General features: G+C 51.6%; 45 protein-coding genes. 14 read left to right on the top strand and 31 right to left on the bottom strand.

The features are described from left to right. The first annotated feature begins 207 nt into the window (after positions 1-207). The 4 genes from DUE52_RS27565 to DUE52_RS27580 all read left to right on the top strand — a co-directional run bounded on the left by DUE52_RS27565 (position 208) and on the right by DUE52_RS27580 (position 6,065). Positions 208-2,085 (top strand): glycoside hydrolase family 13 protein, encoded by a 1,878-nt coding sequence (locus DUE52_RS27565; protein ID WP_114409316.1) that lies wholly within the window; start codon positions 208-210, stop codon positions 2,083-2,085. A gap of 90 nt (positions 2,086-2,175) precedes the next feature. Then, entirely contained in the window at positions 2,176-2,841 is a 666-nt protein-coding gene (pgmB, locus tag DUE52_RS27570; RefSeq protein ID WP_114409317.1) for a beta-phosphoglucomutase, read from the top strand. 192 nt (positions 2,842-3,033) lie between these two features. After that, positions 3,034-3,606, top strand: a complete 573-nt coding sequence (locus DUE52_RS27575; protein ID WP_114409318.1) for a DinB family protein — start codon at positions 3,034-3,036, stop codon at positions 3,604-3,606. Between the two features lie 116 nt (positions 3,607-3,722). Beyond that, positions 3,723-6,065: a glycoside hydrolase family 65 protein gene (locus DUE52_RS27580; protein WP_114409319.1), complete on the top strand. Its 2,343-nt coding sequence runs from the start codon at positions 3,723-3,725 to the stop codon at positions 6,063-6,065. 58 nt (positions 6,066-6,123) lie between these two features. On the opposite strand, the gene DUE52_RS27585 is transcribed toward DUE52_RS27580, so the two are convergent. The 8 genes from DUE52_RS27585 to DUE52_RS27620 all read right to left on the bottom strand — a co-directional run bounded on the left by DUE52_RS27585 (position 6,124) and on the right by DUE52_RS27620 (position 16,714). Next, the gene (locus DUE52_RS27585) at positions 6,124-7,485 is read right to left on the bottom strand and encodes a hypothetical protein (protein ID WP_133299961.1); all 1,362 of its coding nucleotides are present in this window, start codon (positions 7,483-7,485) and stop codon (positions 6,124-6,126) included. A gap of 10 nt (positions 7,486-7,495) precedes the next feature. Further along, complete coding sequence (locus tag DUE52_RS27590) at positions 7,496-9,901, bottom strand: caspase family protein (protein WP_114409321.1); 2,406 nt, start codon at positions 9,899-9,901, stop codon at positions 7,496-7,498. 2 nt (positions 9,902-9,903) lie between these two features. Beyond that, positions 9,904-11,091: a hypothetical protein gene (locus DUE52_RS27595; protein ID WP_114409322.1), complete on the bottom strand. Its 1,188-nt coding sequence runs from the start codon at positions 11,089-11,091 to the stop codon at positions 9,904-9,906. A 13-nt stretch (positions 11,092-11,104) separates the two neighbouring features. Continuing rightward, the gene (locus tag DUE52_RS27600) at positions 11,105-11,371 is read right to left on the bottom strand and encodes a hypothetical protein (protein WP_133299962.1); all 267 of its coding nucleotides are present in this window, start codon (positions 11,369-11,371) and stop codon (positions 11,105-11,107) included. A 35-nt stretch (positions 11,372-11,406) separates the two neighbouring features. Beyond that, entirely contained in the window at positions 11,407-14,388 is a 2,982-nt protein-coding gene (locus DUE52_RS27605) for a membrane dipeptidase (protein ID WP_133299963.1), read from the bottom strand. 33 nt (positions 14,389-14,421) lie between these two features. Beyond that, positions 14,422-15,267 (bottom strand): DUF4476 domain-containing protein, encoded by an 846-nt coding sequence (locus DUE52_RS27610; protein WP_114409325.1) that lies wholly within the window; start codon positions 15,265-15,267, stop codon positions 14,422-14,424. A gap of 8 nt (positions 15,268-15,275) precedes the next feature. Beyond that, on the bottom strand, positions 15,276-15,836 hold the full coding sequence (locus DUE52_RS32985; RefSeq protein WP_114409326.1) for a collagen-like triple helix repeat-containing protein: 561 nt from the start codon (positions 15,834-15,836) through the stop codon (positions 15,276-15,278). 254 nt (positions 15,837-16,090) lie between these two features. Further along, positions 16,091-16,714, bottom strand: a complete 624-nt coding sequence (locus DUE52_RS27620; protein WP_114409327.1) for a response regulator — start codon at positions 16,712-16,714, stop codon at positions 16,091-16,093. A gap of 158 nt (positions 16,715-16,872) precedes the next feature. Between DUE52_RS27620 and DUE52_RS27625 the strand changes: the two genes are divergently transcribed. Both DUE52_RS27625 and DUE52_RS27630 read left to right on the top strand, forming a co-directional pair. Continuing rightward, positions 16,873-17,925 (top strand): hypothetical protein, encoded by a 1,053-nt coding sequence (locus tag DUE52_RS27625; protein ID WP_114409328.1) that lies wholly within the window; start codon positions 16,873-16,875, stop codon positions 17,923-17,925. After that, positions 17,888-20,341, top strand: a complete 2,454-nt coding sequence (locus DUE52_RS27630) for a hypothetical protein (RefSeq protein ID WP_133299964.1) — start codon at positions 17,888-17,890, stop codon at positions 20,339-20,341. Before DUE52_RS27625 ends, DUE52_RS27630 begins: the two co-directional genes overlap by 38 nt. 1 nt (position 20,342) lies before the next feature. Here the strand turns inward: DUE52_RS27630 and DUE52_RS27635 are convergent, their stop codons facing one another. After that, the gene (locus tag DUE52_RS27635) at positions 20,343-21,122 is read right to left on the bottom strand and encodes a hypothetical protein (RefSeq protein ID WP_114409330.1); all 780 of its coding nucleotides are present in this window, start codon (positions 21,120-21,122) and stop codon (positions 20,343-20,345) included. 85 nt (positions 21,123-21,207) lie between these two features. Between DUE52_RS27635 and DUE52_RS27640 the strand changes: the two genes are divergently transcribed. Next, on the top strand, positions 21,208-21,870 hold the full coding sequence (locus DUE52_RS27640) for a class I SAM-dependent methyltransferase (RefSeq protein ID WP_165841049.1): 663 nt from the start codon (positions 21,208-21,210) through the stop codon (positions 21,868-21,870). Between the two features lie 27 nt (positions 21,871-21,897). Here the strand turns inward: DUE52_RS27640 and ppsA are convergent, their stop codons facing one another. From ppsA to DUE52_RS27660, 4 genes are all read right to left on the bottom strand, one after another. Further along, the gene (ppsA, locus tag DUE52_RS27645; RefSeq protein WP_114409332.1) at positions 21,898-24,531 is read right to left on the bottom strand and encodes a phosphoenolpyruvate synthase; all 2,634 of its coding nucleotides are present in this window, start codon (positions 24,529-24,531) and stop codon (positions 21,898-21,900) included. A 19-nt stretch (positions 24,532-24,550) separates the two neighbouring features. Next, on the bottom strand, positions 24,551-25,009 hold the full coding sequence (locus DUE52_RS27650; RefSeq protein WP_114409333.1) for a MarR family winged helix-turn-helix transcriptional regulator: 459 nt from the start codon (positions 25,007-25,009) through the stop codon (positions 24,551-24,553). A gap of 145 nt (positions 25,010-25,154) precedes the next feature. After that, the gene (gene dnaK / locus DUE52_RS27655) at positions 25,155-27,086 is read right to left on the bottom strand and encodes a molecular chaperone DnaK (protein ID WP_114409334.1); all 1,932 of its coding nucleotides are present in this window, start codon (positions 27,084-27,086) and stop codon (positions 25,155-25,157) included. A 288-nt stretch (positions 27,087-27,374) separates the two neighbouring features. Beyond that, positions 27,375-27,953, bottom strand: coding sequence for a hypothetical protein (locus DUE52_RS27660; protein WP_114409335.1), 579 nt, complete (start codon positions 27,951-27,953; stop codon positions 27,375-27,377). Positions 27,954-28,084: 131 nt separating this feature from the next. On the opposite strand from DUE52_RS27660, the gene DUE52_RS27665 reads away from it, so the two are divergent. Then, positions 28,085-28,501: a nuclease A inhibitor family protein gene (locus DUE52_RS27665; RefSeq protein ID WP_114409336.1), complete on the top strand. Its 417-nt coding sequence runs from the start codon at positions 28,085-28,087 to the stop codon at positions 28,499-28,501. A gap of 38 nt (positions 28,502-28,539) precedes the next feature. Here the strand turns inward: DUE52_RS27665 and rplT are convergent, their stop codons facing one another. From rplT to DUE52_RS27705, 8 genes are all read right to left on the bottom strand, one after another. Further along, the gene (rplT, locus tag DUE52_RS27670) at positions 28,540-28,884 is read right to left on the bottom strand and encodes a 50S ribosomal protein L20 (RefSeq protein WP_114409337.1); all 345 of its coding nucleotides are present in this window, start codon (positions 28,882-28,884) and stop codon (positions 28,540-28,542) included. A gap of 206 nt (positions 28,885-29,090) precedes the next feature. Beyond that, positions 29,091-29,288, bottom strand: coding sequence for a 50S ribosomal protein L35 (gene rpmI / locus DUE52_RS27675; protein WP_114409338.1), 198 nt, complete (start codon positions 29,286-29,288; stop codon positions 29,091-29,093). 158 nt (positions 29,289-29,446) lie between these two features. Continuing rightward, positions 29,447-30,007 carry a translation initiation factor IF-3 gene (infC, locus tag DUE52_RS27680; protein WP_114409339.1) on the bottom strand — a complete coding sequence of 187 codons (561 nt, stop codon included), beginning with the start codon at positions 30,005-30,007 and terminating at the stop codon, positions 29,447-29,449. A 208-nt stretch (positions 30,008-30,215) separates the two neighbouring features. Further along, positions 30,216-32,165 (bottom strand): threonine--tRNA ligase, encoded by a 1,950-nt coding sequence (gene thrS / locus DUE52_RS27685; RefSeq protein ID WP_114409340.1) that lies wholly within the window; start codon positions 32,163-32,165, stop codon positions 30,216-30,218. A 265-nt stretch (positions 32,166-32,430) separates the two neighbouring features. After that, positions 32,431-33,603, bottom strand: a complete 1,173-nt coding sequence (locus DUE52_RS27690; protein WP_114409341.1) for a tetratricopeptide repeat protein — start codon at positions 33,601-33,603, stop codon at positions 32,431-32,433. Positions 33,604-33,690: 87 nt separating this feature from the next. Next, on the bottom strand, positions 33,691-34,590 hold the full coding sequence (locus DUE52_RS27695; RefSeq protein WP_114409342.1) for a class I SAM-dependent methyltransferase: 900 nt from the start codon (positions 34,588-34,590) through the stop codon (positions 33,691-33,693). Next, positions 34,587-34,994, bottom strand: a complete 408-nt coding sequence (locus DUE52_RS27700; protein WP_114409343.1) for an EVE domain-containing protein — start codon at positions 34,992-34,994, stop codon at positions 34,587-34,589. The genes DUE52_RS27695 and DUE52_RS27700 overlap by 4 nt, the downstream gene beginning before the upstream one ends. Before the next feature lie 58 nt (positions 34,995-35,052). Further along, entirely contained in the window at positions 35,053-35,607 is a 555-nt protein-coding gene (locus tag DUE52_RS27705) for a DinB family protein (protein WP_114409361.1), read from the bottom strand. A gap of 409 nt (positions 35,608-36,016) precedes the next feature. Between DUE52_RS27705 and DUE52_RS27710 the strand changes: the two genes are divergently transcribed. Next, complete coding sequence (locus DUE52_RS27710) at positions 36,017-36,574, top strand: RNA polymerase sigma factor (protein WP_114409344.1); 558 nt, start codon at positions 36,017-36,019, stop codon at positions 36,572-36,574. Between the two features lie 58 nt (positions 36,575-36,632). On the opposite strand, the gene DUE52_RS27715 is transcribed toward DUE52_RS27710, so the two are convergent. Then, the gene (locus DUE52_RS27715) at positions 36,633-37,127 is read right to left on the bottom strand and encodes a DUF421 domain-containing protein (protein ID WP_114409345.1); all 495 of its coding nucleotides are present in this window, start codon (positions 37,125-37,127) and stop codon (positions 36,633-36,635) included. A gap of 134 nt (positions 37,128-37,261) precedes the next feature. On the opposite strand from DUE52_RS27715, the gene DUE52_RS27720 reads away from it, so the two are divergent. The 3 genes from DUE52_RS27720 (at position 37,262) to DUE52_RS27730 (ending at position 39,972) form a co-directional block, all read left to right on the top strand. Further along, positions 37,262-37,801, top strand: coding sequence for a DUF6580 family putative transport protein (locus tag DUE52_RS27720; protein WP_114409346.1), 540 nt, complete (start codon positions 37,262-37,264; stop codon positions 37,799-37,801). A gap of 102 nt (positions 37,802-37,903) precedes the next feature. Next, positions 37,904-38,917 (top strand): bestrophin family protein, encoded by a 1,014-nt coding sequence (locus DUE52_RS27725; RefSeq protein WP_114409347.1) that lies wholly within the window; start codon positions 37,904-37,906, stop codon positions 38,915-38,917. Positions 38,918-38,997: 80 nt separating this feature from the next. Beyond that, complete coding sequence (locus DUE52_RS27730; RefSeq protein WP_114409348.1) at positions 38,998-39,972, top strand: transglutaminase domain-containing protein; 975 nt, start codon at positions 38,998-39,000, stop codon at positions 39,970-39,972. A 93-nt stretch (positions 39,973-40,065) separates the two neighbouring features. Here the strand turns inward: DUE52_RS27730 and DUE52_RS27735 are convergent, their stop codons facing one another. The 3 genes from DUE52_RS27735 to DUE52_RS27745 are packed head-to-tail and all read right to left on the bottom strand — an operon-like array spanning position 40,066 to position 42,828. Continuing rightward, entirely contained in the window at positions 40,066-41,370 is a 1,305-nt protein-coding gene (locus tag DUE52_RS27735; protein ID WP_114409349.1) for a hydantoinase/oxoprolinase family protein, read from the bottom strand. 29 nt (positions 41,371-41,399) lie between these two features. Next, a complete protein-coding gene (locus DUE52_RS27740) occupies positions 41,400-41,906 on the bottom strand; it encodes a hypothetical protein (protein WP_114409350.1) in 507 nt (168 codons plus the stop codon). 19 nt (positions 41,907-41,925) lie between these two features. Beyond that, positions 41,926-42,828 carry a histone deacetylase family protein gene (locus DUE52_RS27745; RefSeq protein WP_114409351.1) on the bottom strand — a complete coding sequence of 301 codons (903 nt, stop codon included), beginning with the start codon at positions 42,826-42,828 and terminating at the stop codon, positions 41,926-41,928. A 43-nt stretch (positions 42,829-42,871) separates the two neighbouring features. Here DUE52_RS27745 and DUE52_RS27750 point away from each other — a divergent pair, with 43 nt between their 5' ends. Together DUE52_RS27750 and DUE52_RS27755 are read left to right on the top strand one after the other, a co-directional pair. Continuing rightward, a complete protein-coding gene (locus tag DUE52_RS27750) occupies positions 42,872-43,621 on the top strand; it encodes an SDR family oxidoreductase (RefSeq protein ID WP_114409352.1) in 750 nt (249 codons plus the stop codon). A gap of 183 nt (positions 43,622-43,804) precedes the next feature. Next, a complete protein-coding gene (locus DUE52_RS27755; protein ID WP_133299965.1) occupies positions 43,805-44,107 on the top strand; it encodes a hypothetical protein in 303 nt (100 codons plus the stop codon). A gap of 130 nt (positions 44,108-44,237) precedes the next feature. Here the strand turns inward: DUE52_RS27755 and DUE52_RS27760 are convergent, their stop codons facing one another. From DUE52_RS27760 to DUE52_RS27785, 6 genes are all read right to left on the bottom strand, one after another. Then, on the bottom strand, positions 44,238-44,438 hold the full coding sequence (locus tag DUE52_RS27760; protein WP_114409354.1) for a hypothetical protein: 201 nt from the start codon (positions 44,436-44,438) through the stop codon (positions 44,238-44,240). Between the two features lie 525 nt (positions 44,439-44,963). Further along, positions 44,964-45,233 carry a hypothetical protein gene (locus DUE52_RS27765; protein WP_114409355.1) on the bottom strand — a complete coding sequence of 90 codons (270 nt, stop codon included), beginning with the start codon at positions 45,231-45,233 and terminating at the stop codon, positions 44,964-44,966. Positions 45,234-45,306: 73 nt separating this feature from the next. Next, positions 45,307-45,486, bottom strand: coding sequence for a hypothetical protein (locus DUE52_RS27770; RefSeq protein WP_114409356.1), 180 nt, complete (start codon positions 45,484-45,486; stop codon positions 45,307-45,309). Between the two features lie 407 nt (positions 45,487-45,893). Further along, the gene (locus tag DUE52_RS27775; RefSeq protein ID WP_114409357.1) at positions 45,894-48,287 is read right to left on the bottom strand and encodes an outer membrane beta-barrel family protein; all 2,394 of its coding nucleotides are present in this window, start codon (positions 48,285-48,287) and stop codon (positions 45,894-45,896) included. A 100-nt stretch (positions 48,288-48,387) separates the two neighbouring features. After that, entirely contained in the window at positions 48,388-49,389 is a 1,002-nt protein-coding gene (locus tag DUE52_RS27780) for a helix-turn-helix domain-containing protein (protein WP_222930335.1), read from the bottom strand. Between the two features lie 87 nt (positions 49,390-49,476). Next, positions 49,477-49,669: transposase (locus DUE52_RS27785; RefSeq protein WP_165841050.1), on the bottom strand; the 193-nt coding region annotated here is incomplete at its 5' end.

The raw sequence follows: 49,669 nt of genomic DNA on the forward strand, positions 1-49,669 counted from the left end.
CAACCCACCGGCAAAAGTTCGGCGGTTTATTTTGAAAGAATCTGGAGTGGATGAATTCGTCTTCATGTCCAAGATACAAATTTACCAATGTCTGCCTGACGAGACGGACTGGTTTCGACGTCAAATTTCAAATTTACTGGCAATATGAAAACAAATCCTTTATTTTACCATATTTAAGATTGTGTTCCAATCTCTCCGCTAACCGTTATGAACCGTTCGATTACCCTCTTGCTTCTGGTCATCCAGCTTGTCTTGTGCCGGGCCCTGGCGCAGTCCGCGGCCATCCAGCGCATCGACCCAACCAACTGGTGGGTCGGCCTGAAAAACCCCAACCTCCAGCTTCTCGTCTACGGCCCCAAAGCCGGATCGATGACCTACACGATCAACTACCCCGGCGTCAAACTGGTGAAAACACAGAAGGCCGAAAACCCCGATTTTATTTTTCTGGATCTGCTTATTTCCGCAACTGCCAAACCGGGCACTTTTCGAATTGTGGGAAAAAGCGGCTCCGAAACCGTCAGTCGAGCCTACGAGTTAAAGCCTCGGACAACCGGGCCGAAAGGGCAGGGCGTTTCGGCGGCCGACTTTATTTACCTGATCATGCCCGACCGCTTTGCCAACGGCGACCCGGCCAACGATGCTTTTCCTGACCTGCTCGACACCAAAGCCGATCGGTCGGTTCCGCATTTACGGCACGGCGGGGACTTGCAGGGCATCACCAACCACCTGGATTATTTGCAGGAACTGGGCGTCACAGCCCTCTGGATGACGCCGGTTCTGGCCAACGATGAAACCTTGAAACAGGAAGCTCCCGACCGGATGCAGGCGGGGTACCACGGCTATCATTTTACGGACCATTACCAGATCGACAAGCGGTTTGGCGGCACGGAGGGCTACCGAAAATTGGGTCAGGCGCTCCACCAGCGCGGCATGAAACTGGTGCAGGATGCGGTGTATAACCACGTGAGCGACGACCACTGGCTTTATAAAAATCAACCGTTCAAAGACTGGTTCAACCAATGGCCGACCTACACCGGCAGTTCGCACAAAGAGCAGGCTTTGTATGATCCCTATTCTTCGGCTTCGGACCGAAAAGTACTGCTGGACGGCTGGTTCACGCCTTTTCTGCCCGATCTGAACCTGCGAAATTCGTTTTTGTCCACGTATCTGATTCAGCATGCGATCTGGTGTACGGAGCTTTTTGCGCTGGATGCGTGGCGCGTCGACACCTATAAATACAACGATTTGAACTTCCTGAACCGCTGTAATCAGGCCCTTTTGACGGAGTATCCCAAACTCCATATTTTCGGGGAAGCCTGGGTTGGCAACCCCGTGGCGCAGGCGTTTTTTGTCAAAAACCGGATCGAGCAGCCGTTCAAATCCAATCAGCCGGGCGGTCTGGATTTTGTCTTGTATGATGCTTTTAATGCGGCTTTGAAAGAGAATTTTGGCTGGGATTCGGGCGTCAACCGGGTTTATCAGGCGTTGGCGACAGATGCGGTTTATGCCGATCCGCAAAAGCTGGTTACGTTTCTGGACAACCACGATACCGACCGCTACCTGTCGGTGATTGGCGACGATTACGCGAAATACAAAATGGGCGTCACCTGGCTTCTGACAACGCGCGGCATCCCTTCATGGTATTACGGAACGGAAGTGCTGATGAAGAACACCAAAAACCCGTCGGATGCGGAAGTGCGCCGGGATTTTCCGGGCGGTTTTCCCGGTGATCCGGCGAATAAATTTACCGATGCCGGGCGAAACGAAAAGGAAAAAGACGCCTTCAATTTTGTAAAAAAACTGGCTAATTACCGGAAAAACACGCCGACTTTGCACGCGGGGAAATTGATGCAGTTTATTCCCCAAAACGGCACCTACGTCTATTTTCGCTATGATGCGTCCAAAACCGTGATGATAGCGACCAATTCGACTGAGCAGGAAATCAATCTGGAAACCGGCCGGTTTGCCGAACGCATGGCAGGTTTTACAAAGGCTCGAAACGTGCTGACCGACGAGGTAATCAACAGCTTGACTACCCTCAAATTACCGGCCAAAACTGCGGTGGTGCTGGAACTGGCTCGCTAAACGGGCCTGGATGAAAACGGGGGAACGCTAACGCATAAGTCCTTTTTTATCGCTTTATTGCAGTACACAACCTGCATAATCAATCAGCCAATGCCCATAAAAGCCTTACTTTTTGACCTGGATGGCGTTATTGTTGACACCGCGATTTATCATTATCAAGCCTGGCGACGGATGGCCAACACGCTGGGATTCGATATTACGGAAGAATTTAATGAGCAATTGAAGGGCATCAGCCGCACCGAATCCCTGGAAATTATTCTGGCCCACGGCGGGCTGACGATTTCGGAGGATCATAAGCTGGCACTGGCTACGCAGAAAAACGAGTGGTATCTGGAACTGATTTCACAGATGACCCCTGCGGCTATCTTGCCCGGCGTAACGGATTTTTTCGTGGCCGTAAAAGCCGCTCACCTCAAAACTGCCCTCGGATCGGTCAGTAAAAATGCCCGCCTGATTCTGGAACGCATTGGGATGATCGACGATTTCGATTCGATTATCGACGGCACCAAAATCAGCCGGGGCAAGCCCGATCCGGAGGTTTTTTTGAAAGGTGCCGCCGAACTTCACGTCCGGCCCGACGAATGTGTGGTTTTTGAAGATGCCGTTGCGGGTGTCGAAGCCGCCAAACGGGGTGGCATGCTGGCGGTTGGCATTGGTTTGCCGTCGGTTCTGACCCAGGCCGACCTGGTGGTGCCGTCGCTGGCGCAATTGACGATGGAGGAGGTCTTCACCCTGTCAGCGGTCGATAGACCCTGACAGCGGTGAAGACTTTTTCCAAGGCCGTCGCATGATCGATCGACAGATCCTAACAGCGGTTGAAACCCAATCAGCGGTCGAACTCTGGCTCAACCGATCATGTCATCAGCGGTTATCTTTTTTATTAAATAAAAACCGCTGTCAGGGTCTGTCGATCATGCAATGACCCGGCGCTGACAGGGTTTGAAAAATATGCAAAAAATAGAAACCGCCCACCAACTCCAGCAGCGGATCAAAACGGTTCTGGAAACCGTTGAGCGGGAATTTCGTCCGCTGTCCGACGAGCAACTGAACTGGAAACCCGACACCAAACGCTGGAGCATCACGCAGTGTTTGCAACACCTCAACCTGGCCGAACGGTTTTACATTCGAAACCTGCAGAAAAAAGTCGATGACCTGGGATTCATTCAGACTAACCCGACCGATCAACCGCTGAAAAGCACGCTGGTCGGTCGGATGCTGCGCAAAGCCGTCGACCCAAACAGCAGCCTGAAACTGCCGACGGTTTCGTTCATGACGCCCCGCAACGATCTGGACGCCCGCGATGTGATGAAGCAGTTTGTTGAATTACAGCAGCTTTTGCACGAATTGCTCGACAAGGCACCGTACATCGACTGGAACGAGGAAAAAGTGATGACCCTCTTTGGCAACTGGCTTAAAATCAACGTCGGCGATGCGTTTCAGATGCTGGTGGCCCACACCGAGCGTCACCTCAACCAGGCCCTGCGGGTGAAGCAGGAAGCCGCTGGTTTTCTGGCGAAATAATTATATTTACGCCCAGCCCTTGATCAAAAAACCATAAGTATTTACCAATCAATTTATTAACAGCGCACCCTATCACATAGTGTTTTCCATCTCGCTAAAAATAACCTTAACCCGGAATGAAACAGTACTTAAAGCACGACCCCTGGCTGATTGTTGAAGAGGATTTCCACCGTTCCTACAATGAAATTACGGAGAGTGTCATGAGCCTCGGTAACGGGCGCATGGGACAGCGGGGAAATTTTGAAGAAAATTTTTCGGGCAAAACCTTGCAGGGCAACTACGTTGCCGGGGTTTATTATCCTGACAAAACCCGGGTTGGCTGGTGGAAGAACGGGTATCCCGAATACTTCGCCAAAGTGTTGAACGCGGCCAACTGGATCGGCATTTCCATCAACATCGAATACGAAACACTCGACCTGAACACCTGCGAAGTCCGCGATTTCCGGCGCGTGCTGAACATGCAGGAAGGGTATCTGGAACGGTCGTTTGTGGCTTTGCTGAAAAGCGGAAAAGAGTTACAGGTCCATTCGAAGCGGTTTTGCTCCATCGTCGACGACGAAGCCGGGGTGATCCGCTACAGCCTGACGCCCCTGAATTTCGATGCTAAAATCACCATTGAACCCTTCATCGACGGCAACATCCGCAACCGTGACTCCAACTACGACGAAACGTTTTGGGATGAAGTACGGAAAGAAACCGGCTACGGGGAAGCCTACATTGAGCTACGGACCCGAAAAACCGGCTTTCACGTTTGCACCGGTATGGCCATCGAAATTGAGCAGGACAACGCCCGGATCGATTTTCAATCCCAGCCCATCCGGCAGGAAAAATACGTCGCCAACCGCATCACGCTCGAATGTCGCCAGGGCCAGGAAACGGCGATTTACAAATACGCCGTCAACCTGTCGTCCCTGAATTATGACAGTGACTCGGTGGTTGCGGAAACCCGGAAATACCTGCAGCGGATTACCGGAAAAGGGTTCGACCGGATGCTGATCGAACAGCAGCAGGCCTGGGCCGACAAGTGGAAAATGAACGACATTACCATCGAAGGCGATGTTGCGGCCCAGCAGGGCATCCGGTTTTCGATTTTCCAACTGAACCAGACCTATACCGGCGAAGATGAACGGCTGAACATTGGCCCGAAAGGATTTACCGGTGAGAAATACGGCGGCTCGACCTATTGGGACACCGAAGCCTACTGTTTGCCTTTTTACCTCGCCACCGCCGACCAGAAAGTGAGCCGAAACCTGCTGCTTTATCGGTATAAGCACCTCGAAAAAGCCATCGAGAATGCCCGGAAACTGGGTTTCAAAGCCGGGGCGGCCCTCTATCCAATGGTGACGATGAACGGCGAGGAATGTCATAATGAGTGGGAAATCACGTTTGAGGAAATCCACCGCAACGGCGCCATCGCCTACGCCATTTACGATTACGTGCGGTATACGGGCGACGAGGACTATTTGACAGACTACGGTCTGGAAGTGCTGATTGCCATCAGCCGGTTCTGGAGCCAGCGCGTCAACTGGTCGGAGGCCAAACAGCAGTATGTCATGCTGGGGGTCACCGGGCCGAACGAGTACGAAAACAATGTCAACAACAACTGGTACACAAGTTACCTGGCCGCCTGGACGTTGCGCTATACCACCGAAGTGGTTGGCCGGGTAAAACAGCTTAATCCGGAGAAATTCATGGCGCTGTGTGACCGGATTCATTTCCGGGAAGAAAAGGAAGTGGCCACTGCTCTGCACATCGCAGAGAACATTCACCTCCCCTACGACGAAAACCGGCAGGTTTTTCTGCAACAGGAATCGTTTCTGGACAAAGAACTGATGCCGGTGAGCGAGATTCCGAAAGGACAGCGGCCGTTGAACCAGCACTGGTCGTGGGACCGGATTCTGCGCTCGTGTTTTATCAAACAGGCCGACGTGTTGCAGGGCATGTATTTTTTTGAAGACGACTTCGACCGGGAGACGTTGCGCCGGAATTTCGATTTCTACGAGCCGATGACCGTTCACGAATCGTCGCTCTCACCCTGCGTCCACTCGGTGCTGGCGTCGCAACTGGGGATGAAGGAGAAGGCGTATGAAATGTACCTGCGCACCGCCCGGCTGGACCTCGACGACTACAACAACGACACCGAAGACGGCTGTCACATCACCTCGATGGCCGGCACCTGGCTGGCGGTGGTGAAGGGATTCGGCGGTTTCCGGATCAAGGATGAGCAGGTGGTTTTAGAACCCAATTGCCCCGACAACTGGGCGTCGCTGGCGTTCAAGGTGCGGTTTCGCGGAGCCTTGCTGGAAATCAAAGTGACGCAAACCGATGTAAGTGTGCAGAACTTTTCGGACAAAGCCGCCGAGATCGTTCTCTTTGGCAGTTTGCTGGTTCTGGAGGGCAAAAGCCAGAAAACGGTGCAGCGACCGGCCAATGTGGAGATTGAGCCGGATGCGGTTTAACAAAAGGCCTGGTTCCCAAACCCGAAAATTCATTTCTCCGGTTTGGGAACCAGGACACTTACATTTTGCGGATTTTGAAAACGAGCGGTAATACGTGCTGAGTTGCTCCTCCGGCATTGAAGGTGAGTTGATTGCCCATTGACTGAACACCCGCCTGACTTAACGAAACTCGCTCACCACCAAATATCTGCGTGATACGCTCAGCCAGATTTCCCGGTATGGCGTTGAGTTTTTCAATGATTTCCTCCACCGACAGTTCTGATTTGGAAAGTAGCAACGCAAAATCCTCGGACTCCGTCTGCACACCGGTTTTCGAAGGCGTAATGGCAAACGAACCTGTTGAGGGAATCTGCAAATCGCCGGTGGCAGGCGTTACGTCTCCCACCACGTCAATGTCTTTCCCGCCATTGCCGCTGTTTATCTGAACGCGCGGATGCAACAGTTTAACCCCATCGGAATTCAGAACCAGCACGTAGGTAAAAGCCGAATTAGTGACTTTGATTTTAAACCGGGTTCCCAGTGGGTAGGCTTCCGATGTGGTAAAATACAGATCCGGAACCGTCGAGTGATCATTGGGAACATCCGTCACCACATCAATGTCTTTGCCCGTCCGTAGCTCGAAATTCATTGGAAGCTCTGTTGAATTGGTGGTTTGCACGAACATCAACGTTCCCGACAACTGGCTGACGGTCGGGGCCGGAATCACAACGGCTTCGGATTGGGGCTGAACAAGGGTTCCACTGCCTGCGGCCAGCGCAGGATTCCCGGTGGTTGTCGGACCACTCAACGCCGGGTTGCCGATGGACGTCGCCGGCGCGGGAATGTCCAGTTCCGACCAGAGTTTCAGGCGCAACGGGTTGTAAAACTGTTCGTTCACAACGGGCAGCACGGCATTGAGCGTCAGTTTCTGCTGAATGCGGGTGGTTACGTTGGTCAACACCTGACTGACAACGGTTGAAAACGTGGCTTTGGCCATTGCCTTCAAATCATCCAGAATGGCTTTTCCACTACCCGGAATCGATTGGAGCACCGGTACGAGCCGGTTATCGTACTCCGTTTTTACGGCGGCATAGAGGGTTGCATACTGTGCGGCTTCGGCAGCCGGGTTGGCGGCCACGGCCTGCATCCGCTGGGTGTTGACCAGATCCTGCTTAACGGTTTTCAGGAAGGCATCGTGCTTTTCGTACACCCCCGTGTAGGCCAGCCGGAGCTGCTCGCGCTGTTCGGCAGTGAGGTTGGGCGACTGGGCCGCATTTCGGGTATCCCGTTCAACACTGGATTTGAATTCCGCACACTCCCGGAATACGTCGGTCTGGCGGAGTTGAGCCAGAATAGTGCCATAGTCACTGGTGGACGTTTGGGCAACAGAACCGGCCCTCCAACCCGACAAGAGCACAACTAAAATTAGCAACTTTTTCATTATCAACTCATTAAGGACGTGGCACATAAAATTGAAGGAGCTTACTGGAATAGCCAAACCGGATCAGATCAGCATCGGCATATTCGGTTTCAGCAACCGTTAATGTAAAGTCACGGCAGGCATCTCCCTGTGGCTTTGCGTTGATCCAGCGGTAAACCGCCACATACGGTAGCCCGTCGCTGGGCGGCCGACGATAGGCATAAAACTGAAATTCCTTATCTTTATAGCCCCATTGTCGCAGTTGGGCATCTGAAATTTCATGCTCGCCAAACATCATTGAGGTCGCGCAGTTGGGACTGGTCCATCGGTAGACGGCAATGGCATCAGGATGATTAGGCCGGGTTTTATAAGCGGAATACTGATAAGTCTTCAACGTGTATCCCCAGCTCTGAAGTTGGGCATCTGTGTGTCGTCCTTCGGGCATCGACTCAAAATCGCCTATCACGGGTGATTTCCAGCGCACAACCCGTACCAACGCCCCTGCCGTATTGCCGTTTCCGGATGAAGACACAACAGAACCACTGGGTTGAGCATCCGCCATCGGCGTCGGGGTTGGTGCCACGGGTGCCGTAAACAGTTCTTTGTTCGTGGCATCCGCCAGAGCAATCTGGTAACCTCCGGTTTTGGTCGGCCAGGTTCGCCCCAGCAAAACCGTGTACGTCTGGCCGGGTTTGGCTTCAAAATCATACGGTTCCGTCGTTCGCCAGAGTGTATCGTATTTTACCGTTAAAAATCCTTTTGCTTTCAACACCATGTATTTGGCTTTCAGGCTAATCTTACCGGTTTGCATCTCCGTAAATTTGAACGACCTCCCCAATCCCTGATACGGTGCCCCGTTGACATACAAATAAAAATCACGGGGGCGCATATCCTGGTGTGCGCTGACCGCCAGTTGGCAGGATTCTGCATCTTTATTGACCAATACCTGAAACGCTTTACTTTTGTAAGGAGTAGGATCGTCGGTCCTAAAGCGAGCTTCCGTCGTATTTCGGCCTGCGGTATTGACCAGCACCTGACCATTGTAGTTGGCCCGGACGATTGCAACGCCTGGCGCACTGGCCCGGATCGGCACAAACCGGCCACTCGCCAAAGCTGAACTTCCTGAAATCCAGGCAAATTGCCCTTTGTTTAGGATATCATAAACATTCACTTCCATCACCGTCGTACCCAACGTTATTTTAGCCAGTTGACTACCCGATTCGATATAACCCAGTCCATGACCCGCCCGCGCCAGAAAACGGGCCTTGCCCGCTGGCTCGGGTCCGAGCGATACCGCCCCCGGCGGAATGGCACCGTTACTCTGCTGCGTCCATTTGCTGTCGGGCTCAGGATCGTTCACACAGCCCCAAAACCGCACGTCTCCCACTTGATCGGGGCATTGGTCAAACAGGTTTGGAATGCCATCGCCATCATTATCTTTGTTCCGTTCAGCGGGTAAACCGGTAACCTGAAAGGAAACCGACTTCGCTGTGCCCCCCGCAGCAGGTTCAGCCGGAGGGGCTCCCCCAACCGGTGATCGTACCGGTTGCCCCATTCCCGTACTATTTTTGGGTCTGACAATCGAAAAATGATAACCGATAGTCTGTTTTGAATTGACGCTTTGAGCAAACTGCTTGTCGCGGGTCGTCACAAATACGGATTCCTTGATGTAATGATCCAGCTCGTTGGTTTCCACAAAACCGTTTCCATCGGTGTCGGGCCGAATGGTGCGCCGACCGTCCAGCACCGGTTTTCCGTCGAATGCATCCAGGAGGCATTGGGTGAAATAGCCATTCTGACAAGCCTCACATTCATCCGATTTTTCACTCGACGACGAGGAACCAATCACAATCGTGGCCTTATCGTTTGCGCTCAGCGCCCGAAGCAATCCTTTAATGGCTTCGTTTTGCTCGGCCTGAAAATCGCTGATGTCTTTGCCACCCCCGCCGAAGTTTTTGGCAAAACTCCCACTGTGACAGGCATCCAGTAGGGCAATGTAATTACCTCCCAAGGCGCTGAGTTGCTGGGTCAGATCCGAACGACTCAGGGTGGTGGCCGTTCGGTCGTCGTTGTCGAATTCATGCGTCACCAGGGCGTCGTTCAATCCATGTCCGGAGAAAATGAAGACCAGAAAACTCGTAGGCGACACCTTCTTTTTCATATCGATGAGCGCAGCCCGAATGTTGGCCCGGGTAGCCTGCTCATTCACCAACGTTTTGACTTCCCGCACATCGTACAGATCGGTTTGACTACGCCAGGCTTCGGCCAGATCGAGCGCATCCTTGTGGGCATATTTGAGATTGTACTTCGGATTTTTATATTTCGACACACCGACCGACAAGACAAACAAACCCGGTTTGGGTGGCTGGGCATTGGTGGCATTCATAAGCAGCAGCCCGGCTACCAACAGCAGCGAAAAATGCAGGGGCGTTTTCATACTCAATTTTGGGGTAAAGCAAATTCAACCCGCACCGGCGCAAACTCGATGCCTACAATCCGCGTATCGTCATTGCAGTTGTCGTCATGACTGATATCGCCCCCGCCGGTGTCGCCAACGATGGTAAAATATTTCACGAGCGTGCCTTCAATTGCCGGCACCCGCACGGCGGTATTGCCCTGATTGTCCATGCGCCGGACCAGCTTGCCGAATTCGTTCAGATTGCCGGGTGGAATGCCGTGTAAGGCAAAAACCGCATTCGCAATGCCTCCGCCAATACCGTCCAGAAACCCGTTGACGGCGGCTGAAACGTCGGTTCCGGGAAACAGAAACTGCGGACCCGCCGGAGGACTGATGAACTGCGTCCGCGACGCCTGATCCGACAGAATCCGGACGATTCGCTTGCCATACGGGGCGTCATACACTTTGCGCGTCCAGCGGCCTTCGGCGGTCGACCAATCGTGCTGGGTTTCCTGCGCCCAGAACGTGATGTCGGCATAAATAGCACGTCCACCGTCGGCCAGGCGAAGCTTTACCTCCGATTTAATGCGCGGCCCGTGGCCGTCGAATTCGCCATCGCCCCGCGTCCGCTGATTGGGGCAAAGCCACTCATTGATGTTTTCAAGCCGGATGGTCTGGCCTGTCGCCAGGGTCATTCCGTTAGTACCGGGCCTTGGCACCCAAAACTGTGTCATTTTATTGGAATAGCCATACCCGATGAGCCGTTGGTCTGGATGTTCGGTTTCGGCCACCGTCAGCGTGAAATCCCGGCATTTATCACCCTCCGGTTTGGCATTGATCCAGCGATTGACGGCTACAAAATCACCCGTCGCCGGTTTGTTCCGGTAGGCGTAAAACTGAAACTCTTTGTCTTTATAGCCCCACTCTCGCAGCTTCACATCGGGGATTTCGTGCTCCCCAAACATGATCGAGGCCGCACAATTGGGCATCGTCCAGCGATAAACCGCAATCGCGTTGGGGTCGCTGGGGCGGGTTTTGTAGGCTGAATATTGATACGTTTTGGTTTTGTAGCCCCAGCTTTGGAGTTGAGCGTCCGTATGACGGCCTTCGGGCATGGATTCAAAGTCTCCGGTGACGGGCGAGATCCAGCGCACGATGCGGACCATGTCCTGAGCCTGGACCAGACTACTGACCAGCCACCCCATGAGCAGCAAAAAAAGTAGTTTCATACGCGTTACTTTTTTAGAGTTTTGAAAGAAAAAACGGGTTGTAACTGCCAGCGTTTGACCAAAAACCGGTGAAACAGCCAGACGGGCCAATACAGAACTGATCTTCGATGCACCCGGTTAGCTGAACAAAGTATTCCGTCCCACTTTTGGTTGCCCGGGCTTTCTGAATCACAAAGTTGGGCGGTTCCACGTCAACAGTATACAGGCGTTGGGCAGGTCGAAACACGCTCAGATTCCCCTCCTCCCCGTCCAGTTGCTTCAGATCCTGCCAAAGTTGCACACCGGAAAAGGGGGAACGGTACCGGCGGGTCGCCATCAGCGCACCTGTGACTTCTGCTGTTCACATTTTTCCCACATGCGGGCGAAGTATTCAGCGCCGGAGAAGAGATTGGTTATAATAGGTTTGCCACCCGGTTTCAACGAAATGTCCTGTAAGAAATCAGGCATTAAACCATAGTGAGCGACCCCTTCCTGCGTATAATCCCACTCCCGGCTACCACCATTCCAGACGGTTTTACACTTGGTGAAACGCGCATAGAAAGAAGTCGAATTCAGACCCGGCGATGTCTTTGGTAATGGCTCCATCCCGTTGACATCTGTCCCAATTGCAATACCCCGATTTGCCATCGCTACCGAGACCTTTTGGGCTGCATCAATAAATCGTGCCGCTTCTGTATCCGCGGTACCAACTCCGAACATTCCCCCCAAAGCCGCCACTCGTTGCGTTGTTGCCAAATTGACAGCCCGCTCATTCCCAGAAGTACCCCGAAGTCCATTATGGCCAATGTTAAAGGGATAACCCCCTGGTATATTTTTCACCAAATCCAGGGTCATTTCCATGGATTTTTGAGACATGTGATCAATATCGATCAGCATACCCAGTTTCATCATTTCGGCGATAGCAAACGCTCCGATTGGGGTCAAACCTTTGCTATTGGCGTGCCCTCCCGGAGTGCTGGCATATCTGGCATATTGAGCATCCGGTGTAAGCAGACCCGTAATCAGTTTGAATTTATCCCAGCAACCCAGCATCGGAACCGGGCATTTAAAAGCATCGAAAGCGGGTGGGAACGGGATGCCGGAAGCACCATCGATAGCGGCCTTTACGGATAGATTTCCGGCTCCATCCAGGCCACTGCCCAACCGGTGCGTAATGGTCGGATCGGTAGAACTGGCGACGGTAAATAGACTTCCGGTGGCATATTTGTTGGCCAGATTGAACAAGTCTTCATATACAGCGGTTCCACCAAACTTGTTATCAACCAGGTGAATCGGAAATACATAACGAACTCCTTTCGAATAAAGCCGCTGGATTTCGGCCCGTACCGTCGCTTCATTGCAGACCACTCCCGGTTTGTGGAAATTACCCAGATTATCCACTTCAACCCCAAGGATAACGGCTAATTTATTAGCACCTACAATTCGGCGCAGATCGGCAGAACTGCGGGCAATGGCCATAAAATCGCTGTGGCGGCCGACGAAACTAATAATCTCGTCTATTTGGAGATCGGAGGTGGTTTTGTCGTCTTTGGGTACATCCCCATCAATCACCTCGGTTAATAACTCATTGTTGACCGTCAGGGCAACCATCGTCCGCAGCCCTCCGTCGTAAGCCCGTTTAATCCATTCCCACCACATTTGCTGGTGGGAGACCGAAGTTTGGTGCGGCCAGTACTTCAAATTAGCTTCAATACCGGCATGCTGGTGATCGCCGTGAAGGTTGCCTCCTTCAAAGGGATTGTGGCTGGTATTATACACAAAATCCCCATCGAGTGCTTTACTAATGGCGACCGCGCGAAGGTAATTGCCACAGCCGTTATCCGTTCCCCATCCACCGTGGGTGGCGTTGCAATTGCCGAGTGCATCCTGAATCGTTCGGGCTCGGAAATCACTACCATTACACCCTCTCGTGCCAGCGGGAATCAAAGACCCTATGTCCGGAGCGCCGTGCATGAGTTTTTTGCCAAATCCCAAATGGCTCATCGGATGCGTGTGCAAATCCACAAAACCCCACAACGGCATGTTCGACCGTGTGGACACTGCCGCCCCCGGCGTATCTTCCACTTGCACATCATCCACAAGAATTGACCCATTTGCCGCTTCGTCGACGACCCGAATCCGGCAGATGCCTTCATATTTATTCAGATATTGACGGGAGAACTGCTGCGGAGAAGGGGTGTTGGTGGTTGTAAATGACACGGTTTCAACAATGGAATAGCTTTTCCCATCCACAGTGGTTTGCGGAACCGGTTTACGATCAAGCAGGGAAGACGTGACTGGCCTTCCCGTTTTAGGATCAATGAGACCACCACGCGATTCCTGGCTTTTCACGATTCGTTCAATCGCTTTGCCGTTATCAGCCACGAGCAATTCAACCCGCAACTTTGGCAACTCATCAGCCGCCCGCCAGTTGACTCCACTCCAGTTTACACCCATCAGGAACGTGATGTACTTCTTATTCGGTCTAAATTCGGAAGAAATCAATTCGGCCCGGTTTGTACCCGCCCCGGCAGAACTGGCATAAAACTCGCCCTGCCGACCGTTGTTCCATTTGAAATCGGGCGTCAACCCCTGCCAGTAATCGCCACCCAGCGGCATGGTTCTTGGCCCCCAGGCCGATACCGGCATGGGTAAATCGCCCCGTTCCACCCGAAAGCCGTTGCCGGTATTCGTCCAGCCCGTGAGGTTGCCCAATTCGAAATTGGGGTTGAGTAGCTGAGATTCAACAAATAGATCTTTAATCGGTTTGTCTCTATTCATCATGTCCAACCCGGGCCTCGGCACCCAAAACTGTGTCATTTTATTGGAATAGCCATACCCGATGAGCCGTTGGTCTGGATGTTCGGTTTCGGCCACCGTCAGCGTGAAATCCCGGCATTTATCACCCTCCGGTTTGACGTTGATCCAGCGATTGACGGCTACAAAATCGCCCGTCGCCGGTTTGTTCCGGTAGGCGTAAAACTGAAATTCCTTGTCTTTATAGCCCCACTCCCGCAGCTTCGCATCGGGGATTTCGTGCTCCCCAAACATGATCGAGGCCGCACAATTGGGCATCGTCCAGCGATAAACCGCAATCGCGTTGGGGTCGCTGGGGCGGGTTTTGTAGGCTGAATATTGATACGTTTTGGTTTTGTAACCCCAGCTTTGGAGTTGAGCGTCCGTATGACGGCCTTCGGGCATGGATTCAAAGTCGCCGGTGACGGGTGAGATCCAGCGCACGATGCGGACCATGTCCTGAGCCTGTATTCTCAGAGCCGTGAGAATAAACAGCGTGCAAAGCAATAATTTTGTTTTCATGAAGGTGAGTTTTAAAAAGCGGGCAGCATACAATTAATTGGTTTGCAGCCGGTTGGCAATGCGCAAAAAGCCATCCCGGTATTTCACATCGGCCAGTTCATCCGTCAGGCTACTGAAATTCTGTCGGTCACTGACGAACTCGAAACAGGTTCCGGCAATGTGGTATTTGTCGCGATCGGTTTTAAATGCCTGCATCAAGCGACGAACCTGCTCTACGGTCATCGTCTGCGTAGCCCCTTGCTGTTTAACCTTTGACTGCATAATGATTAGCGGATCATCGACCGATGAGTAGCCTAATCGAATGATGGTAGCGATCATGGAATCCGACATCGGTTTTTTCACCCCGGCACCCGTTCCATTTGGTAAACCGGAACCGGTTGTAGACGGGCTGAATGTCCACGAATGACCACGCTTGTCGCCCGCAAACCGCACCAGCGGTTGCCCGGATTGATCGAGCATAATGGTTTGCTTCGGATAGCCCGAGGGATCGACAAATAAGACATGGATGCGGTCGAGATTCCAGTTGTCGTAGCCCTCAAACGGGCTGTGGCCGCTTCCATCGTGCAGAATTTTGAAAGCTCTGAAGTTTGACGGTTTCCAGCCATTGCCCAGCGGAAAATCGTAGTAAAAGCTACTGTTATTACCCGAACCGCGTCCCTGGTTCATATTCACATCCCGAAATTGGGGATAGCTGCCCATTTCCGGGGTTGGGAAAAGACTAATGGTCACGTTTTGCCCGTTCCGGAGGTCGTCGCCCCCCGTCGTAAGGGTAAAGCGGATATAGGGCTGATTACCGTTTTGGGCCACTACCCAAACGGGCATCGACAGGAAGAACAGGAACAGCCAGCGGAGCCGATTGAGAAGTTGACGGGTTTTCATCGCTTCAATTAGTCAGGCAGGTTGTAAAACTTTTTCACTTCTTCATAATTCGAAAAATCAACGGCTGCTTTACGGCCATTTCGAAGGTCATTGGCCGGAATGGCGATGATCCGAATAGCATTAAAGGTCAGGGCTCCAGATCCAGAATTCCGATCTAAATACAGTTGTCGCTCTCTGGCACCGATCCTAACGGCGTAGGTATAAGTATTGTCCATTAACCTAAATGATCCTGGTAAGAATGACCATGAGAATGGCTCAGCCGGAAAACTCACATACGTAAAAAAAACCGAGTTTGATATCTGGTCCGTTGTCAATGGATTAAGAGAAAAGTTTGAAAAACCACTAGCGGTGGTAGTCCTTGGACCGTAAGAAATTTGGATAACATTCGCATTTCCAGTGGCCCCCGCCGGTCCTGCTACTCCGGTGGCTCCGGCCGGGCCAGCCGGACCCGTTGCACCTGTATCGCCTTTGGGACCGGCTTCACCGGATTTACAGGCGGAAAACAGAGAAAGGATCGTCAAAGCCACGATGAGCGAACGAAGAATGGAAAAAATAGACAGGTTGATCATGGTTGTAAAATGGTACACTGAAAAGTTGAGTATCGTTTTGGGCAGAAAGCCCCGTAGAGATTGTCGCTTCAAATGTAGAACGTCCTTCAATGCCCGTCAATCCCATAAAAAGGGGACGAGGGAACTACGCAGCGGCCCCGTAGAAATACCTGATTTTAGGCTTTAAACCCTGATTTTGCTAAAAACTGGTCAATACAAAATCAGCCGATACCAGACTGGCATCGGCTGATTTTCCCGCAAAGATTTTTTCGAGATCAGTGCCGGTAGTGCGCCAGGGCTTCTGTAACGGAGTGAACGTGGAGTTTTTCGTAGATTCGCTTGATGTGCGTCCGCACGGTTTCGATGCTGATGCCGGCTTCGCTGGCGATGAGTTTGTAGCTGAGTCCCTGGGCCAGCAGATCCAGGATTTCCTTTTCACGCGCCGTCAGCCGGGCCATTTCCGGGGTTTCTTTTCCGGATTGCAGTGAAACCAGCACCCGCCGGGCAATGACCGGCGACATGGGAGCCCCACCCTCGTAGACTTGCTGGATGGCACTCAGAATCTCGGCCGGCGGTGTTTTCTTGAGCAGATAGCCCGTCGCCCCGCCTTTCAGCGCATCGAATACCGACTCATCGTCGTCAAAAACCGTGAGCATCAATACCTCGACGTGCGAAAACCGGGTCTGTAGCTTTTGAACGGCCTGAATGCCACTCTGCCCCGGCATACTGATGTCCATCAGGATCACATCCGGCTGGAGTTGCTCCACCTGGTTTTCAATGTTGAGGGTGTCTCCATAAGCGCCCACCGCTTCGTAGCCCTCGCTTCCCTCGATTAGGACTTCCAGAGCCCCACGCAGGGTGACATTGTCTTCGTAAATCAGTACACGGATGGAATCCATTCTCGAATGGGTAGACGTTTGCGAACAAAGTTAATCAGACAAATACTGATATGCCATCCCATATTCATGGGACAGATGGCCTGGAATAAAACCGCAAGAATGCGTATACTCGCTGCATTTTTACGAGTTTGCTCTGTTTTGAAGAAATAGTCCACTCCATGAATAAAACCCGTTGCCATTTCAAGCTACCCAGTGGGCTGTGCCTTTTTTTCATAACGGGTTTTCTGGTAATGCTTTCCTGCCAGACGCCCGATTCGAAACAACTCACCCCGGCTTTTTATTCCTGGCAAACCACCTACAACCTCTCCGCTACCGAACGTCGGTTGCTCGATCAGCTTCAAATCCGGAAGCTTTACCTCCGGTATTTCGACGTGGACTGGGACCCGGCCACCCAATCGGCGGTTCCAAAAGCCGTCGTCCGGTTTGCCCAAAAACCCGTTGGTCTGACCATCGTTCCGGTGGTGTTTATCACAAACCAGACGCTTCTTCGCAGTGATGCTTCGGCCATTCCGGGGCTGGCCGAAAACCTCTTTCGGAAAATCACGCAGATGTCCCGGCAGAATGGCATTCGCAGTCCGGAAATTCAGTTGGATTGTGACTGGAGTGCGGGGAGCCGGGAGCGGTATTTTCACCTGCTCCGGGAACTTAAAACCCGTTTCAAGGGTCCGGTTTCGGCCACCATCCGGCTGCACCAGATCAAGTTTCCGGAACAAACCGGACTGCCGCCCGTCGACCGGGGCATGTTGATGTTTTACAACATGGCCGACTGGAAACGTGCCGAAACCCGCAATTCGATTTATGATCTGGATGTAGCCCAACGGTATACCGACTTTTTGGAACACTATCCTTTGCCGCTGGATGTGGTTCTGCCACTGTTCCGCTGGACGGTGGTTTACCGGAACAACCGGTTTCTGAGCTTGCTCAACAACCTCGATTCCAAAACACTGGCGACGTGTTCCTTTTTGAAACCGGAGACCGAAAACCGCTTCGTGGCCACCCGCGACACCACTGCCCTCGGCTTTTCCATCCGCCGGGGTGACCTCTTCCGAGCCGAAGCCTGCCAAAACGACGATTTGACGGCGGGGAAGCAGCTTTTGCTATCGAAAATTCAAAATCAAAAACTTACATTTGCCCTCTATCATCTCGATTCTACCGTAACATCTTCCTATACCGATGCGTTTCTTCAATCTCTTGTCCGGTCGGCTCCGTAGTGTCCTGCTGTCGGCTGCCATTCTGATCGGCTTTGCCTGTGGCCCCAGTTCGTACGACATCAACGAGTTTATGAGTTTTTTCATGCCGGAAAGCAGTCAAACCGCCCCGCGGGACCAGATTTATCACTTTACGCCACAACTCTACCGGTATGATGATTATTTTGATACGGATGAAGATACGGTCGTAACCGATGAAAACGTGCTGGCGTGGAAAGCCTACAGCCGGGGCAAAGTGTCCGAAACCGAGATTTCTGCCGCCCTCTACAGCCGCGACAACCAGGCGTCAAACGGCCTGGTTCGCTGGGCAACAGCCACCAACCCGGCGGCTTTGACCTACCTGAAACTGGCCTGGCAAGCCGAGGAAGCCGCCCCGCGTCCGGTCAATGTCTGGGAAGCAGATTCGGTTCGTCAGGACACCTCGGGGTCGGTGTTGACGACGCTTCTGGCCGAAGCCCGGACCGGGTTTGAGTCCACGCAGGAGCCGTTTTTGAAAGAGCGTTACGCTTTTCAAGCCGTCAAACTGGCGGCTATGGCAAAGAACTACGCCCTGAGCCGCACACTTTATGACAACCAGGTTCGTCCGTTGTCCAAAAAAACTTTCCTGAGCGACTGGTCGTTGTGCCGTCATGCGGGGGCAACGATGGCGTTGGGTGATACGGCCCAGGCCCTGTATGAATTTGCGCAGGTTTTTGACCGCTGTCCGTCACGCCGTCGCGAAGCCGAAACCAGCCTGCGGATTTACGGCATCCGGTTTCGGAAAAAAACGCTGGATTTTTGCAAAAATGACCGCGAAAAAGCCGCCGTCTACGCCATTTGTGCCATTCAGCCGAAACAGGATGCCTTGCCGTTTTTGAAAGAAATGGCGAGCCTGAACCCCGAAAATCCGTTGATCGAGTTGGTAATGGCGCGGGAAATCAACCGGAATGAGTACTTCTTCTTTCAGGACTCGTCACCCATCAACGTCTATGATGATAAAACGCGGACGGACTCGCTCAATTTCGTGGATCGGAAAAACGAAGCCCCCGATTATTTCCAGCAGCTTCGGGAATTTGCGCTACAGTCGGCCGGGAATACCAAATTGGGAAATCCGGCATTCTGGTACACGGCAACTGCGTATCTGGACTATCTGGCCAAAGCCTATCCTGATGCCAAAACCAACCTCGATCTGGCCAGTCAGCAACCGACCAACAACCCGATGTTGAAAAAGCAGATCGCGTTGCAACAAATGCTTTTGCTTACTGCCCAAACGGAAAGCCTTACGCCGGACGTTGAAACCCAGCTCATTGGCTACCTCGAACAGTTCGGCAATTCGACGAGCTTTCACATGACCAATGCATTTGTCGAAACCTGCAAACAGTTGGCCGTGAAATACGGCTACGGAAAACCCGCTGAAAAAGAATCGGGCGGCTGGCTGTCGGGTTGTTTTCGGTCAAAATCGGACCAGCCGGATGGGCCTTCGACCGCCAAAGCGTTTTTACTCACCGCCCTGACATCGTCGCAACTTAACCGGAATGACCTCTATTTTGACAGCCATTCCGATCTGTACGACATTGAAGATACGACCTCATCCGCCACGATCCGGAACGTCGTGCAGTTTGCGACCCAATCCAACCCTACCGGGTTTGACCAACGGCTGTTGAAACTGACCGGTTTTACCAACGATGCGCTGTATCTGCTTTTGGGAAGACGGTTGCTGGCCGAAAATCAGTATGCGGAAGCCGCCGAAGCCTATGCGAAAGTTTCCCCGAAAACCTGGAACACTGAACCCTTTACGTCGTATTTCAACGAAAATCCGTTCGTCGTTACGCTCCCCGGCAAGCAGCGCGGAACGAAACCCGCCAACGCCTACACCCCGGTTTCATTCCTCAAAAAAATGGTCGACCTGGAAAACCAGGCCAAAACCGCATCGGGTGATGCAGCCGCCGACCTGTATTACCAACTGGGTTGCGGGGCGTTCAATATGAGCTGGTTTGGCAATGCCTGGCTGCTGGTGCGGGCGCGCTGGAGCGGGGCCGAACCGGTTCTTTACCAGTATACCTACCGGCAAGTTCAGCAGCCTCAACGGGATCGCGGGCTTCAATTGGTTGGCGAGCAGGATTATTATACCAATGTAACCGCCAAAGCTTTTTTCGAGAAGGCGATGGCGGCTGCCAAAAACCCCGAACTGGCCGCCAAGGCCTGCTTTATGGCCGCTCGCTGCGAACAAAATGCGTTCCGCACCCGCCAGGAAATTGAATATGCCAGACGCAATTACGCGATCGACCCTAAACCGTTCGATACCGAAATGAAAAACCTGCGTCGGGAGCAATACAGTGCCTCCCTGACCAAACTGGCCAAAGAATATGCGCAAACCCGCTTTCACAAGGAGATGATTCGGGAATGCGCAACCTATTCGGATTTTCTGGCCGGGAAATAACTCAGTTTTTCGAAAACCGCTCGCCAAAGTAGAAATTCAGGCCCACGGTCACAAAGCCCCATTTGTCGGGGCTGTTTTTCCCGTAATGGTTTCCCTCCGTAAATGCCGGGCCGGTGGTTTGCATCACCTGGTTGTTATCGTCCAGGGTGGCATCCAGTTTGTCGGTACGGACGAGATTGAGCCGGACATCCCCGAAAATACTCATCCGGCGCGACAGGGCCGTTGCGCCCCGCAGCCCCACCAGCCAGACCAGTTCGTGGGTGCGTTTAACACCAGCTTTTCCGCGCGCTTCAATTCCGTCGCGCGACCGGTGGCTGCCTGCGTTGTTGGTCACCCGCTGTACCGTTCCGGTGGTTAGATCAATGGCTTCTGCCCGGAAAAACACCAGACCGGCCCCGCCATAGGGTCGAAGTTCCACCAGCTTCTGCCCCTGTTTAAACCATTCCAGTATATCCACCGATACGGCACCAGCTACTTGAATAAACCGTGTTTTGGCACTGGAATGATAGTAGTCATCCTGCTGGGATTGCAACGTTCCCACATCGAAAGGCAATTCAACCGCTACGGTTTTTGTGATGGGAACCAGCAGCGAGGCCCCGGCGAACGGAGTTGATAGGGGGTCTTTCAGATCGCCGTATAACTGATTGAATCCGGCCCGAACCGCGAAGCTCGCGGGTTGCGAAGCCGTCTTAGGCGGAGTTGATTTAGGCTGAGCGAAGGTCTGCAACATGCTCAGGCCGAGCAGAAACAGACTAAAACCGGGGCGTAGTTCTTTTTTCATCCGTCAACAGGTTTATGTGTTTCCCTTAGACGTGAAACCGGTAAAAAAGTCATCCCAATTGCTTTCTTTTGTAATTCGAACCGCAATGGGTTCCTACGCTATGGCCACTTCCCCACCCGTTGACGCTGGATTTGATGGCATTGCTCCCTTTTACGATGCCCTTTCCCGGCTGGTTTTTGGTAATTCGCTTCGAAAAGCCCAAGCTCACTGGCTCGGATCGGTTCCTAAAAAAGCGAATATTCTTGTCCTGGGTGGTGGTTCGGGCTGGCTATTGTCGCGCATTCTGGCGGTTTGCGATCCCAAAACCGTCCTCTACATCGATGCTTCGCCAGTCATGATTTCTTTGGCAAAGAAGGAAGTGAATAACGACAGCCGGGTCGACTTCCGGGTTGGAACCGAAACCGCTATTCGGCCCGGCGACCGGGTTCAGGTACTCTTTACGCCGTTTGTGCTTGATCTGTTTACGGAGGAACGTCTGCAAACCCAGATCCTGCCCCGGCTGCTGACCTGTTTAGACAAGGATGGCTATTGGTTTTGCTGCGATTTCGTTAAACCGGTTTTCTGGTGGCAACGCCTGCTGCTCTGGGGCCAATACCGGTTCTTTCGCACGCTCAGCCGCATCGAAGCAAATCGATTGCCCAACTGGTTGATGCTGTTGAATTCACAACCTTCCCTGCACTCCGGCAAATCACAGCCTTATTTTGGAAGAATGATTCTCAGTGGTTACTGGCAGAAAACCGCTTGGTAAGGCCGGTGCCATAATCGCATCACTTTTTTACAGAATTTCCACATAACCGTCCGTTCCATTCACCCGGATTCGTTGGCCGTCTTTGATCAACCGGGTCGCATTTTCCACCCCGACCACTGCCGGCAAGCCATATTCCCGGGCAATCACGGCTCCGTGGGTCATCAGTCCGCCCACTTCGGTCACCAAGCCTTTGATGGAGACAAACAAGGGTGTCCAGCTCGGGTCAGTAAAGGTCGTGACCAACACATCACCCGCTTCCAGATCCGCATCTTCCAGGTTGAGGACGACTCGTGCCCGCCCCTCGATCAGTCCGGAAGAAACCGCCAGCCCGGCCATCGCTTCGGTTGGAAGATTTTCCCGTCTGTACTGACCCGTGATGATTTCACCCTCGGACGTGATTACCCGCGGGGGCGTTCGTTTTTCATTGATTTCGTGTTCTTCCTTTCGTTGGCGGATGATTTGGAGGTTCAGGGTCTGCGTGCGTACGGCTTCGCGAAACTCTTCAAAAGTGAGGTAGTAGCCGTCTTCTTTTTCAGGAACGACCCCGGCTTGCACGAGTTTTTCCATTTCCTGGAGGAGAGCCTGTTTATACACGAAGTAGCGATTGACCATGCCGTATTTGGGATATTCACGATAACCGATGAAATTCCGGAGCAGGCCGATCATGCGTTTGGTTTCCCGGGCTTTTCGTCTCCCGTCCGGTAATGCCATCAATCTTTCCAATAAATCCTGTTCTTTTTCCATCGCTTCCTGTCGCCCCTGCTCAAATTTCTGCTTGCCGGCTCCGGGTTCAACGTTTTTGATGTTTCCGAGGAGGATGGGGACAAGTTGAGCCGGTTTTTCGCTCCAACGAGCCTTCGAAATATCGATTTCACCGACACAACGCATACCGTATCGGGTAAGGAAAGCCTCGATTGCCTTCCGGGATTCCTGCCCCCCTTCAAAATTCACCAGTTCATCCAAAAAGTGATCGTCTTTTACCCCTTGTAAAAACGCAATGACTTCGGGATACGGACGAATCACATCGGCAACATCCAACAGGGCCAATCCCATTTCTGACGTAATATTGTGAGATACGGACTGGGTGAGCACATCTGCTGCGTTTTTCTCGCCCAGCCACTTCTCCATTTTTTTGTTGATCCAGGCCGTAGCGTAGAGGGCAATCTTGATCACCTCCAAACTTTGCGGACGAAACAACATCTGTCTTAATTGCGGAATATCTTCCCGGATGAAATCGAATAAGGCGGTTCCTGATTTCGCCTGGATAGCTTGCTTCAACGCTGCAATGGAGGTTTGACTCTGTCGTATGAGAGCAGGAACGAGAGCCGGTTTGTTTTCGAATGACGCCAGATAACGCCACGAAAGGTTGTTGTTTATAAATCCCGTGGCCGGTATTTTCCCATTCGGTACCGGTTTGATAAAGTCTTTTCGCCCGGCAATGGTCAACAGAGCGTCTTTGATGAGCAGATCGCCTTGTCCAAAGGTTTCGATCAATTTTTTTCGGCTGTCCGGTGCAGCGAGATGCGGTGTGACGTCCACAAACAACCTTCCGCCCGCTTGATGCATGACGGCACGGGTTGTTAACTGGAAAAAGGAAATGCCCAATGGTTTTAAGGCATCGGTCATCATTTGATTATGACCGACCGATACATAGACGCGCGGGTCGGGCCCGGCATTTCCGGGATTATTTGCTTCCGGAATCGGAAACAGCGTGGTGATGGGCCTGCTTTGAACCACAAAGAATGTGTCATCGACTAACCCCCATTCGATGTCCTGAGGACAGCCGAAATGGGCTTCGATTTTCCGGCCCACACGCTCAAGCTGTAAAATCTGCTCCTCGGTCAACGCCTGCCGGTTCTGACGGTTGGACTCAACCTCCGCTTCCTGCGTACCGCCCGATTTTACGGCATAAACCGCCCGCTTCTTGGTGGAAACCTTTCTGGCAATCAACTGGCCCGCACGAACTTTATAATGGTCGGCATTGACCAGGCCGGAAACCAGGGACTCACCCAATCCGAAGCTGGCATCGATCGACACCACCTTCCGGTTGGAGGAAACCGGGTCAGCCGTAAACAGGATTCCGGCGACATTTGGAAAAATCATTTTCTGAATCACCACCGATAAATAGACTTTTCGGTGGTCGAATCCATTTTGCAGCCGGTACGTAACAGCCCGGTCGGTATACAACGACGCCCAGCAGCGACTGATCGATTTCAGAATGGCTGCCTTGCCAACGGTATTCAGATAGCTATCGTGTTGCCCGGCAAACGAAGCCGTTGGCAGGTCTTCGGCCGTAGCGCTGGATCGAACGGCATACGCATGTTCTTCGCCAAGGTTTTGAAGCTGGCGGGCAATCTCCTTTTCGATCCCGTTCGGAATTGCGGTTTCTTCGATCACCTTCCGGATTTTTGCACTGATTTCGCTAATTCCTATCCGGTTATCTACTTTTAGCAGAGCCAACTGATCGAGCAGTTCCCTCAACGTTTCGCTATGGCCGAAACTATCTTTATAGGCGTCCGTCGTCACACAAAAACCCTCAGGCACCTGCACGTCCTCTATCCGCGACAATTCTCCCAGACTGGCCCCTTTACCCCCAACCACGGCAAGCATTTTTCGGTCAAAATCCTGAAAGTCAAGCAGGTATTTACTTGCATTTTTCATCCCTTTCCTACTCTACAATTTAGTTGGCATTAAGTTTTTGGGTCGTTGCCTTCATGATGTCGATGGCCTTTAAAAAGTAGGCTTCAATAATTTTGATTTCCTCGTTTGAAAAGGAAGCCAGCAATTTTTCCGACTCGCTTCGGAATTCGGCATAGAGCGGGACTAAAAGCGCCATGATGGTGGCAGTGTTCGGTACGAGAATGACCTTGCGCCGGTCGTCTTGGGCAAATTGTCTTTTAATGAGGTTTTTCTTTTCAAAGCGGTCGATCAAGCCGGTAACCGCGCCCGTCGTCAGGCCCGTTAACGTGGCCAGTTCTCCGGCTGTCATCTGCCCTTTTTCAATAAAAAATCCCAGGTATTTATGGTCCGTTCCCGACAGACCAGCCTTTCGGGCAACGGCTTCGTGCATCTGAATTGAGGTATAGGCATACAGTTGGCTCAGTTTTCGGATGGGTCGGATTGCGTCTTCTTCTTGCATATTATCTTATTAACTAATTATCTTATTGGCAAAGATAATTAGTTTCCTGCAAAGTTTCAAACTCATTTGGGCAGGCTTGGCGCATGCGCACAAAAAAAGCCAGCCCGTTTATCACAGGCTGGCTTCCCAAATCTAGGTTTGTTTCTTATTTTACTTCTTCAAACGGCACATCCGAAACGTTGTCCTGGCCGGTTGGCTGACCAGTCTGTCCGTTGGGTTGGCCGCCGTTACCTGCGAAACCGTCGGTCGGGTTGGGGCCTTGCGCACCGCCCGTGGCGTTATAGAGTTCCTGCGAAGCGGCTGCCCAGGCAGCATTCAGTTTTTCCACACCCGCGTCGATTGCGGCTGCATCGCGGCTGCTGTGGGCTGAACGCAATTCGCTCAACGCACCTTCAATGGCGGTTTTGTTGCCTTCCGACAATTTATCGCCGTATTCTTTCAACTGCTTCTCGGTTTGGAAAATCAGCGAGTCTGCCTGGTTGATTTTCTCAATCACTTCCCGTTCTGCTTTGTCAGAAGCTTCATTGGCTTTGGCTTCTTCGCGCATCCGGTTGATTTCGTCATCGCTCAAACCGCTCGAGGCTTCAATCCGGATTTTCTGCTCTTTGCCGGTTCCTTTGTCGCGGGCGGTTACGTGCAGAATACCGTTGGCGTCGATGTCGAACGTCACTTCAATCTGCGGAATACCACGCGGGGCCGGTGGAATACCGTCGAGGTGGAATCGTCCGAGTGAGCGGTTTTGGCTCGCCAGGGGACGTTCGCCCTGCAAAATATGGATTTCAACGCTCGGCTGATTGTCGGAAGCCGTTGAGAACGTTTCTGATTTTTTGGTCGGAATGGTCGTATTGGCGTCGATCAGACGGGTCAAAACACCACCCATCGTTTCAATCCCCAGCGACAGCGGAATCACATCCAGCAGAAGGACATCTTTCACTTCACCGGTCAATACACCACCCTGAATGGCAGCACCAACGGCTACGGCTTCATCGGGGTTCACGCTCTTCGACGGTTTCCGTCCGAACAGTTTCTCCACTTCGTCCTGCACTTTCGGAATCCGGGTTGACCCACCGACCAGAATGACCTCGTCGATCTGGCTAGCCGAATACCCGGAGTTTTTCAACGCCCGGCGGCAGGGTTCCAGACTCCGCTGAATCAGCGAATCGGCCAGTTGCTCGAATTTCGCACGGCTCAACGTCCGCACCAGGTGTTTGGGAATACCGTTTACCGGCATAATGTACGGCAGGTTGATTTCCGTCGAGCTAGAGCTGGACAGTTCTACCTTCGCTTTTTCAGCCGCTTCTTTCAACCGTTGCAACGCCATCGGATCCTGCCGCAAGTCGATGTTTTCGTCGTTTTTGAACTCCTGTGCCAGCCAGTCGATAATTACCTGATCGAAGTCATCACCACCGAGGTGCGTATCACCGTCGGTCGATTTTACTTCAAACACGCCATCGCCCAGTTCCAGGATGGAAATATCGAATGTACCACCACCGAGGTCAAACACGGCAATTTTCATGTCCTGCTGCTTCTTGTCCAGGCCGTAGGCCAGAGCAGCCGCTGTCGGTTCGTTGATGATCCGCTTGACATCCAGACCGGCAATTTGACCGGCTTCTTTGGTTGCCTGACGTTCGGCATCGTTGAAGTAGGCCGGTACGGTAATAACGGCTTCCGTAACGGTTTGGCCCAGATAGTCTTCGGCGGTCTGCTTCATTTTTTGCAGAATCAGGGCCGAAATTTCCTGTGGTGTATATTGACGATCGCCAATCCGGACGCGGGGCGTGTCATTCGGACCCCGTTCGACCGTGTAAGCGACGGTTTTGATTTCGTTCTGAACTTCATTGAAACGTTTCCCCATGAACCGTTTGATCGATGAAATCGTGTTCTTGGGGTTTGTGATGGCCTGGCGTTTGGCCGGATCACCGACCTTGCGTTCGCCGTTGCCATTGTCCATAAAGGCCACCACCGATGGAGTGGTCCGACGGCCTTCGCTGTTGGCAATGACCACCGGCTCGTTGCCTTCCATGACAGACACGCACGAGTTGGTTGTTCCTAAGTCAATTCCTATAATCTTTCCCATGATACTTTTACGAATGTCTTGCTTTTAGTCTTTTGACAAACTACAAATGCCTAATGAACAAGACCTATGCCAGCTCATTCAATTGCCCCAAAACGTGACAGATTGACAGCTAAAGCTGACTGAATGGCTTTACTGAATGAAATTCTCCGGCGTTTTCTGACAGGATGTAAACTGGTAGTGAGTCCGCCAGTGTACGTACTGGCAGGATCATTGGTAAATCCCCCAACTCCCTGAAAGTGGCTTTTCACTACCTGTTTTTTGCTCCTTTCAGGGGTTGGGGTATTCCCATTATTTACCAAACAAACCGCCCAGCAAACCACCCAGTCCGCCACTGTTCGACTGGTTTTGCTGGGTGTTATTACCTCCACCCATAAAACCGCCCGCAACGCGCATCAAATCGCTCATATCCAGTTTGCCATCGGCCATGGCCGAGCTGGCCGCTCCCATCCAATCGACGCCCTGATTGCCGGTTGCCGCTCCCAGAATCTGATTCCCATCGACACTCGAATCATTCGGGTCCCGGGATTTATTCATCAGTTTGCTCAACACCATCGGCACCACCATCGTCGCAATCGACATCGCCATCTGGGGGGAAATCCCCAGTTTTTGCATCAGGTTTTGCTGCACATTCTGCTCCACGCCCTGAGTAACCGGGCTTTGCTGCACATTGGCCCCATTGCCCTGACCGGTTACCATGCTCAGCAGGTCACTCAGATTACCGCCCTGGGCCTGTTGCTGTAGGCCGCCGAGAATACCGCTCGAAATGGCCTGCATGGCATCTTCATTCTGATGATTCGGTATGGCGGGATTGTTGATGACCGCATCGCCCGACTGCTGGCGAATGAGGTTCATAAGGGTTTCCATCATGATCGTACGTGTTTTGAGTGGTTAAAAAATACTATGAAGCACCGGACTGAGCAGGTTATACTGTTTCTTTGTAATAACTTCCCGGTACGGAATCAGTTTAATTGAGACGCAATTATTTACGGATTGTAACAATGCCGCCCCAAGAATCTACCCCCGAATTTTCCCTGTCTGATTTGCTGACCGACCTGTTTTATCCCGGCGAATCCGACGAACCCGTTGACTATGTGGCGTATACCGTTACTTTTGAACCGCCGTTGACTGTCAGCCAGGTAAAGGATTTGTTACTGATTACGCCGGAAATTTACGTTGAGGAGATCCCGGAAGACGGTTTTTGGGAACCGGTTGTTACCGATCAGGCGTGGTATGACGAGGACGAAAAGAAAAGAACTGCCCGGTTTATCGAACTGCAAAAAACCGTTCAGGCTGTCCTGAGCGATCGTCAGGTGTTCCGGGTTGGCGAAAACGAAGTGGGTTTGTATTTACTCGGACGCAAAGCGGACGGGTGCTGGGCCGGATTGAAGACGCTGGTAGTAGATACCGCTTTCTAAAAAAAGCAGGCAGCCCTCACCGGCTGCCTGCTGACTATTTATTTCACAGTTTCAACAACGGCTTTGAAAGCCTCGGGGTGGTTCATGGCCAGATCAGCCAGTACCTTTCTGTTTAATTCAATACCGGCTGAGTGAATTTTTCCCATCAGGGCCGAGTAGGAAACACCGTGCAGACGCGCGCCGGCGTTGATCCGCTGAATCCAGAGAGCGCGGAAATCGCGTTTCTTCTGGCGACGGTCGCGGAATGCATAAACGAGGCCTTTTTCAACCGCGTTTTTCGCTACCGTCCAAACATTTTTACGACGACCAAAGTACCCTTTGGCCAATTTCATTACTTTCTTGCGACGCGCCCTGGAGGCTACGTGGTTCACTGAACGTGGCATTTTTGATTTTTTTTGTTTTTGACAACAGGCGACAAAAATCAATTAAAAATTAAGAAAGAAAAGTTAAAAATAGGCCTGAACACCGCAGTATTCGAAAACCGGTTTTCACTTTTAATTTTTAACTTTTAACCTTTAACTGCACTTGAAAGGCCTGAGATCGGGTTGAACATGAAACCGCGCGGAGAATCCGCGAAAGTGGGCGTTGCTTACGCCAGGTTGAGCATAACCTTGATCCGACGCTCATCTCCTTTGAAAACCAGCGCATCGTGAACCAGGTTCCGCTTGCGTTTGGTCGACTTTTTCGTCAGGATATGGCTGTGGAAGGCATGCTTCCGTTTGATTTTGCCGGTACCAGTCAGCTTGAAACGCTTCTTGGCGCCCGAATTGGTTTTAACTTTTGGCATTGCTTTAAACAGAAATGTTGCTGATTGTGAAACAGGCCGCAAAGATAGAAAAAAAAAGGGAGAAAAGGAACAAGGGAGGACGGGAAGAATGGCAGGAAAGGATGGCTGTATTCGCTCCTTTCCTGCCATTCTTCCCGTCCTCCCTTGTTCCTTTTTCTTTATTTTTTCACCTGAACCACCTTCGGTGCCAGGAACATACTCATCCGCTTGCCTTCCAGTTTGGGTTCAGCCTCAACGCGGCCGATGTCTTCCAACCCTTTGGCAAACCGCTGTAGCAGTTCAACACCCCGCTCTTTGAAGACGATGGAACGCCCGACAAACTGGACGTAAGCCTTCACCTTCGAGCCTTCTTTCAGGAAGTTAATGGCGTGTTTCAATTTAAATTCAAAATCGTGGTCGTCGGTGTTCGGGCCGAACCGGATTTCTTTGATAACGACTTTCTGAGCCTTCGCCTTGATTTCTTTCTGCTTCTTCTTCTGTTCGTATTTGAACTTCGAGTAGTCGACAATCCGGCAGACGGGCGGCACGGCGTTGGGGGAAATTTCGACCAGGTCGAGGGCCTGCGACTTGGCCAGGTCAAGGGCCTGCTGAATGTCGTAAACGCCCTGTTCGACGTTTTCACCAACTACCCGAACCGAACGGGCTAGAATACGGCCGTTGATCCGGTAAGGTTCTTCGACCACACGCGGTGGGCGCATGGGTCTGCGCTGTAATGCCATAGATAATATTTAGAGTTGAAAATGGGTCCGCTGTTGCGGGTGATTACGTGCCTATAACGTAATGTGTATTATAAAGTTTCCCGTAAAATACGCATTTTGAGCATTCGGAGCAAGAAAATGAGGTTAATGAACCATTTACCGGGCGTAATGAATAGCGGAAAACCGTTTGGTCTGTTCATTATCCCCGGTAAATGGTTCATTTATTTCATCAAACTGCCTTCGCTACGGGCTTGATTTCATTCTGAAAAAACGCCACAAATTCGGCAATGGTCATCGATCCAATGTCGCCTTCGCCTTTCCTGCGAACCGAAACAAGCCCTTCGGCCTGCTCTTTTTCGCCCAGAATCAGCATGAATGGCACTTTGTTCAATTCCGAATCCCGGATCTTGCGACCGATCTTCTCATCGCGGTGATCGACGTACCCCCGAATGTCGCTTTCCTGCAAAGTTAGGAAAACTTCGTTGGAATAGTCCTCATATTTCTCCGAAATTGGCAAAACGGCAATTTGGTCGGGCGACAGCCAGAGCGGGAAGTTGCCCCCCGAGTTCTCGATCAGGATCGCAATAAACCGTTCCATCGAACCAAACGGCGCACGGTGAATCATCACCGGCCGGTATTTCTGGTTGTCGGAACCGGTGTATTCCAGTTCAAACCGTTCGGGCAGGTTGTAGTCGACCTGGATGGTTCCCAACTGCCATTTGCGACCCAGGGCGTCCCGAACCATGAAATCCAGCTTGGGACCGTAGAAAGCCGCTTCACCCAATTCGGTTACGGTTCTCAGGCCCCGTTCGGCCGACGCTTCGATGATGGCCGATTCGGCTTTTTCCCACAGTTCATCCGAACCAATGTATTTCTGCCTGTTTTCGGGATCACGCAACGAAATCTGGGCGCTGTAATCGTCGAAACCGAGCGATTTGAAAACGTACAGCACCAGATCAATGACTTTGATAAACTCCTCTTTCACCTGATCCGGGCGACAGAAAATATGCGCATCGTCCTGCGTAAAACCGCGAACCCGGGTCAACCCGTGCAGTTCACCGCTTTGTTCGTACCGATAAACCGTGCCAAACTCCGCCAGCCGCAAGGGCAAATCCCGGTAGGAACGTGGCTTGGTTTTGTAAATTTCGCAGTGGTGCGGGCAGTTCATGGGTTTCAGTAGAAACTCCTCGCCCGCTTCCGGCGTCAGAATGGGCTTGAACGAGTCTTCACCGTATTTCTCCCAGTGGCCCGACGTCACATACAGTTGCTTCGACCCGATGTGGGGCGTTACAACCTGCTGATAACCCGCCCGAACCTGTGCTTTCCGCAGGAAATTCTCCAGCCGTTCGCGCAGCATCGTTCCTTTTGGCAACCACAGCGGCAAACCGGCACCGACTTTTTCCGAAAAAGCAAACAGTTCCAGTTCCTTGCCCAGTTTCCGGTGGTCGCGTTTTTTGGCTTCCTCCAGCAGGTGCAGGTAATCGTCCAGTTCTTTCTGTTTCGGGAACGTGACGGCATAGACGCGGGTCAGCATCTTGTTCTTCTCGTCGCCCCGCCAGTAAGCACCGGCCACGTTCATCAGCTTCACGGCTTTGATAAAACCGGTATGCGGAATGTGCGGTCCCCGGCAGAGATCGGTGAAGTTGCCCTGGGTGTAGAACGAGATCGTTCCGTCTTCGAGCCGTTCCAGCAGGTCGAGTTTATAAGGATCGCCTTTCTTTTCAAAATAAGCGACGGCTTCGGCTTTGCTGATCGGCTGGCGGATAAACTCCTGTTTCTGCCGCGCCAGTTCAAGCATTTTGTCTTCCACCTTCTTGAAATCCTCCTGCGAGAAATGCTGCCCATTCAGATCGACATCGTAATAGAAGCCTTTCTCGATCGGCGGCCCGATTCCGAACTGGATGCCCGGATACAGTTCTTCCAGGGCTTCGGCCAGCAAGTGGGCGGACGAATGCCAAAATGTCGCTTTTCCTTCGGTATCGTTCCACGTCAAAAGGGTAACCGCTGCATCCGTTGTGATGGGGCGCGTGGCATCCTGCACGGTGCCATTCACCTTGGCAGCCAATACATTGCGCGCCAGCCCTTCGCTGATGCTCAGGGCGATTTCCAGACTGGTTACTCCGTTGGGATACTCCCGGACACTGCCGTCGGGCAGTGTAATGCGAATTTGGTCACTCATTTTTATAAAGTTTATCAGTGGTACTCAATCGGCACTTGTTATTAATGATCAATGTAAAATGAGAAATAGTGAATGTAAAAGTATTGGACATTCGCTGTTGCCCCTAATCCCCTAAAGGGGACTTGGACGCAGAACCCTCTGGATGCTAAAAGTCCCCTTTAGGGGATTAGGGGCAACATACGAATGTCCTAAAGTAGTCAGGATGAATTCAATTTTACATTCAGTATTTATCATTTTACATTTTAAATTCCATATTAAAACCTCTTCAATTTCTGGTTGAATCGCGGCTAAATCGGGATCGGGGCTGAATCATCATGACGCGGACGCGCGTGGTGTCGAGCACCTGACCGGGGCGGGTTGGCGCAACGGGGCTTTCTGTGTACGGAATATCGGTCGCATCGCCATACATTTTTCTCTTCTGCACCCGCCAGTAGCCATAATACGCCTGCTGATCGGCGGCATTCTCCTGCATGGCTAACGCATATTGTTTACCGGCTTGTTCCCACTCCCGGAATTGTTCATAGCACATGGCGATGTAATAATGGATGCGCGGAAACTGCGGAGCCTGTTTCACCACCTGATCGAAGTGCTGCAAAGCCTGCGCCATGTTCCGCAGTTTCATCATCACCAGACCCGATTGAAAATGCGCCTGCACCATCGTGGGGTCCAGTCGCAGGGCTTTCTGGTAAAAAAAGTAGGCACTGTCGGACGCAGCCGTCTGCTGGTAAATATGGCCGAGGGCATACAGCAAACCGGGGTCGTTCGGGAAGTAACCCGCGCCCCGCTTGTTGTAGGCAATGGCCGTCGCATAATCGCCCCGCACGGAATGGATGATCGACAACTGCACATACGGTTCCAGAAACCGGGGTTTCAGCGTCAACGCCCGTTTGTAAAACGTAACCGCCCGGGTGGTATCTCCCGATTTGGCCGCCACCAGACCGTTCAGGTAAAACGCTTCGCCTTCGTAGGGCGCCATTTGCAGGGCTTTCACGAGGTAAAACCGGGCGCGGTCCAACTGCTTTTCGTGCTGGAGCAAATCCCCGATGGCAATGTATAATTCCGGCGTGTTGACGCCCAACCCTTCGGCCCGCAACGCGCTTTCCAGTCCGTCGTCATACAACTGTTTTTTTCGCAAAACCTGCGCCTTCACAAAGTGATACCGCCCCTCATTGTTTTCCCGTTCGAGGGCTTCGTTGATGTCGGCCAGGGCTTCATCGGTTTTTCCGAGATCCATATAAAGTGCCGCGCGTTTGGCATAGGCCGAGGCCGGGCCACTTTGGTTAATCGCCCGCGTCAGGGCTTCCAGGGCGGCCTGGTTGCGGATGTCGGCCGAATTTTCGGGCACAGCGGGAATCCGGGTCTGCCGGCGGTCGTCGTCGGAACAGGCCACTAGAAAACACACACCAATCAGACACCAGAGGCTACAGAACTTGCCCATTCTAATTCCCGGAAATCAGGATGGACTGCCGCTTCCGAAATACCGGATGGCCAGACAGCCCAGTTCGTTTCCAACTGCAAATATAGGTCATTCGATGGAAGAAAACCGATAAAATACGCCCAGGGGCAGGCGTTTGGCAAAACCGTCGCTGAGATACAATTCGCCAAATTCGGTGTTGGGACGCTCGCCAAAATGGGCTTTCATGAGGTTTTCCAGAATCAGCGCGGAAAAACCGAGGGAGTAGAGATTGATGATCAAAAAATACTGTTGCTTGTCCAGCAATTCGGCGCAAACCTGCAACAATTCATTGAGGTGTTCTTCCAGCAGCCACTTCTCGCCTTCCGGTCCGCGCCCGTAGGCCGGTGGGTCCAGAATCAAGCCGTGGTAGGTATTGCCGCGACGGACTTCCCGTTTCACAAACTTCAGCGCATCTTCCACCACCCAGCGGATGTTGTCGAGTCCGCTGGCTTCCATGTTTTCCCGCGACCAGGTGATCACCTGCCGAACGGCATCGACGTGGGTCACCTGCGCGCCAGCCTGCCGGGCCGACAACGACGCAGCTCCGGTATAGGCAAACAGGTTCAGAATACGCGGTTTTTCAACGGGTAGAGCCGATACGTTCCGGTGAATAAACGGCCAGTTGACGGCCTGTTCCGGGAAAATTCCGACGTGTTTAAACGACGAAAGCGAGAGTTTGAAAGTCAGATCCAGGCCTTGTTGCTGATACGGAATGAACCATTTCTCGTCCATTTTGGCGTTTAGCACCCACTCCCCTTTTTCCTGCGATCCCTTGTCTTTTTTGAAAACCGCATGGGCCCGGTTTTGCCATTCCGCATCGCTCAGTGACTTGGGCCAGATGGCCTGCGGTTCCGGGCGGCTGAGCACAATGGAGCCAAAGCGTTCGAGTTTTTCAAAACCGCCCGTGTCGATTAATTCATAGGAAGACCAGCTTTCGGGGGTAAGCAGCGTCAGACGGTTGTTACTCATGAGCCCAGGGCTAAAATACACTCAAATTCGTTGACGCTGACCGGAACGACGGACAGCCGCGACTGCCGGATCAGCAACAGATTCTGCAACAGCGGTTCCGCTTTGATCTGCTGTAGTGAAACCGGTTTCGAAAGCCGGGTGACGGGTTCGAGTTCCACCACCACCCACCGCGGATCTTCCGGAATGGTCGGATCGGGATAGGCTTCGTGGCTCACTTTGGCCAGTCCGACCACTTCCTTGCCCGCCACACTGTGGTAAAACAGCACCGGATCGCCCAGGCGCATCGAAGCGAGGTTGTTGCGGGCCTGGTAGTTGCGTACACCATCCCACACGGCTTTGCCCTGCTGAATGAAATCGTCCCACGAATACGCGTCCGGTTCGGACTTAACGAGCCAGTAGTTCAAAGCGTTGGAGTATTAAATGGTTTGATGGTTAAAATGGCTGGAACGGGTCGCAGACGGTTTAATAGTCATCGAATTCGTCGCCGTATTTGGACCCGAACTCGTCGTGCGAATGGTCTTCGTCCAGCCCTTTGAATTTCAGGCCTTTCTTAATGATGGAAATCTGCCCGGAGTGGTACGTATCGTGGTTGATGATGCCGTGCAGCATATCGTAGTACGTATAATCTCTACCGGGAACGATGTCTTCCAGAAATTCATCATCGTCGCGTTTGTCGAGTTCGTTGATCAATTCTTCCTGACTCAGGCTCAGTTCCATTTGCAGGGCTTCCCACTCAAAATCGTCGATGACCTGAAACGAACCGAAATTTTTCTCCGGCGTCTTGATGTCGAAATCCTTGTCTCCCTGCATTTTTTTGACGCAAAAAATCCGCCAGCTCGTCATGTGGAAGACCAGTTCGGCGATGGAATGCGTGTTGGGCGTCAACCGGTGACCCGCCATTTCGGGAGAAACGCCACTCAGCACTTCCACCAGCGAAGGCCCGTGCCAGGCTTCTTCCCCTTCGTAGGTTGTGTTGAGCAGGTCAATGATTCGTATCAATTCGTCGTTCTGTACCATTGGAATCGTGTTGTAAATGAGCGGAGGGCCTGAGTCCTCTTTCGGTTCTTTCGGCAAAGGTAAAAGGGTTTGTTATTTTTTCATTGTGTTACTCCCCGATTCTATCCCAAAAAAAAGATATAACTTATTGAAGAATGTGCATGAAAAGGCACTTTTTCCCACTCCTGACAATAATACAAGTCCGACTTCTGAATCCGGTTCATCTCCTAAAATCAATCCAATATTTTTTTAGGATGGATTGATTATAAACTAATGGTGAAAATCAAATAAAAGTAAAGTTACCCCTTGACATTTGTATGGACAATCAATAGTTTTGAATCATTGAGCGATTGCTCAGTTATTATTACTCAAAGGGTCAGCCTCCTCTTTGTGTTCAATAAATAGTTCACGATTTCTGTGCTATCAACTTATGAACACCAATCGTCACACCGACGAGGAGCTGGTACGGTATTACCTTGCTACCCAACAAAGCGACTATTTTGGTCAACTCTACAAACGTTATTCAAACAAGGTATACCGCCGGTGTTTGACCATTACCAAAGACCCCATCGATGCGGAAGATTTCACGCAGGACATTTTCATGCGGGTTTTGTCCGGACTACACAATTTTAAGGAAAAATCCACCTTCTCGACCTGGCTCTACACGGTTTCGACCAACTATTGCATGGATCGCATGAAAATGGGCCGTCGGCGGAGCGACTGGGTCGAACTGGATCACGAGATCGTCAAGACCCTGGCCGAAACCAACGACTACGCCGGGATGGAAGAACGTTATCAGCTTGTGGATCTGATTCTGGAAAAAATCGCCCCTAGCGAGTCGATGTATTTGCGAATGAAGTATGAAGACAACATGAACATCCGGGAAATGGCAATACTACTACAGGTTAAAGACAGTGCCGTCAAAATGCGGCTAAAACGCGTACGGGATAAAGTAAAAGATATACTCATTTTTTATCAATTGAATTGATTCAGATAACCGGATAAAATCGCCTGAAACTGTCTGGTTATTAGGCGATTTTATCCGGTTATTTTTTTTCGATTACGCTAATGTTTCCGCTGCCTTCGAGGTAGCATTTTTTCACATTGTGGTAATCGTCAACGCCGTTTTCCCGCAGGATGCTGATCAATTCGTCTTCCGTGATCATCTCCCGTTTCATGTTCTGGCGCATCAACTGACCGTCTTTCACCAATAAGATGGGTTCGGGTTCCACGATTCTTTTCAGAAGAACGGATTGATAACCCAACCAGTCGATTGTATAATCCCAGAAAACCAGCGTTCCGACCAGAAACAAACCCTCCGTCACGGATTCATACGGCCCGGCCATCGCGTTCTGTGCGGCATCCGAAATCATCGTAATGAGCAGCAAGTCACTGAGATTCAGTTGCCCGGTGCCACGCCTGAAAAACCGCAGGTATAAAAAGATAAACCAATACGTCAGCGTGCCGCGCACCATCATTTCCAAAACAGAGGTTGTGGGGATAAAGACTGAATGCCAGTCAACGCCAATTAGTTTTTCCATAGCTTGCAACAGATTTGAATTCTGAAACGGATCTGCGACGGAAAGTAGCGGAAATACGGCAGCAAATTGAGCGTTTGGCCCCCCAAATTGATTCAGGTTTTGACAGTTTTTAATTTTCGGTGTAACTTCACGCCATGAAGCTTATTCACATTCGTACGGCATCGTTAGCGGCCATCATCGTTGTCACGGCTCTGAGTCGTTTGTTACCTCACCCGTATAATTTTACACCCATTGCTGCCCTGGCCCTGTTTGGCGCGGCCACCTTTGAGCGCAAATGGCTCGGGCTGGCCATTCCGCTGGTCGCCATGCTGCTGAGTGACCTCTTCATCGGTTTCCACAGCGGGATGATGAGCGTCTACAGTGCCTTTACCGTAATCTGGTTGCTGGGCATTGTTCTGTTACGAAAAATCACCATGGGTCGGGTGCTAACCGCTTCCCTCCTGTCCTCAGCGCTGTTTTTTCTGATCACCAATTTTGCGGTCTGGTACGGCAGCTCGTTCTACCCGCAAACGCCCCAGGGCCTGCTGGCCAGTTATGCCGCCGGTCTGGCGTTCTACAATGGCCAGTCGTTTTTTCTGAATGCTGTGCTGGGCGACCTGACCTTCAGCACGGTTTTATTCGGCAGTTATTACCTCTTACAACGACAGTTTCCGGTTTTCAGGCTAGCCCGATAAATTCAGTCATCCTATCGATTCCCTAAAAGACCTGTAAGCTTTCAAACCTTGCAGGTCTTTTTTTAGTGATAATACACCGACTCAACCAACTTCCTATCCATCATGTATACCTCCAAACGGGTTCGTTTTCACCATATTTTTCCGTTCGCCTGGCGCTCGGTTCTGTTCTTTCTCGGGTATTCCACCCTCATCTGTCTGCTCTACGTCATGGCGGGCTGGCAATGTCTGGCCATCCCTTTTCTGCCCATCGGCCTGATCGGAACCGCTGTCGCGTTCTACGTGGGTTTCAAAAACAATTCTTCTTACGAACGGCTGTGGGAAGGACGCCGGATCTGGGGTAGTCTGGTGAACGTCAGCCGGTCGTGGGCCATCATGGCACTGGATTATGTCACCAATCTGAACGCCACCGAGCCGGTTTTGGAACAGGAACTGAAAACCATTCACCAAAGTCTGGTCTACCGCCAACTGGCTTTTCTGAACGCCCTGCGGCTCCAGCTTCGGCGACGCACGGTTTGGGAAGCCTGCGTAGGGGCCGAGCATACCCTGATCGAACGCATCGAAGCCTTTCGCCTGCACCAGTTGGATGAAGACCTGGCCCCGTTTTTAGCCGCCGAAGAAGTGGAATTTATCACCAAGCGTCAGAATGCCGCCACGCACCTGATCCGCAACCAATCCGCCCAACTCAAAGAACTGCGGGCCAAAGGACTGATTTCGGAGTACTACCACGCTGAAATGGAACGCTTGCTGGTCGAATGTTACAACCAGCAGGGCGCCTGCGAGCGGATCAAAACATTTCCCTTTCCCCGCCAGTACGCCTTTTTCAGCTACGTCTTCATCTGGCTTTTCGTCCTGATTCTGCCCTACGGTTTGCTCGGCGAAATGGCCAAACTGGGCGACTGGTACATCTGGCTCACCATTCCATTCTACACCCTGATCTCCTGGGTGTTCAACACGATGGAAATCATTGGCGACACCAGCGAAAACCCGTTTGAAAACAGCATCAACGACGTTCCGATGACGGCCATCTGCCGCAATGTGGAGATCGATTTGCGCGAAATGCTGGGCGAAACCAAGCTGCCGGAGCGTATGCAGGCGGTGGATAATATCATGCTCTAGACGGCACCAGCGGGGAATTCACCGGCGGAAAACAATAAACGGGGGCGGTTTTCAGTTTTATCGACAAGTGTAGAACGAATATGTGTCGCCGATTCCTGCCCATCGTACTTGTATTGATTTTTTGCGTCGGATTGAAGCCTGCGTCGGTTGTGTCGCCCAGCGATCACTACGGCCAGATCGATTACTACGCACGTAATGCTCCGGACTCCTATGCCCGCAGCATTACCAGTTTGTCGGACTACCTGACGGCTCCCGCCCGCACGGATATGGACAAAGTTCGGGTGATTTATGCCTGGATGGTTTCCCACATCCGCTACGATCTGGAGGCCGTTCACAACCGGAGTTCCCAGAAATATTATTCCGAATTTGAATACGCCAACCGGGTTCTGCGCCAGCGAAAAGGGCTCTGCACCGGCTATGCGCTGTTGTTCAAATACCTCCTGAAACGGGCGGGCGTTCAGGCCGTCAACATCCGGGGGTATGCCCGCACGGAGGACAAGGAAGCAGGACGACCCGTTGCGGTGGTCGACCACGAATGGAATGCCGTCAACATTGAGGATGAGTGGTTTTTGCTGGATTTAGCCTGGGCCGTTACCACCGCTTCGGAAGGCGCTGGCAGCAATGATTTTTATTTCCTGACGCCACCAGAAGTGTTTGTTTCCCAGCATTTTCCGACAGATCCCCGTTGGCAGTTTCTGGATCAGCCGCTCAGCAAGAGTGAATTCGACCGGTTTCCGAAACTCTATGATCCGTATTTTCAATTGGGATTTGGGCCTGACTTCCCGCGAAACGGCCAGATCCGGGCGCAGGGAAAAGCGGAACTGACGCTGCAAAACGAACAGGCGCTGGAATACCTCTGCACGGTTAGCCGTTTTGGACAATCGAAGGGGTCAGAAGTTCCCGTTAAGGTGGCTCGCTATGGCAATCAGCACCAGTTGCAGTTCAATGTCCCGATCCGGGGCTGGTCGACGCTGCATATTTTTGCCCGCTCCCGGGGCAATGCCCGCGTAAAGAAATACGACTGCATCGCGTCGTTTTCGATCTATAATTCGTGAAGAGAATAAAGAAGATAGGCAAGAGAGGTTAGATCAAAACAAGATGTTTCCCCGGTCTCTATTCTCTTGTCTAATCTCTCTTGTCTATTCTATCTATCTCAAAAAAATCCGCAGATTTCGGAACGCATCCATGCGGGCGTAGCTTTTTTCGTGCATCACCACCGTCGATTCCGGGCCTTCGATAATTGCCGGTCCCGACAAGGTGTCTTCGGCACGAATACCGGCGCGGTCGTAGATCGGGCAACCGCAGGGGGTCAGATCCTTTTCATAATACACCGAACGGTAGCCTTTCAGGGCGTGAAAATCTCCCGTCCGCTGGGTGGAGTTGTAATAGCCCGCCCGTTGCATTGCCGCCGGAATTTGCCATTCCGGGTCATTTTCGGCCAATACGAGCAGATACCCCAATGCCGACGACACCCCGGCTCCCACCGGCACCACCACCTGCTTGATCCCCAACAGCCGGGCAATTTCACAGGCATGAACCGGTCCGGCACCACCAAATGCCAGCAGGCTATACGTCTCCAGTTCAGCGGTATGCGCCCCGGTCAACTCCCGGATTTGGAACGCCAGATTCGCGTCAACGCCGTTGGATACGCGCATGGCGGCTTCCTCCACCGAAATATTGAGCGGAGTCGCCAGGTGTTCCTGAATGGCCTTTTTGGCCAAATCCACTTTGAGTGGAATGGCCCCATACAGAAAATAATCTTTATTCAGAAAACCCAACACCAAATCCACATCCGTCAACGTCGGCAGCGTGCCGCCCCGGCCAAAGCAAGCCGGCCCCGGCCCCGGTGTAGCATGTTCGGCGAGCAGAACGGGTTCTTTTTCTTCATTCAACCCGATGTAGCTATTGCCGCCCATGTCGAAACTACGCACCTGGCTTTCCAGTGATTGATCCAGTGAATCCATCGAAGTGGCCGATAGTTCGTTCTGTAGGGAGACAAATGACGACGATCCGCCAATTCGCAGTACCACGAGGTTTTTCTGCCCGATCTGGTTTCCAAAATACCGCCCGGTCATGAGTCCCCCAATGCGGGGTGACATGATGGATTCGGGATTTTCCACCGCTTCATCAATGGGGAGCAAACGCCCGTGGCTGGTTACCAGCCGAATTGGCGTTGACCACCCGGCTGCCAGCAGTTTCTCTTCCAGATTCCGGGCACAGGTGATGGCCATGGACGGCGGCATTTGTACGCTCATCCCCACTACCAGGGCCTCCACCACCGCCGGATCTACCTTTTTCTCCGCCATGAAATACCCGATTTCCTCCACCAGACGCTCGGTTGAATCATGAATGGTGGTGGGGATTTTCTTGATGGATAGCCGGCCTGCGTCGTCCATCAACACAAAATCCGTAAACGTTTCTCCCAAATCAATGCTAAAACGGTAACGACTCATGGTAGTCTTTTTGGCTATGAGAAACGATTCTATTTCGAGGTGATGCGCATGTCCGTGATTCGCCACCGGCCGTCCGGGTCTTTTCGCAGTTGACTGGTGACCGAAGCCGAACGGGATGCCGAACCAGTGGTTTCCGCAGGAATATACGAGTAGACCTCAACAGATTGAGCGGTATTTTCGTTGATTTCCAGTTTCCGGACGCGGTAATGCTGGTACTTTATTTTCCCGCCCGAAGCCTGGTATTCCGCCGGTGTTTTCCGGCTGCCGTCCGAATCGGTAATTTTTGCCTCTTCCGTGAACCAGGTTGCCACACTGCCGGCTGTGCCCGAACCGGGATTTAAAACGGCCATGCGGCTTTTGAGCAATACCAGAATCGAATCCCGCTCCGGATACAGTTTCGTGGTCGTGGTGCGGGTTTCCGTCCGACGCAAACGCCGTTGCGTGTCCTCTTTTGCCTGGTTTGGCGTCGTTTGCTGGGCTACGGCGGATGCCGAAAACCCCACTCCCAACACGAGTGTCAACAGTTGTAGTTTCATTTGTTTTCGTTTTCGTCGCTCAAAAGTAAAGTTTTTCTGCTAATCGAAACGTATTACAATGCGCTTCCACAATGTCGGCGATTCGGGGGGAATAACCGCCCCCCATCGAAACCACGATCGGCAAGCCTTCTTTGCGGGCTTGCTCAAAGACAAACTCGTCGCGCTGTTTACAGCCTTCACGGGTCAGGTTCAGCTTCCCAAGCCGGTCGGATTTCAACACATCGACGCCGGAAATATAAAACAGAAAATCGGGCTTTTGTTCTTTTAACAGACGGGGCAAGGTTTCGGCCAACTGAGTCAGGTAGTCTCCGTCGGTCATTCCGGTCGGCAACGCCACGTCCAGATCCGACTGTTCCTTGTGCAGCGGGTAGTTGTCTTTGCCGTGCATACTGAAGGTAAAAACTCTCGGCTCCTGCCGAAAAATAACCGCCGTTCCGTTGCCCTGGTGTACATCCAGGTCGATAACCAGCACTTTCTGAGCGAGTTGCTGATCCAGTACATACCGGGCCGCCACGGCTACATCGTTCAAAAGGCAAAACCCTTCACCCCGATCCGGAAAGGCGTGGTGGGTGCCGCCGGCAATGTTGAGGGCAATGCCGGCCTGTAAGGCAATCAGACTGCAATCGATGGTTCCCTGCGTAATCATCCACTCCCGCTGAATTAATTCTTCTGACAGCGGGAAACCGATCCGGCGCACCATAACCGGCGGAACACGCAGCGTTTTTAACTGGCGGACATAGTCGGAAGTATGAACCGCCAGCACCCAGCGATCATCGACCAGACCGGGGGAAAAAAAGTTGGCAGGCCGGCATGTTCCTTCATACAGCAACTGATCATGAATCAATTCATATTTCGACATCGGAAAGCGGTGGCCTTCGGGTAGCGGGTGTCGGTAAATAGGATTATAAGCAATTTTCAACATCCATCGGTAAGTTAGCGGACAGTAACCAGCTATGTATCCACTTATGCAAACTGTCATTGTGACCGGAGGAGCCCAGGGTATCGGGCGTGTAACGACTCAGTATTTATTGACCCACGGCTACCGGGTTGCCATTTGGGAAAGCGATGCCGAAGCGCTCGAAGAGTTCGGCGAGACCATGAAATCGTCGAACTCCAGATCCCTCGTACTCAATTGCGACATCACCTCCGAAACCGCCGTGAAAAATGCGGTCAAAGCCACCATCGAGCGGTTCGGTCAAATCAACCACCTCATCAACAATGCCGCCATTCAGGTTGAAAAGCCGCTCGAACGGTTTACACTCGAAGACTGGAACAAAGTCATTGGCACCAACCTGACCGGTACCTTTCTCTGCTCCAAATATACCGCACCCCACCTCGCCGAACAACAGGGCAGCATCGTTAACCTCTGCTCCACGCGCGCCTTTCAGTCGGAACCGGAAACCTTTGCCTATTCGGCGTCGAAGGGTGGCATATTTGCCCTGACCCATTCGCTGGCGGTTAGCCTGGGGCCGGACGTCCGGGTCAACTGCATCAGTCCGGGCTGGATCGATGTGGCGGCTCTGAAGAAAAAAGGCAAGGCCCGCAATGAACAACTTCGCCCCGAGGACCACGCGCAGCATCCGGCCGGCCGGGTTGGGCAGGCCGACGATATCGCCCGGATGATCCTCTTTTTGATCAATGATTCCAACTCATTTATTACCGGACAAAACTTCATTGTAGACGGCGGAATTTCGCGAAAAATGATCTACGTGTAATCCATTACAATCTACTTACTAACAGATGCTTACCGTTCGATAAAAAAAATAAGCCGGGATCTGTTTTTTATGTATAATTACTTATGTATTTTTACGCAACGATTTAGTCATTTACGGTAAATCGCCATTCGCGTGGTTGCTCAAATGTCAAACAAAAAGGAAATTACTTTACCCAGTCATTCGGTGATTGAAAGCCGATGGTTGACCCTGGTAAATGAAATCCAGCAGCAACACAATGTCTTGATTGACCTGATTGAACAACTAGAGCAAAACCCGGGAACCAACCCGAAAACCGTCTTTCGATTGACAACTCTGCAACAGCATGTGCTGGATACGCTGTCTGACTTGCTGGCCGAATCGTTGATCGAGATCGAATCCACAGTGTCGACCCAGGTGGAGCGACTGCAAAAAAAGCATGCCCACAGCCAGATTTTGATTCAGCTCAAAGACCAGATTGATCTGGAGCTCAATAAACTCCGGATGTAACCGATACGGCAACGTTTGACAAATCCGGCATTTTATCCAATTCGCATTCCTTACTTTCTCTGTCCTACATAAAAAATAACCCCGGCACAGGTGTCGGGGTTTCTTTTTTAATCAATTTTTCACGGGTATCCTATAGCGTCTCAACTTTTATCGTGTCCGGGTCATAGTTGTCCGGCTGATGCACCTCCAGCCACTCTTCAAGCTGCATTAGGGCGCCTTCCTCCGTGTAGGAATTATAAATGCGGCTTGCCAGATAGGTGCCATCTTTGGCATATACTGTGCATTTGAACTTTTTTTTGTTCAAGGTTCCTCGCAGAGTTTTCATTTCCATTTTCGTGATCTTTAAAGTTCAACATACAGAGAGTGGGTGCATTAAAACCGTACAGGCAGGCAATCAAAATTAAATCAACAACCAATCGTTTTTTAGAAATTTACGCGTACTGCTGAGCGGAGGTTAAGAATAAAAAGAATGGCAAAATAAACTTAATTTACCGGGCTAATGAGTTGATAACGCATGATAAATCGAGCAAAAATCAAACCAAGTGTACTATTTATAATTACATATTTTCTTTATTTATAATTAATTTAAAAAGGGCTTTCTGATTTCTTTTTGGCTACCTGCGTGCAACCATTGCCACTTTTTCCGGGTCTATACCGTCAGAATAACCTCATTCATCCAGCAAAACCTTTCCTTGTTTCGGGTATAAAGATCAGATTTACTTTACGATGGTGAAACGAATGTCCGGAAGCTTTGCATTCGGACATTTTTGTTTAAACGGCTTTCAATAATTTATTGCACAAGCAATATTTTTCAATAATTGTTTTAATCAGTATTCAGCTTAAAAAGCGCACACATTCAGCGTGCCACATTTTTATTGGTCTGCTCTTTTTTCTGTAAAATTTTACCTTGCTCGATTAATTCCTGATATGTAAACTCTTCGTTGCGAACATCGTTGATATCATTTTCAACCGTAGCCCGGTTAAATGCCGACCGGCTTACCGAATCGGCATGATCTTCTATTACTTTCGAATAGTTGTCCTGATCGTATTTCTGGTCGAGGGGATCGCAGCTCAGGAAAACGAAGGAAATAGAAATGGTCAGGAGGAATGTGAGCCGCTTTTTCATGGATGTCGGGATTAGACTGATTAACCCGGATTTCCGGATGATTGTTGCGAAAGCGGTAGTTGCGTTTTAACCGCTATTCCTGCGTTTTGACAGTTGCATTCCCATCGTATTTTGTAATGGCTTTATTGACCCGAACCAGCGTTCCCATATTTTGAGCCAGAAACCTTCGTTTGGCATCAAGCCGGTTGGTCGCTTCAACATAGGTAGTCCAGGATTCCTCCCCTTTTAGAAAAGTCACTTTGTAAGTCTTCACGCTTTGTCCTTTTTATACCGGTTTATTCTCAATGGATTCGTCAATACCTATTACTCAATTATTCAAACGATCAATTGAATACTAGGACAATCAAATCGGGTGCCGGTTTAATCTTGATTTCCGAATACTGAGCCTATGGTTCGGAAATACTGGGACAGCTCTAAAAATCTACCAAAATAGAGCACGACCATTCTGCCGGGCTGGCCATGATGATGCGTTAAAAACAAGACCCGGTGAAACGTCACCGGGTCTGATTACTTACCAATCTCTATTAACGGAAGATTTTGAGCCTTCCGTGCAAAATTAGGGGTGGCGCGACTCAAAACATGGTACTATTCTGCGAATATTCAACACTTTTATGCACCGCGAAATGAGTTTTACGACAAGCTCTACTCATCAGGAATGGATCATCTGGCCCGGTTTTGCTCCGTTTCTGCGGTCGATGTGCTGCGGTATGCAGTTCTGAGTGGTTTGCCAAAGCGGTAGGTGAGGCCGATCGTGAAAGAGGAAGTGGCATATGTCCGGTCAAAATAGATGTCCGTTTCGCCCACGCTGTAGGTTCCGGATGCATTGGTCTGGTGGAAAAGATCGTTGGCCGTAAACCGGAGTTTCCCGGCATTTTTGAAGAAATCCTTTTCCAGCCCGAGTGTTACCGTAGCCCGGCTGTTGTTGTGGTAAAGCCCGTAATACCGGTCGCCCAGGTACCAGGCCAACAATTGTATTCTGAATAAGTCTTTGATCGTGAAGGTATTGCTGGTATATGCATAGAGCTGTGGCCGCGGCTTGACCAGTTCAAAACCGTACTGGTGGTCGATGGACTGGCTCCGGCTCAGGGTGATGGTGTTGGTGGTATTCCACCAGCGGATGGTCGAAGCGACGGATCCGGTAATGAAAAAAGTATGGTCTTTTTCGAGGTTGATGCCTTTGAGCACGTAGCTGTTCGGGCCGTCTCCCCGCAAAGCAGCACCGCTGATGGGATCCAGCGTGTAGTTGTAGCCCCCGCGCAGGTCAAACTGCCGGTAATTCATCCCCATTTCAAACGAGTGAACTTTTTCAGGAACCAGGTTGGGGTTTCCCTGAATCGTCGTGAATGGATCCTGGTAAATCACCCAGGGGTTCAAAGCCTGGTAGCGGGGGCGGGTAATCTTGGCCACGTACGAAAGCCGGAGGGCCAGGTCGCCCGGAAGGGTTTTGGTCAGGAAAAGCGTGGGGAAAACTGAAAAATAGCGCTTCCGGATCACCCGCCCGGCCCCGGCGGTGGTTTTCAGGTCATACTGCGTCCATTCGCCCCGCACCCCGGCTCCCAAGCGAAGGCGCTTGCCGATCGCTCCCGAATAATTAACATAGGCTGCGGACAACCACTCGGTATATTCGAAACGACTCGACAATTTTGGGTCAAGCTGGAAATGGGCTTCGGAGGCTGCAACCAGAAAGTCCGTTGCCGAAGCGGTAGTCGCGTACGTGAGTTTCAAGCCGGTTTCGAGCTTTGTATTGCTACTTATTACCTTCGTATAATCGGCCTGCGTACTGGAAATCGTAATGTGATAGGATTGGTTGTTTTTGAGCCGTCGGGTGAAACTGCTGTCGTTCACGGCGTTGTTTTCGTCGATCAGGTCGCGGACGTCCGTGCGAAAGCGGGCCACCTGGCTCCCCAGAAATAAAGTCGATCCGAGGGAATCCAGCGTCCGGTTATAGTTAAAAATCAGGGAGTGGTTCAGCCGTCTCTCGTTTTTGGCAAGACTGCTGTTGTAAACTCCCTGGTTAAGCGTGTCCGTGATGCGGTTCCGGCTGTACTGATTACCCCCCAGTCTATCCAGATTCCCCTTGTAACCCAGCGAGAAGTACGTTTTTTCGGAGGGATTGTATTGAACCCCGAGGCCAAAACTGGAATATTGGCGGAGTTTACGCTGCCAGTCGGTTGTTAAATCGGAATGGAGATACTGGGCTGCGGCCGGTCGGGTGCGGGTGGTGTGCAGGATCTCGCGGTCATGGCCGGTACGCAAGGCATAGTTTGCCGCCATCGTCAGTTTCCCTTTCCGGTAATTCAGATCCGATACCGTATTACTTTCTCCACCGGCAAAATCCGAATACGTACCCAGTTGGGTAACGGTACCAGTCAGGCCTTTTTCTACCTTCGTTTTGGTAACGATCCTGATAACCGCCTTGCCTTCGGCGTCGTACCGGGAAGAGGGATTGGCAATAATCTCGATCCGGACGATCTGGCTGACGGGAATGGCCATCAGTTGCTCATAGGTGATGGCCTGATCGTTCAGGAAAAGCAGTGCTTCGCCCTTGCCAACCACGCTCATGCGCCCTTCGTTGAACAGCACGCCCGGCGATCGTTCCAGAACCTGTGTGACCGACGGACTGCCGGCCAGAATGGTGCCGGCCACCTGTACCTCCACACTGCCGTTGCTGCCGTGTCGGACCAGCGGTGCCTGGCTGCGAATGCGCACCTCATCCAATTGAAAATGACGTTCCCGCAATACAATCACGCCAAGATCCCGTCGGGGCAGTCCCTCCCGGTGAACAAGAATAAGCGTGTCGGCGAAGGACAGGCTGCTTAAGCGGAGCACGGCATTCTGCGGGCGGATCGCCGGAAAAGACACAAGACCGTCTGGAAATAACCCGCCTTGCAGCAGGGCAGAATCCGGTAGGGAAAGCAGCCGGGCATCCACGGCAAGGGGTTCCTGGCGGGCATTGATCACCCTGGCCTGTAAAGAATACGTAGTTTGGGCGATGGCCGAGCGGGTCAGGATTAGCAGGATGCCGGTTGAAAACAGCAAGCCGGGTAGTTTCATGGCTGATGGATTTGTTCGAATCCAAAAATCAGCGATAAACCGGCGACGATAGTTTTGAAAAAGGGAATCGGGCGTACGGATTTATAAAACCGTACGGTATTTAAAGGCCAATGGACTGACGGGCAGCCTGTTGATACGTGAGGGGCGTCACGCCTTTACTTTTCCTGAAGGCGGCAAAAAAGGTCGATTTTGAATTAAAACCCACCTCATACCCAATCGCTTCCAGGGTAAACCGCTGGTCCGCGGTCATCATTTTGCAGGCTTCCGCAATCCTGAATTCATTCACATACGTCGTAAAATTCTTGCCCAGATGTTCATTGAGCAAGGCCGAGAGCTGGTGAGCGGAGATCGGTATTTCGCGCGACAGTTCATGCAGCTTCAGATCCGGATTTTTGTATACCTCCTTTTCAAGCATCACCTTTTCCAGTTTGGCCAGCCAGCGTTCCGCGTCGCTTTCATTGATTTTTTTAACGATGGGTTTGTCCGGTATAATCACAAAGAGTTCGTCGGTTTTTTTCCGGTAAAAAAGGATGGTCACCATCAGGTAGAAAATCAGGGAAAAGGCCAGGGCCCCACTGATGTAGACAGCGAACGGGGCGTTGATGAGGGAGGAGAAATAGAACAGGAAGATAACCGCATTGCCCGTCACGATCACGGAAATCCAGGATTCAGCCGGCTTCAGTGGATACGTCCGGGTAACAAGTTTCCCCAGCAGGTTCCGTATAGCCAGCCCTGAAGCCAGCAGAAAGCCGAACCATTGCAGGTAGATGACTTTGGCGAAATAAGCGTTCCAAAGCCCGGGATAGACCGCATACGGGAAACGGATGCCCACGACCAGGATCATGATGGCCAGCAAGACGAGCGTCCAGCGCCAGCTTTTCGGGACTGTCGCAACCGGTTTTAGCGCCGAACGAACAAAGAAATACAAAAAGGGACCAATGAAAAAGCAGGCTGAAAGACCAATTTGCAGATAGATTTTGGGCAGCTTTCCGTCAAAATACAAAAAAACTGACTTTCCGGTTCGAATGCTCAGGGCGAGCAGCAAGGCTCCCAGAAAATAGTTGGCCACGTACTTCTTCCGGGTAAAAAATAGCAGAAACAAGCCCAGGACAAGCCCGTTGAACGCGCCCAATCCACTGAAAAAGAACAGGATTTCGGATCAAGAGCAAAAGTTGTGGAGCATCTTGGTTTAAGCATATAACTGCGTTAATCGATAAAGGAAAAACTCGACGTTTCTTACCCCTCTGAACTGAGTCCGGAAGGCTTTGATCTTGGCATTGAAGGATTCAGCCGACGCGTTGGTGCTGCGATTGTCAAAGTAGTTCAAGATCGTATCATAATGGTTCTGAATCGAACGGGCTACCGTGTTGAAAGCCTTGAAT

Origin of the sequence: Larkinella punicea, assembly GCF_003334855.1 — a bacterium.
GTDB lineage: Bacteria > Bacteroidota > Bacteroidia > Cytophagales > Spirosomataceae > Larkinella > Larkinella punicea.

Coding starts and splice junctions, on each gene's coding strand:
- DUE52_RS27565 (WP_114409316.1), top strand. CDS start 208: ATGAACCGTTCGATTACCCTCTTGCTTCTGGTCATCCAGCTTGTCTTG.
- pgmB (WP_114409317.1), top strand. CDS start 2,176: ATGCCCATAAAAGCCTTACTTTTTGACCTGGATGGCGTTATTGTTGAC.
- DUE52_RS27575 (WP_114409318.1), top strand. CDS start 3,034: ATGCAAAAAATAGAAACCGCCCACCAACTCCAGCAGCGGATCAAAACG.
- DUE52_RS27580 (WP_114409319.1), top strand. CDS start 3,723: ATGAAACAGTACTTAAAGCACGACCCCTGGCTGATTGTTGAAGAGGAT.
- DUE52_RS27585 (WP_133299961.1), bottom strand. CDS start 7,485: ATGAAAAAGTTGCTAATTTTAGTTGTGCTCTTGTCGGGTTGGAGGGCC.
- DUE52_RS27590 (WP_114409321.1), bottom strand. CDS start 9,901: ATGAAAACGCCCCTGCATTTTTCGCTGCTGTTGGTAGCCGGGCTGCTG.
- DUE52_RS27595 (WP_114409322.1), bottom strand. CDS start 11,091: ATGAAACTACTTTTTTTGCTGCTCATGGGGTGGCTGGTCAGTAGTCTG.
- DUE52_RS27605 (WP_133299963.1), bottom strand. CDS start 14,388: ATGAAAACAAAATTATTGCTTTGCACGCTGTTTATTCTCACGGCTCTG.
- DUE52_RS27610 (WP_114409325.1), bottom strand. CDS start 15,267: ATGAAAACCCGTCAACTTCTCAATCGGCTCCGCTGGCTGTTCCTGTTC.
- DUE52_RS32985 (WP_114409326.1), bottom strand. CDS start 15,836: ATGATCAACCTGTCTATTTTTTCCATTCTTCGTTCGCTCATCGTGGCT.
- DUE52_RS27620 (WP_114409327.1), bottom strand. CDS start 16,714: ATGGATTCCATCCGTGTACTGATTTACGAAGACAATGTCACCCTGCGT.
- DUE52_RS27625 (WP_114409328.1), top strand. CDS start 16,873: ATGAATAAAACCCGTTGCCATTTCAAGCTACCCAGTGGGCTGTGCCTT.
- DUE52_RS27630 (WP_133299964.1), top strand. CDS start 17,888: ATGCGTTTCTTCAATCTCTTGTCCGGTCGGCTCCGTAGTGTCCTGCTG.
- DUE52_RS27635 (WP_114409330.1), bottom strand. CDS start 21,122: ATGAAAAAAGAACTACGCCCCGGTTTTAGTCTGTTTCTGCTCGGCCTG.
- DUE52_RS27640 (WP_165841049.1), top strand. CDS start 21,208: ATGGGTTCCTACGCTATGGCCACTTCCCCACCCGTTGACGCTGGATTT.
- ppsA (WP_114409332.1), bottom strand. CDS start 24,531: ATGAAAAATGCAAGTAAATACCTGCTTGACTTTCAGGATTTTGACCGA.
- DUE52_RS27650 (WP_114409333.1), bottom strand. CDS start 25,009: ATGCAAGAAGAAGACGCAATCCGACCCATCCGAAAACTGAGCCAACTG.
- dnaK (WP_114409334.1), bottom strand. CDS start 27,086: ATGGGAAAGATTATAGGAATTGACTTAGGAACAACCAACTCGTGCGTG.
- DUE52_RS27660 (WP_114409335.1), bottom strand. CDS start 27,953: ATGATGGAAACCCTTATGAACCTCATTCGCCAGCAGTCGGGCGATGCG.
- DUE52_RS27665 (WP_114409336.1), top strand. CDS start 28,085: ATGCCGCCCCAAGAATCTACCCCCGAATTTTCCCTGTCTGATTTGCTG.
- rplT (WP_114409337.1), bottom strand. CDS start 28,884: ATGCCACGTTCAGTGAACCACGTAGCCTCCAGGGCGCGTCGCAAGAAA.
- rpmI (WP_114409338.1), bottom strand. CDS start 29,288: ATGCCAAAAGTTAAAACCAATTCGGGCGCCAAGAAGCGTTTCAAGCTG.
- infC (WP_114409339.1), bottom strand. CDS start 30,007: ATGGCATTACAGCGCAGACCCATGCGCCCACCGCGTGTGGTCGAAGAA.
- thrS (WP_114409340.1), bottom strand. CDS start 32,165: ATGAGTGACCAAATTCGCATTACACTGCCCGACGGCAGTGTCCGGGAG.
- DUE52_RS27690 (WP_114409341.1), bottom strand. CDS start 33,603: ATGGGCAAGTTCTGTAGCCTCTGGTGTCTGATTGGTGTGTGTTTTCTA.
- DUE52_RS27695 (WP_114409342.1), bottom strand. CDS start 34,590: ATGAGTAACAACCGTCTGACGCTGCTTACCCCCGAAAGCTGGTCTTCC.
- DUE52_RS27705 (WP_114409361.1), bottom strand. CDS start 35,607: ATGGTACAGAACGACGAATTGATACGAATCATTGACCTGCTCAACACA.
- DUE52_RS27710 (WP_114409344.1), top strand. CDS start 36,017: ATGAACACCAATCGTCACACCGACGAGGAGCTGGTACGGTATTACCTT.
- DUE52_RS27715 (WP_114409345.1), bottom strand. CDS start 37,127: ATGGAAAAACTAATTGGCGTTGACTGGCATTCAGTCTTTATCCCCACA.
- DUE52_RS27720 (WP_114409346.1), top strand. CDS start 37,262: ATGAAGCTTATTCACATTCGTACGGCATCGTTAGCGGCCATCATCGTT.
- DUE52_RS27725 (WP_114409347.1), top strand. CDS start 37,904: ATGTATACCTCCAAACGGGTTCGTTTTCACCATATTTTTCCGTTCGCC.
- DUE52_RS27730 (WP_114409348.1), top strand. CDS start 38,998: ATGTGTCGCCGATTCCTGCCCATCGTACTTGTATTGATTTTTTGCGTC.
- DUE52_RS27735 (WP_114409349.1), bottom strand. CDS start 41,370: ATGAGTCGTTACCGTTTTAGCATTGATTTGGGAGAAACGTTTACGGAT.
- DUE52_RS27740 (WP_114409350.1), bottom strand. CDS start 41,906: ATGAAACTACAACTGTTGACACTCGTGTTGGGAGTGGGGTTTTCGGCA.
- DUE52_RS27745 (WP_114409351.1), bottom strand. CDS start 42,828: ATGTTGAAAATTGCTTATAATCCTATTTACCGACACCCGCTACCCGAA.
- DUE52_RS27750 (WP_114409352.1), top strand. CDS start 42,872: ATGCAAACTGTCATTGTGACCGGAGGAGCCCAGGGTATCGGGCGTGTA.
- DUE52_RS27760 (WP_114409354.1), bottom strand. CDS start 44,438: ATGGAAATGAAAACTCTGCGAGGAACCTTGAACAAAAAAAAGTTCAAA.
- DUE52_RS27765 (WP_114409355.1), bottom strand. CDS start 45,233: ATGAAAAAGCGGCTCACATTCCTCCTGACCATTTCTATTTCCTTCGTT.
- DUE52_RS27775 (WP_114409357.1), bottom strand. CDS start 48,287: ATGAAACTACCCGGCTTGCTGTTTTCAACCGGCATCCTGCTAATCCTG.